Below are 56,835 nucleotides of genomic sequence, written 5' to 3'. Positions count from 1 at the left end.
ATAAAAGTTTTCAGGCTGTGTTGCCGTTGCGCGGTAAGGTGTTGAATAGCTTTGAAGTTCATCGCGACCAGTTGTTTGGCAATGCGGAAATCCACGATATTTCGGTGGCGATTGGCATTGACCCACACGGTAAAGATGATGATGTAGATTTGAGCGGTTTGCGTTATGGCAAAATTGCGATTTTGTCGGACGCGGACGTGGACGGTTCGCATATTCAGGTGTTGCTTTTGACGCTGTTTTATCGCCATTTCCCGAAATTGGTGGAATTGGGGCATATTTATGTGGCGCAACCGCCGCTGTTCCGCGTGGACGTGAACGCGCAAGGCAAAAACAAGCCAACGCGGAAATTGTACGCGCTAGACCAAGCGGAATTGGACGGCATTTTGGAACGCTTGAACGCGGAAAAAGTGCGCGAAACGGCGTATTCTATCAGCCGATTCAAAGGTTTGGGCGAGATGAATCCCGACCAACTGAAAGACACGACTTTGCACCCTGATACGCGCCGTTTGTTGCAAGTTCGCATTCCCGATGAAATGGAAGCGGCGACAGAAAGTGTGTTTTTGAAATTGATGGGCAAAGGCGAAGCGAGCAGCCGCCGCGCTTGGATGGAAGTGGAAGGGGATAAGGTGGAAGGGGATATTTGAGAAAATGGAGCGGTGGCAGCTTGCCGCCTGTTTCAGGCTGCCTGAAAAAGTTAATTTAGTAATGAATTTTGGGCTGCGCCACAACCTACGCTTACTGTAAAGACTGATTATGAATAAATTAGATTTGATAGTTCAATTTGAAGCGGAAAATAACGTTGTTTTCCCAAATTCTTATAAAGAAATATTACGAATTTTTAATAATTATATTATTTATGATTACCACATAACTGAATTAGGCATTAAAAAAAACAAAAGATTTAGAGTTTTATAGCATTTCACGCCTGTTTGAGAATATGGATAAAATACATAAATATCATCAGGTTATGATAGATGAAGTTTCTACCCAACTTATTGATTGCCAAAAAAACCTTTACATTTAGTTCATTGAGTGATGGGATTGAATTATTTTTTGATTTAAGAGATATGTCTGTTTGGAGATATTATTTTGATGATATAGTGAAATGAAATCGCAATAGTACAGCGTTGCCAACGCCCTTATGTGCTATTTGCACACGGCGAGCGTTGTCGCCTTGTCCTATTTTTATTTCATTTCACTATAATACCATTGCACAGATAGAGCCTAATTTTGAAACTTTGTTGAGCAAATCCAATTTGGTAACAAAAGATGGCGATTTAGTGAAAACCAGCGTAAATTAAGTCAAAACAATTGTGCAGGCTGCTTGGAAAATCGCCGTAGGTTAGACTGCAACCCAACAAAAGCAACCTGCAATATTTGGGCTATAGTGGATTAAATTTAGATTAGGACAAGGCGACAACGACCGCCGTGTACGCGTAATACATAAGGGAGTTGGCAACGCCGTACTAATCTAAATTTAAACCACTATACCAATTAAACAGCGCGTTTTGGCAAGCGGTTTGGATTGCTATTGGGCAGGTTTTTGGGCGTGTGGTTGGAACGGCGAATATCCGCAAGGCAAATTAGTCGCTTGTATCATAAAGTGAAATTGCTATAAATGATGAATTATTTTGCCGATTTGGTTTAAACTGCACCACAAAGCAGCCTGCACTTTCAATATTAACCTACTTTAAAAGGACTTTTATCATGCAAAACAAAGCAACTTATTTCAACGAAAAATACGGCATGACTGTAACCCATTCTGCCGTTGTCGCTGCGGTTGAACAACACGGCGTACAACCAACCACCGCGCTGGATTTGGGCTGCGGTCAAGGGAGAAACGCGCTGTATTTGGCGTTGAATGGTTTTGATGTAACGGCTTGCGATTACAATCCGAGTGGTGTGGCGCAACTGGCTGATTTAGCCGCGCACGAAAATTTATCTGTCAAAACATCAACCTACGATATGAACACGGCACAAATTCAAGGCGAATTTGGTTTGATGGTGGCGACGGTTGTGTTTATGTTTTTGCAACGCGAGCGTGTGCCAGTGATTTTGGCGGATATGCAAGCCAAAACGGTGGCAGGTGGCTACAACCTGATTGTGTCGGCAATGGATACGGCGGATTATCCGTGCCACATGCCGTTTTCGTTCACGTTCAAGGAAAACGAGTTGCGCGAATATTATGCGGATTGGGAATTGGTGAAATACCGCGAAGAAATCGGCTCAATGCACGCGCGTGATGCGGCTGGCAATCCAGTTCAGTTGAAATTTGTAACCATGTTGGCGCGTAAGCCGTTGGCATAAAAAAGCAGCCTGCACCATGAAAAATCGTTCTGAATACTATATCGGCATTATGTCTGGCACGAGCATGGACGGCGCAGACGCGGTGTTGATTCAAATGCAAGGCGCACAATGGCAAGCAGCCTGCGCTCATGCGTTTTTGCCCTATACCGATGATTTAAAACAGCGTTTGTTGGATTTACAAAACGTGGGGCAAAACGAATTGCACCGCAGTCAAATGTTGGCGCAAGAATTGGCGGATTTGTATGTCCAAGTCGTGCAAAATTTGTTGCAGCAAGCCAATGTGCAGGCTGCTTCGGTTCGCGCCATTGGCTGCCACGGTCAAACCATTCGCCACGCGCCCGAATGTGGATACAGTATTCAGTTGGTCAATTTGGCGCGATTGGCGGAACGCACGGGCATTTTCACGATTGGCGATTTTCGTAGTCGCGATTTGGCGGCAGGCGGACAAGGCGCACCGCTTGTGCCAGCGTTTCATCACGCCCTGTTTGCCGCACCCAACGAAACGCGCGTGTTGCTCAACATTGGCGGCATTGCCAACATTAGCGTGTTGCCGCCCGATGACGCGCCGTTTGGTTTTGACACAGGTGCAGGTAATATGTTGTTGGACGCATGGACGTGGGCAAACTGGTCGCAAGCCTATGACAAAAATGGCGAACGCGCCGCGCAAGGCAAAATTTTGCCCGATTTATTGCAACGGTTGTGCGCTCACCCCTATTTTGCCCAGCCCTATCCCAAATCCACAGGGCGAGAATTGTTTTCGCTCGCGTGGCTGCAATCGCATTTATCGGGCAATGAAGAGCCGCACGATGTATTGCGAACGCTGGTGCAATTTAGCGCACAAACCATTGCCGATGCGATTGAACAAGCAGCCTGCACCGCGCGTCATGTTTACGTTTGCGGCGGCGGCGTTGCCAATCCCACGCTGATGAGCAGCCTGCACACTTTGTTGGCGCAACAAAATCGCCAATGCCACAGCACCGATGTGTTGCAGCTCAATCCGCAATGGATAGAAGCGGCGGCATTTGCATGGTTGGCGGCGTGTTGGTGCAATCAAGTTCCCAGCAATCCACATCGCGCCACAGGGGCGAATCGTCCTGTGGTGTTGGGGGCGGGGTATTGGGCGTGATGTGAATATGCAGGCTGCTTTGTGATTTTGAAAATCGCAAAAGCAGCCTGCACATTTGGTTGATTTAAAGTGCAGGCTGCTTTGATTGTCGCAAAAACTGCAAAAAGCAGCCTGCATTGATGTGTAATTTCGCGTATCATGTCGGCTTTATTTTTTGGGCAGACATAGATAATAGCAAATCGCTTCACGCCCCATAAACAAGGAAAAAGACCATGAAATTATGGCATTTTGCCGTATGGTGCAGCGCGATTGGCTTGGGACTGACCGCGTGTAGCGAATCTATAGTGAATTAAATTTAGATTAGTACAGCGTTGCCAACTCCCTTATGTACTAGATGTACACGGCGGTCGTTGTCGCCTTGTCCTAATCTAAATTTAATCCACTATAAATCCACCGAAAATAAAATTGCGTCCGCCCCAGCCGCACCCACCGTTTATCGCGTTGCCACCGACCCGACTTATTCGCCATTTGAATTTGGGGGCGAACAAGGCAAGATGCAGGGCTTGGATATAGATATTTTGACCACCATCGCCAAAAAACAACAATTTGAAATCCAATTTTACGCACAAAAATGGGACGTTTTGCTCAACGAATTGCCCAGCAACCGTGCCGATATGGTTACAGGCGCATTGATTGCCAGCGACATCAACCCCCGAGTAAGCCGCGCTAAGCGAACCGTATATGCAATCCAAAAACTGCGTGGCAAGCATCGCCACCATACCGCCCGATAATTGGCAGGGCAACAGCAGCATCGCGATTGCCAACAACGAATCTTTGCACCAGCGTTTAATCGCACAATATGGTGTGCAAGAATCGCATTGCAACGCCACGCCGTTTGCTGCACTCAAAGCCGTTGTAGGCAAGGAAGCGAATGTGATTGTGTCTGACTGCGCGGTGCTGTTGTATCACATGACCAGCAATATGTTCAAAAGCTATCCACTCAAACGGCTGGCGTTAGCAGACCAAAGCGATGCCGACATCAACCTAGTGTTCGCCGTAAACACCCAACAGCCTGAATTATTAGCCACAATCAATGCAGGCATACAACAAATCAAGCAAAATGGCGAGCTAAAACGCATTTTGCACAAATGGCATATTCAACCATAGTCCAACACAATGAACCGTATTCAATCTATCAACGCCCTTTTGCCCCAAACTCAATGCCGAGAGTGCGGCTATGCAGGCTGCTTGCCCTATGCCACTGCCTTGGTAAACGACAACGCGTCCATCAATTTGTGTGCCCCTGGGGGACAAGAAGTGCTCAACGATTTGGCAACCGCGCTGCACCGCGAAACCACATCGCCCCAAAAATCGCACCAAAATGTGATTGCGTGGATTGACGAAGCCGTGTGCATTGGCTGCACCGCCTGTATTCGCGCTTGCCCTGTTGATGCGATTATGGGCGCGTCCAAACTGATGCACACCGTGCTTGCCGATGAATGCACAGGCTGCGGTTTGTGCGTTGCGCCTTGTCCTGTGGATTGCATTTATCTGCAACCCACCAAAGAAACCTATTTGCCGCAAGCGCGTTTTTTGGGCGATTCAGCAACGGGGGCGCGATTCACATCGGCACGTCATGCCCAAACGCGCTACGAAAACCGCATCGCTCGCCAGCAACGCCAAGAAGCCGAACGCAAACAGCAACACGCACAACGTGCCGCGCAAATCGCCCAAACCATGCAAGCAGCGTCCACCCAAAACAAAGTGCAGGCTGCTTCGGCAACCGCGCTCAATCCTGCCCAACTTATCGCGCAGGCAATGGCAAAAGCACAAGCCCAACAAAATCAGCGTGTTGTACCCAGTAATCACGATTCGTTCCGCGAACAGCAAGTGAAAGACGCGCAGAAAAAAGCCACCTATCGCCGTTATATGCGCGATGCTCAATACGGCAACGATGCCGAAAAAGCTACCGCGATTGCGTGGTTGCAACAATACAAAGCGGAGCAAGAAGCCATGCAGGCTGCTCAAAATTAAAAAATTAAAGGAAAACTTATGTCAAAAGCAAACAAAGGCGGTTTAGGGCGCGGCTTGGATTCGCTCATTGCCAGCAGCAACGCCAATTCACACAGTGATGACCAGTTGCGCCATATTCCTGTGTCGGCAATCAAACAAGGGCGTTACCAAGCGCGTGTGCAAATAGACGATGCCGCGTTGGCAGAACTTGCCGAATCGGTTAAAGCGCAAGGCATTATTCAGCCTGTGATTGTGCGTGAATACGGCTTGGACGGCTACGAACTGATTGCAGGCGAACGCCGTTGGCGCGCGGCGCAGTTAGCTGGATTAAGCGAGATTCCAGCGGTGGTCAAACACGCCAGCGACAAAGCTGTGATGGCGATGGGCTTGATTGAAAATATCCAGCGCGAAAACCTGAACCCGATTGAAGAAGCACAAGGTTTGCGCCGTTTGATTGATGAATTTGAATTAACGCACGAATACGTTGCCGAAGCGGTTGGACGCAGCCGCAGCGCGATTTCCAACAGTTTGCGCCTGCTAAAATTGCCCGAACCCGTGCAAGAAATGTTGTTCAACAAACATTTGGAAATGGGACACGCCCGTTCGCTTATCAATTTGCCTGTGAACGCGCAACTGGAATTGGCGAACAAAGCCGTAAAAAACGGTTGGTCAGTGCGAGAAATGGAACGTCGCAGCCAACAAGTCCAACAAGGCAAAACGCCTACGGCAAGCCAGCAAATTGACCCAGATGTGGTGCGCCTAACTGATGCGATTACCGAATCGCTGGGCGTGGCAACCGAAATCAAAACGCGCGACCGCAAAAAAGGCAAAATTGTGTTGCATTTTGATTCGGCGGACACGTTTGATGCGTTGATGAAGCGTTTGGGGATTGAATTGCCTGATGCGTAAATCAACATATAGTGGATTAAATTTAGATTAGGACAAGGCGACAACGACCGCCGTGTACACCTAGTACATAAGGGAGTTGGCAACGCTGTACCAATCTAAATTTAATTCACTATAAAAAAGCAGCCTGCACTTTTTGATTGATTCAAAGTGCAGGCTGCTTTGTCTATTTTTGCGTTATTCCGCCTTAATACGTCTCAAAAAGCTCTTCGTGCGTTCGTGTTGTGGATTGGCAAACAGCGTTTCAGGCGAGCCTTGTTCTACAATCACGCCACCGTCCATCACCACCACGACATCGGCAACGTCTAGTGCGAATTTGATTTCGTGTGTTACCACTACCATCGTCCAGCCTTCGTGCGCCAGTTCTTTCATCGTGTTCAACACGTCTTGCACCAATTCGGGGTCAAGCGCGGAAGTCGGCTCGTCAAACAACATCAATTCGGGCTGCAATGCCAAGGCGCGTGCAATGCCGACACGCTGTTGTTGTCCGCCCGATAATTGGAACGGATACAAGTCCACTTTATCGCCCAAACCCACTTTGTTGAGCAGGGCAAGGGCTTGTTCTTTGGCTTGTGCGGCGGATTTGCCTTGCACTTGCACAGGGGCTTCCATCACATTGCCCAACGCGGTTTTGTGCGGAAATAAATTGTATTGCTGAAACACCATGCCTGATTTGCGGCGTAATGCCAAAATTTCTTTTTTATTGGGCTTTTGGGCGAAATCAATGTGTAGTTTGGGTTCGTCTTCAAACGAAATCGTGCCTTGCTCGGGCATTTCCAAAGCGTTTAGGCAACGCAAAAACGTGGTTTTGCCCGAACCCGATGGCCCTAAAATCACGACTACTTGCCCTTTTTGAATGGTCAAATCAATGCCGCATAAAATGGTATTTTGTCCAAAAGTTTTGTGTATATTGCTGACTTTAATCATGATTTTTATCCTTTTTACTTGGCGATGTGGCGGTTAAAGCATTTTTCAATGCGCGATTGAATTGCAAATAAAATCATGCAGAAACACCAATAAACGCAGGCTGCTTCAATATAAATCGGCAAAAAGTCATACGATGAATTGGCGTATTGCTGTGCCACGCGGAATAATTCGGTTACGGTTACAACCGATGCCAGCGATGTATTTTTGAATAAGCCGATAAAATCGTTGCTCAATGGCGGAACGGCAACGCGAAAGGCTTGGGGCGCGACAATGCGGCGAAAGGTTTGCATATAAGTCATGCCAATGGAAAAACCTGCTTCCCATTGCCCTTTTGGCACAGACAAAATAGACGCGCGAATGGTCTCTGATGCGTATGCGCCCACGTTGAGCGAAAAGCCAATAATGGCGGCTGGAATCGGGTCAATAAAAATATTCAGCGCAGGCAAGCCATAGAACACAATGGAAATCTGCACCAACAAGGGCGTGCCGCGAATAATGGAAACATAGGTGCGGACGATGCCCAACAGAATTTTGTGTAACCAATTATCGGCTGGCGACACGCGCACCAACGCCACGCCGACAGCAATGATAATGCCGAAAATAAACGATGCCACCGCCAACGGAAAGGAAATAATGATGCCTGCTTTGACCATAGGCCAGAATGCGTCCATCATCAACTGGGCGCGGGTGTCGGTCATAAAGGGCAGGGACGCGAGTATTTTTTCTATCACAATAGGCTCTCAATCAACATAAAGAAGAGTGGATTATAAATGGTTTTTTATTTGGGTGCAGGCTGCTTTTTAAAGCCAAACGGACTTCATCAACCATGCGTATGAAGTCCGTTTGATGAATGCGCGATTATTTCACGCTAATGTCTTGACCGAAGAACTCTTCGCCCAATTTACGCAACGTGCCGTCTTTTTGCAGTTCAACCATTGCTGCGCTGATTTTTGCCAACGCTTCATCGTTGCCCTTGTTCAGAATCAAGCCTGCGCCTTTTTTCTCGGCAGACGGTGCAGTCCACACGATTTTTAAACCAGAATTCGGATTTTTCTTCAAGTAGTCCAAGAATGACAAGGTGTCGTTCAAGGTAACGTCTGCGCGTTTTTGTTGTACCAACGTAATTGCTTGTGCCATGCCGTCCACAGGCACGATTTCGGCTTCGGCTTTGACTGCGGTTTCGCCATAGTTGCTGCTCAATGTTTGTGCTGCGCGTAAACCTTTGATGCTAGACAAATCTTTAACTCGCGTTTCGTCTTCACGCGCCAAAATAGATGGACCGCTCCAACTGTATGGCTCGGCTTTGTCAAAAGTCGCTTGGCGTTCGGGCGAAGTCAAAGCCACTTGGTTGGCAACCAAATCAAAGCGACCGCCTTTTAAACCTGCCATCATTGCGTCCCATTGCGTTTCTTTAAATTCCACTTGCACGCCCAATTTGGCTGCAACTGCGCGGGTTACTTCCACATCGTAGCCAGTCAATTTGCCGCTGGCATCGTGGTAAGTATAGGGTGCGTATGTACCTTCTGTGCCGACTGTAATCACGCCTTTGTTGTTGATGCGTTCAATTAAGCTGCCGTTAGCTGTTGCCACAGTCGCTTCTGATGCGGCTGCAACTGGTGCAGAACCTTGTGCAGGCTGCTTGGTTTCTTGATTGGCTTGACCGCAAGCCGCCAACAACAAAGCCGTTGCCAAACTCAAAGATAATGGTTTCAACATGATGTGTGCGTCCTTATTAGAATGAGAAAGACGCGCATTGTACGCAAAAATATGCGCCTTATATAGATTATTTATTTATTTGGTTTATAAGCAGCCTGCACATCAAGCAGCCTGCGTCGCCGCCACCCATTGCTGCTGTTTTGCCAACGCCTTACCGCTGATTAAGGCTTCACGCGCCATGCTCACGCCATCGTGCAGGCTGCTTGCCACGTTTGCCGCATACAAACACGCCGCCGCGTTGAGCAACACAATGTCACGCGCCACATCGGGTGCAGCATTGTTCAACACCGCGTTCATCAACGCCAACGATTCGCTGGCATTGTTTACTTTCAGCGCGTCCAAATTCGCATAAACAGGCAAGCCAAATTCTTCGGGTGAGATGTCGTATTCACGGATTGTGCCGTTGTGCAATTCGGCAATGCGCGTTGAACCTGTTACCGTGATTTCGTCCAAGCCATCGCTGCCATGCACCACCAAAACGTGTTCCGAACCCAGTTGTTGCAACACACGCGACAAAATGCCACACAAGTCCACATGGAACACACCCAATAGTTGATTTTTCGCGCCAGCAGGATTGGTTAGCGAGCCCAGAATATTGAAAATCGTGCGAAAACCCAATGCCTTACGCACAGGCGCAACATAACGCATTGCCGTGTGATGATGTTGCGCGAACATAAATCCCACGCCACATTCGGCGATTTGCTGCGCGATGCGTTCGGGCGATTGCGCCAAGTTCACGCCCATTTGCTCCAACACATCAGCCGCACCGCTTGATGACGACACCGAACGTCCGCCGTGTTTTGCCACTTTTGCGCCAGCCGCCGCCGCTACAAACATAGACGTGGTAGAAATATTAAACGTTTTTGCACCATCGCCGCCTGTGCCAACAATGTCTACCAAATTTTGCGTAGATTGCGCAGGCACTTGCGTGGCAAATTCGCGCATCACGCTGGCGGCAGCGGCAATTTCCGACACCGTTTCTACTTTGACGCGCAAGCCAACCAAAATGCCTGCAATTTGTTCGGGCAACACTTCGCCACGCATGATTTGGCGCATTAAGTCTTGCATTTCGTCATAGAACAATTCGTTGTTGTCAATCAATCGGGCTAGGGCTTGTTGAGGGGTAATCATGTTGATTTCTTTCGTTGTGATGAATAAAGTAAACAAAATAAAAAAGCAGCCTGCATTTTTTTGATGCGTATAAATAATCAGTGCAGGCTGCTTTTTAGGCCACCACCGACCACGCAATCTCTTCGCCAGCGCACATTGGCACAACCTCAAACTCCCCAAACGCCACACTTTCAGGCACACGCTGCGGCTGTTTCGCCAATGTGATTGTGCGCGAATTTTCAGGCAGACCATAAAAATGCGCCCCGTTTTGGCTGGCAAACGCTTCCAGTTTATCCAACGCGCCAGCCTGTTCAAAAATCTGCGCGTACAACTCAATCGCCGTTATCGCGCTAAACATTCCTGCACAACCACAAGCATTTTCTTTCGCGTGTTTCGGGTGCGGCGCACTATCCGTTCCCAAGAAAAATTTGTGCGATTTGTCGCCAGTTACCGTGTCAATCAAGGCTTGGCGATGCGTTTCGCGTTTAATAATCGGCAAGCAATAAAAATGCGGACGAATGCCGCCCACTAAAATATGATTGCGGTTATACATCAAATGTTGCGGCGTAACCGTTGCTGCCACATTGTCGCCCGATTCGCAAACCAATTTTGCCGCTTCTGCAGTCGTAATGTGTTCAAAAACGACTTTTAAATTCGGTACTTGCGCCAAAACTGGTTTCATGATTTTTTCAATGAACACGGCTTCACGGTCAAAAATATCAATGTCCGCATCGGTAACTTCGCCATGCGCCAAAAACAAAATGCCCTGCGCCGCCATTTCCTGCAAAACGGGAATCAACTTAAATAAATCGGTTACGCCGCTATCGGAATTAGTCGTCGCGCCTGCTGGGTACAATTTGAACGCGACAATACCAGCCGCTTTTGCTTCCCGCACCAATTCGGGCGTGGTTTTGTCGGTCAAATACAAACACATCAACGGCTCAAATTCGCAATCGGCTGGCACGGCTGCCTGAATTTGCTGTTTGTATGCCAAGGCTTGTGCGACTGTGGTAACAGGCAGTTTCAAATTCGGCATAATCAAAGCGCGACCCATTTGACGCGCGGTGTACGGCACAACCGATTTCAACGCTTCGCCGTCACGGACGTGCAAATGGAAATCATCGGGCTGGATAATGGTTAGGGTTTGCATGGTTGCTCCTTATTTTTTAGCACAAACGGTTAAAGGCATATCAAATGAATCGAATTCTTGCTGGTTTACATTGACCACAAATTGCGCTCTTGACCAGCCAAGTGCTTTCATGTATTCCAATCCTTCGGTATCTTTGACGCAGCTACTGGTCATAACCATTAAACGTACAGCGGTACGAACCAACTGATTGGCTTCGGCATCTTGCAATTCATCAAAACGCTTTTCGGGAACGGTCATCGTCAAAGTGTATACCAACGCTTCTTTGCCCGAATCGCTTACCATCAATGAATCGATACCAGGTTTATTTTGCACTTGTTTTGTCATGTACACATTGGCAATCTTGACCATTAAATCGCGCAAATTCAGTTTGTCTTCTGCACTCATATTGGCTATTTGACTGACCCGTATGCTGGTGTTAGCAGATGATTCGCTGGTCGCTTTTTTTTGCCCACGCAAGTTGTGCTAGCATCAAAGCAATACATAAACCAGATAAAATATTCTTTAATTTCATGATGATTCCTTGTTAATCAAAAATAAAAAAGTGCAGGCTGCTTTTGCGATTATTTGCGTTTAACCACCAAAGTGAACACGCCATTTTCTTCGCTGCTTTGCAGCAGTTCGTGTCCTGTGTGTTTACAAAATGCGGCAAAGTCATCGGGCGCACCGGCATCGGTTGCCAGCACGGTCAAAATCGTGCCGCTGGGCAAGGTTGCCAATGCTTTTTTGGTACGCAAAATCGGGAGTGGGCATTTTAAGCCGCTTAAATCCAGTAAGGTTTCGTTGTTCATGTGCAGGTTGCTTTCGTTGAATTTTAAAGTTGCTACTTTGTCTAAATTTTGTTAAAATTTATTAAGATTATTGGTGAATAGTTTATAAAAAATAATAACTTGGAGATTTAAATCATGCCATTTCAAAAAAGTATTCAAATTTTGCAAAATATTGAAGGACTGGACGGCGCAATTATTGTCAATTTTCACAGCAAAGAACTGTTGGCAAAAACACCAAATTGTCGCTATCCGATTGAAAGCATCGTAGAAATTTGCGCTCGAACCATTACTAACCAACAACTGTGTATGCTGGATTTGGAATTGCACGATGTGGTAGAAAACATGGTAACGACCACGGCTACGTATCATTATATTCATTATTTGCCGTCTTATTTTGACAATGTGGTGATTTATGCCATTGTGCGCCGAACCGCGATGCTGCCGATTATTTTCCGTGCGCTGGAAGATGCAGGCGATGCAATGCGGAGTTAAATCCAGTATTTGTGCAGGCTGCTTTTGAATGTTCAAAGCAGCCTGCACTTTTTTATGCTTGATTTTTAAACCACATACCCAAGCCATAGCACAGAACGCCCAGTGCGCCAGATAGCAAAAACACCAGCCCTTTTTTGCGCGAATTGGGGCAAAAGTAATATATCGCCAAGCTGAAACTGAAAAAAATTGCTGCGGCAATCCAGCCGAGTTTGGGGCTGTCTTTGTAGCGGTCTAGCGTGTAGATTTCGCTCAACACGACATACATTTGCCACAAAACGGTAAAACTAATCAATGCGATACCGCTTAATAAAAATAAGGCGGCGTAGTCTAAATTGCTCATTTTGTTTACTCATTAAAAGCAGCTTACCCTTTTGTCCAAATTTTTGATTTGGGTATAAAAGGGGTATGCCGTAGGCAGGCATTTCCTTTTAAAACAAAAATTGCAGGCTGCTTTTTATTATTTCTGATGATATTGACGCGACAATTCGTGAACCGTATCCACCAAAATTTTCGCGTGTTCAGGGGCTGCGTGTTGGTTGATGCCGTGTCCCAAATTGAAAACGTGTCCCGAACCGTTGCCAAAATCCGCCAAAATTCGTGCTGCTTCTGCTTTAATCGCATCGGGCGTACCAAACAGCGCAAACGGGTCAAAATTGCCTTGCAACGCCACTTTGTCGCCCACACGCGCACGAGCTTGGGCGATATTCGTTGTCCAATCCAAGCCCAAAGCGTCCGCACCGCTTTGAGCCATGCTTTCCAGCCATTGACCGCCGCCTTTTGTGAACACAATCACAGGCACACAGCGATTTTCGTTTTCGCGTTTCAAACCGCTAATGATTTGTTTCATATAGCGCAAACTGAACGCTTGGAACGCGACATCGCTCAACACGCCACCCCAAGTATCAAAAATTTGCACCGCTTGTGCGCCGTGTGCGATTTGTTCGTTTAAATACGCGGTTACGGCTTGCGCGTTCACGTCCAAGATTTTGTGCAACAAATCGGGGCGGCTGTACATCATGGTTTTAATCGTGCGAAATTCTTTGCTGCTGCCGCCTTCCACCATGTAACACGCCAAGGTAAACGGGCTGCCCGAAAAACCAATCAACGGCACGCGACCATTCAATGCGCTGCGAATGGATTTTACTGCGTCAAACACATAGCGCAAATTCGCCATATCAGGCACGCGCAGCGCGTTTACATCGGCTTCGGTTTGGATTGGTTTGGTGAACTTTGGGCCTTCGCCTGTTTCAAAATACAAGCCCAAACCCATTGCATCAGGCACAGTCAAAATGTCAGAAAACAAAATCGCCGCGTCCAAATCAAAGCGTTCTAGCGGCTGAATGGTGACTTCGGTGGCGAAATCGGTGTTTTTGCACAAATCCATAAATCCGCCAGCTTGGGCGCGAGTGGCGCGGTATTCTGGCAAATAGCGTCCTGCTTGGCGCATCATCCAAATGGGTGTGTAATCAACAGGTTGGCGCAACAAGGCGCGGAGAAAAGTGTCGTTGTGTAAGGGTGTCATGGTGTTACATTCCGTTGCGTTAAGAGCGCGAATTATAGCAGTTTTTGGTGCAGGCTGCCTGCAAGTCGTGCTGCAACTGTTGGCGTTGGCTGGCTTGGCTCAACTGCGCGGCGTGCACCACAAACAAGTCTTCGGCGCGGTCGGCAAGCGTGGTAATTTTGGCGTATTGAATGTTGATGCCGTGTTGCGCCATCACTTCGCTTAAATCGGCAAGCAAATAGGGGCGATTGGCGGCAACAATGTCCAACGTGTAAAGCGCGGGATTGGTTTCGTGCGCTTCCAAAATAATGTGCGGCGCAATCGGCTGCCAACGGGCGCGGCGGCTGGGTTGCGATTGTCGCGTTTTATTAGGCAACCACGTTTGCGCGATAAATTGCGATAGCGCAAGTTGCAGGCTGCTTTGTATGCGTTCGGCATCGCTTTCTTGCGCTTGTTCGGGCAAATTAACCACAAAAGTATTGAGCGCGTATCGGTGCGAGGTGGTAAAAATCCGTGCGGCAACAATGTCTAAATTTTGCTGACTAAATAGCTGGCAAAGCTGGGTAAACAAGCGGTCGCGGTCGGGCAAATACACAAATAATTGCAGGCTGCCTTCGGCTTGGTGCGGACGAATGGCAAACGTGGGCGTGTCGGGTTGTTTAAGCAAATGCGGCAACTGCCATTGGCCGATATTGCTCGGGTGTCGCGCAAAATAGGCATCGCCCAAACGCGCAAATAATTGGCGAATATCGGACGGCGCGTAATCTTGTTGGCGCAAATAATGAAACGCGATTTCTTGTTGATTATCGGGCAACACGCAATGCAGGCTGCCTGATAATTCGGCGCGAGTGGCGTGATACAGCGTTTGCAACAACTGCGCTTTCCAAGTGTTCCAAATTTTGGGATTCGTGCCACGCATATCGGCAACGGTGAGCAAATACAGTGCGTTCAAACGTTCAAAGGTTTGCACTTTTTGGGCGAACTGGCGCACTACTTCTGGGTCTTGAATGTCTTGTTTTTGCGCGGTTAAAGACATCAACAAATGCTCTTGCACCAGCCATGCTAACATTTCACTCTCTTCGGCTGGCAAATGGTGGTCGGCAGCAAAACGCAGGGCATCGGTAACGCCCAATTTGGCATGGTCGCCATTTCTGCCTTTGGCGATGTCGTGAAACAGTGCCGCCAAATACAGCAAATGTGGTCGCGTGAAGCGTTGCATCAGGTTGCTGGCAAACGGCAATTCATCGCTAAATTGCTCCATCGTTAAACGGCGCATATTGCGAAGCACCATTAAGATATGGTCGTCCACAGGATAAATGTGGAACAAATCGTGCTGCAACAGACCCACAATTTTGTGCCAATCGGGCAAGTATCGCGCCAACATGCCGTATAAATTCAAAAAACGCATAATCCGCGTTAAGCCTGCGCCTGCTTTGAAAAACGTCAAAAATTGGGCGCGATGTTGTTCGTTGGCATAAAACGAATCGTCTATATGGCGCACCGTTGCCCACCATGCACGCAAGGTTTTGGGCGCAATGCCGTCTAAATCGCGCCGACTTTGCCAAATTTGCAATATCGTGAACAAATGTGCAGGCTGCTTTTGAAACAACTGCAAATCTTTGGCGGCGATTTTGTTGCCTACTTGAAAATAATGCGCGTCCAAATCATGCACCATGCGCGGCAAACTGGACGACACGCGCCCACGCAACATCGGAATCAAAATGCCGTTGAGCTGCATCACAGTTTTGGCGGTGCGATAACAATCACGCATCAAGCGTTCTATGCCTGCTTGTTTATCGGGGCGACACAAATCGCGGTTTTGCGCCAATGTGCTTTGTAAATCAAAAATTAAGCGGTCTTCTTCACGCCCTGCTGCCAAGTGCAATTCAATGCGAATTTGTGCCAAATGCCGATGACTGCTGCGGAGCAAACCTGCTTCAATGCGTGTGATAATTTTGTCGCGCGACAAGGCATAAAAATCAGTTGGTAAACCTTGCGCTCGAGCAAGCCACATCATCGTGTGAATATCGCGCAAGCAGCCTGCACCGTTTTTGATGTTCGGTTCAAGCGGCAAACCTTGATATTTATCGTGGCGATATTGCATTTCCAGCAGCTTGCTATCTATGAACGCCACCACATTGCGTTGGGCGTTCCAATGCGCGATAACTTGTTGTGCGAACGCCGCATCGCCGCACAAAAATCGCGCTTCCAAAAACGCCGTGTTGGCAGTCAAATCTTGCTCGGCAGCGGCAGATAATTGGTGCAGGCTGCCTGTTTTAACGGCTGGCGTTAATTGCGCGTCCCACATTTGTTGCACAAATTGTGCCACTTTTTCTTGTTCGGCATCGGGCAACGGTTCGGGCGACACGATTGCCAAATCCACATCGGAATGCGGATACAATTCGCCACGCCCATAGCCACCAATCGCCAACAAACAGCACGATGACGACACATTCTGCGCCTGCCAAATTTGCTGTACAAACGTGTCCATTGCCTGCGTGTGGGCGCGAAAAAACAAGCGCGGCTGGCGATTGAGCAAATATTGTTCAATCGCCAGCCATTTTTGTTGTTGGAATTGGTCTTGGTAGTGGGTCATGGTGGTATCTCGTCATTTCACTGTATGTAGATTAAGTGGCAACATCATAGCAAAAAGCAGCCTGCACAGGTAAAATCGCCGTTTTCTTAACTGTGCAGGCTGCTTTTTATGCTATACGATTTAATCCGCCCTTTGGTTTTCAATTTTGACCCCGAACAAGCGCATGGCTTAACGCTCAAAACTTTGGCGCGTGCCGAAAAATGTGGCGTGTTGCCGTGTGTTAATCCACACACGCAACCGACTACGCTCATGGGTTTGGCGTTGCCCAATCCGATTGGTTTAGCGGCTGGCATGGACAAAAATGGCGAGTGCATAGATGGTTTGGCGGCATTGGGATTTGGCTTTATAGAAATCGGCACGGTTACGCCACGTCCGCAAGCAGGCAACCCCAAACTGCGCCTGTTTCGCTTGCCCGAGCACCAAGCCATTATCAACCGCATGGGCTTCAACAACGATGGCATAGACCAGATGATTCGCAATATTGCGCGTTCACAATATCGTGGCGTACTGGGCATCAACATCGGCAAAAACGCGACCACGCCCATTGAAAACGCCGCCGATGATTATTTGATTTGCTTGGAAAAAGCCTATGCCCACGCATCGTATATCACGGTAAACATTTCATCGCCCAACACGCAAAACTTACGCTCTTTGCAAGGCGGCGACGAGTTGAGCAAATTATTAACCGCACTCAAAAACAAGCAGGCTGCTTTGGCAACGCAACACAGCCGCTATGTGCCGCTGGCGGTCAAAATCGCGCCCGATTTGGACGAAGCGCAAATTGCCGACATCGCCCATGTGGTGCTGCAAACTGAAATGGACGGCATCATCGCCACCAACACCACGATTGACAAATCCGCATTGGGCGCATCGCCTTTGGCACAAGAAGCAGGCGGATTGAGCGGCGCACCCGTGCGTGAACCGAGCAATCGCGTGTTGAAAGCGTTGGCGCAAGAATTGGCTAGCAAAGTGCCGATTATTGGCGCAGGTGGCGTGTTGAGCGGTAAAGATGCTGCCGAAAAAATCCAACTGGGCGCAACCGCCGTGCAGATTTACAGCGGCATGGTGTATCGCGGACCCGAGCTGGTTAAGGAATGTTTGACGGCGGTGCAGGCTGCTTCGGTTTAATCGCACAAAAGAAAAAAACATGCTACCCATCAACACTATTTACTGCATTGGTCGCAACTATGTCGCCCACATTGCCGAACTCAACAGTGAAACGCCAACCGAACCGCTCATTTTTCTCAAACCCAACAGCAGCGTTTTGGCTGGCAACGTCATCACGCTGCCTGCATTTAGTCAAAATGTGCATTACGAAACCGAATTGGTGGTACAAATCGGACAAGATTGCGAGCAAATCGCGCCCGAAAACGCCATGTCGCTGATTAGCGCGTATGCCGTGGGCTTGGATTTGACCGCGCGAGATGTGCAAGCCGAAGTCAAGCAAAAAGGCTTGCCGTGGACAAAAGCCAAAGCCTTCAAAGGTGCAGCCTGCTTGTCCGACTGGGTGGCCGCCGATAAATTGCCCAGCAACAGCGCGATTGAGTTCACCTTAACGGTAAACGGCGAGCCAAAACAACACGGCAACACCAGTTTGATGATTGATTCGCTACCATTTTTGATTAGCTATTTGGCGGATTTATATGGCTTGAAACGCGGCGATATTGTGTTTACAGGCACACCAGCAGGCGTGGGGCAGCTGCATTCGGTCGATGTGTTGGAGCTGGATTTACATCACAGCTTGGCAACGGCGCGATTTGAAGTGGCGTAATACTGCGACAATTTTCTATCAACAGGAGTAACTCATGTCTCACGTTTTGGTCATTCAACACCCCAATTTGGCGCAATTATCGCTGCCGCACACACAACAGCAATTTGACATCGCCCAACACACTAACGGCAACATTGCGCGTATTCCATTGAACGCAGCAATCGATTTACCCGATGCCGTTCGCATCGAATTGCAGGCTGCTTGTGCCGATTTTGGCGTGTTGCCCGACTGTGCGTTTGGCGACATCAAATTGATTGTGAGCGACATGGACAGCACGCTCATCACGATTGAATGTATAGACGAAATCGCGGCGCAAGCTGGGTTAAAAGAGCAAGTGGCAGAGATTACCGAACGCGCCATGCGTGGCGAATTGGATTTTGAACAATCGCTGCGCAGCCGTGTCGCGCTGCTCAAAGGCATATCCGAAAGCAGCCTGCAAACCGTGTATGACCGCGTTTTGCAATTAAGCGAAGGGGCGGAATTTTTGTTACAAGAATGCCACAAATACGGCGTAACCTTTGTGTTGGTGTCGGGCGGATTCACGTTTTTTACCAACCAACTCAAACAGCGATTGGGTTTTGAACACGCTTTTGCCAACGAATTGGAAGTGGAAAATGGATTGCTCACAGGGCGCGTGCTGGGCAGAGTGATAGACGCGCAAGCCAAAGCCGAGATTTTGGCGCGATTTCGCACACAACTGGGCTGCGAAGTCGCGCAAACGGTGGCGATTGGCGATGGCGCAAACGATATTCCCATGTTGAAAGCCGCGGGTTTAGGCGTGGCGTATCATGCCAAACCGAAAACCCAAGCTGTTGCCGATTTGGCGATTAACCATTTGGGTTTACAGGCTTTGCGTGGGTGGTTTAGATAAGCGTGAACATAAAAAAAGTGCAGGCTGCTTTTGAGTGTATTTCAAAAGCAGCCTGCACTTTGTTTAGGCAATCAATTAGAATAAATCGCCCGTTGCATCGGTAGCAGGTGCAGCACCTGTATTGCGATTACCACCCGAATTGTTGCGTCTGTTGCCAGTAGATTCTGGCGCAGGCGCAGGAGTTTCGGTGTTGCTATTTTGTGGCACTGCTGGTGTATTGGTTACACCAACTGGTGCGTCGCCTTCCAACGCGGTTTCATTGACGATTTCTTCTGTATCGGCATTGCGTGCAGCAGGAACATTAGAAATACCTGCAAAGTCGCGCTGTTTCACACCGTTTAAGGCATAACGCATATAGTTAATCCAAATCGGTAAAGCCAGTGTACCACCAAAGCCACGTCGTCCCATGCTTCTTGGCTTGTCGTAGCCCACATAAACAGCCGTCACAATTTTGGGGGTGTAGCCGACAAACCATGCGTCTTTAAAGTCATTGGTTGTACCCGTTTTACCCGCAACATCACTGCGATTTAAAGACAAGGCAGCGCGTGCTGTGCCGCGTTGTACCACATCACGCAAAATAGAATTCATGGTCGCTGCATTGCCTGCTGCAATCACACGAGTAGCATTTTGACCTGCTACCAAAGGTTGCATTTGTGCAACCAAATTGTCTTTGCTGTCATAAATTTTATCCAAAATATGAGTCGCAATTTTGTAGCCACCATTGGCAAAAACAGCATAGCCTTCTGCCATTTGCAATGGTGTGGCTTGACCTGCACCCAATGCCAAAGATAAAGTGGTTGGTATTTGGTCAGGTTTAAAACCAAAGTTTTTGGCAATGTAATCACGCGCATAGCGAACACCCATGGTTTGTAAGATGCGAACGGAAACAGTATTTTTGGAGCGCGTCAATGCAGAGCGTAGTGTAATCATGCCAGCATAATTACCGTCCGAGTTTTTAGGTTGCCAGCCTGCAATATTGAGTGGCGCATCTTCTACCATGGTTTCAGCGTTATAGCCTTTCGCTAAAAATGCAGAGTAAACAAAGGGTTTAAAGGTTGAGCCAGGTTGGCGAATGCCTTGTGCAGCACGGTTAAAACTTTTGTAGTGGAAGTCGTAACCACCCACCATGGCACGAATTGCGCCTGTTTCTGCGTCAATCGATACCAATGCACCTTGGATTTCGGGTTGTTGTGTAATAATCCAGCCATTGCCCGATTTGCTTACTCGAATCATCGAACCGACTTTAAGCGCGGTATCACCAGCTTTTTCGCTATTGATAAAGTTTCTGGCTGCACCTAATCTTCCAGCAGAAATGCTTGCTTTCTTGCCGCCAGCCATATAAAACGTGATGCCATTTTTGGTGCTGGCTTGCGTAATAATGGCAGGAATCAAGCCTTCTACTGTATAAGTGTTGGACAAAAATTGCTCGATTTCTGTTTCCATATTTTCTTCGGTAACATGGCTTAAATCTAATTGCTGTTCTGCGCCACGATATGCGCTGCCACGGTCAAATGAGCGCAAAGCACTGCGTAAAGCGCGTGTGGCTGAAGCTTGTTGTTTGGAATCAACAGTTGTGTAAACTTTGAAGCCACGTGTATAGGCATCTTCGCCGTATCGAGCATACAAATCTTGTCGCGCCATTTCTGCAACGTATAACGAATCTTGGTTAATATCTATTCGATGACGTTCATAGTGCAATTTTTCTGCCAGTGCTTCTTGATGCTGGGTGGGGGTAATCATGCCCAATTCAAGCATATTATTTAAAATATACTCTTGGCGTAGGCGCGCTCTTTCTGGATTGACAATCGGATTGAATGCAGAAGGTGCTTTGGGTAGCCCCGCCAAAATGCTTGCTTCTGCCAAAGTTAAATCGTTTACATCTTTATTGAAGTAGATTTTGGCTGCCGAAGCAAAACCATAAGCGCGTTGTCCAAGATAAATTTGGTTGAAATACAGTTCCAAAATTTGGTCTTTGGTTAGCGTGCGTTCAATTTTGTATGCTAATAACGCTTCGTTAAACTTACGGGTTAGCGTGCGTTCATTGGTTAAATAAAAATTGCGTGCGACTTGTTGTGTAATCGTACTTGCGCCAGATTGCACGCCACCAGATTGCAAGTTACCAATAACAGCACGAGCAATACCAATTAAATCCACTCCCCAGTGTTCACGGAAACGCTTATCTTCGGCTGCAATAACCGCATTTTTAAGATTTTCTGGAAAAAGATTGATGGTTGTGAAAGCACGACGTTCATCGCCATAAGTGCCGATAATCACATTATCAGAAGAATAGATGGTTAAGGGTTCTTTGGGTTGGTAGTTTCGCACTTGGCTTAACTCGGGCAGTTTAGGGTAAGTGACCAAAACTGCAACAGCAATAAGCCCAATTGCAAATAAAAATAAGCCAAATAATAGGCCAAATAAAGTGGTAAGCAAGTTTTTAATCATGATTTTCCGTTTAATTTAAATTAAAGTTGCCATTTGTTTTTTAAAATAAAGTAAAATAACTCATGTCTTTTGTTATTTAAGTAAACCTAAACAGCAGGCTGCATTATAAATGTTTTATGCCTAGAGTAAGGATTTAAAATTATGCGTTTTAAAAAAACTGAAAAAAATACAAGCAATAAAGCTGCAAACGCTACCAGTGGACGTAGTGTAATTGGCTTAGATATCGGACAGGGTGGTATCCGTATGGTACAGCTATCTGGTCGTAGTTTAAGCCAGGTGCAGTTAGAGAAATATGCGATGGTAACCCTGCCTAGCAATGTAATTTCTGGTACAGAAGTGGTCGATTTCGAGCAGCTTGTCTCTCATTTGCAACAATGCTACAGCAAGCTGAAAACGAATTGCAAACAGGTTAATATTTCTTTACCCACTAGCTCAGTTACGATTGAAGATGATGTTCGCTTCAATCCGGAGGAGAGCGAAATTTCGTTGCAAGAAATGGTGGAGTCGGAAGTGAGCCGTGTAGGTGCTTTGGATTCGATGAATTACGACTGGTACGAAATGTCGCAAAACGCCAAAACTGGCGAGCAGCGTATTTTGGTGGTAGCGGCTAAAACAGAAGATGTAGATCGCTGTTCTGATTTATTGGATGAAATTGGTTTGCAAGCAACTAATGTTGATGTGGATTTGTTTGCGATTGCTAATGCCTTTGCATACGCAGACCAAGGTGAACAATTTGCGGATAGCAAGGTTTTGTTGGTTGATGTGGGTGATGTTAATATGCGTGCATTGGTAGTAGAAAAAGGTACGATTTTATTCCGCCACGAAAGCCACTTGGGTTTGGAGCAGTTGGTTCAGTTGGTGCAACGCAATTATCAATGCGGTGATGCTGAGGCTTTAGCTATGATTTATGGTGAAATGGGTCGCCCAGCTGATTATCATAATATGATTACTCATGATTTTAATATGCAAATTGCTCAAGAAGTGCAACGTGCATTGCAATTTTTCTTAGCGACGCAAAGTATGGATCAAGGGAATGATATTAGACAGATTTTTGTTAGTGGTGTAGGTTGTACAGGTGCGGCTGGTTTGGATGATGCGATTTATGCTCAAACCAGTATCGCGACTCAGCAGATTGCGCCAGCTTCGCTTGCTGTAAATAAATTAAAAACAGATGAAGCAAGATTTGCACAAGATGCAAATTCTTTAACAATGGCATTTGGTTTGGCATTGAGAGGGTTGGTTTAATATGAATTTGATTAAGATTAACTTGCTTCCCTATCGTGAGATGGAAGAGCAAAAGAAAAAGAAACAATTTCGAACAATCATGGTAATTGGTGCAGCAGCAGGTTTGGTTGCTGCGGGTCTGATTTACTCATCATTGGCTGGTATGATACTGAATCAGCAGGGGCGTAACGAAAGTTTGCAGGCTGGTATTGCCACGCTAGATAAAGAATTGGAAGAAATTAAAACGCTCAATGAGCAAAAACGTAATTTTTTGGAACGTCGTCAACGTATCGCAGAATTGGATAATAAGCGATTTGAGGGTGCGCGAATTATTGATACATTAAATCAACTTGTTCCCGACGGTGCTTATTTGTTGTCTTTGAAAGGCGATGCTTCTAAGAATTTGGTAAGTAATAAGTATGCTATTACTGGTAAAGCGATTAGCGATAACAAAGTTGCTGTTTTAATGACTGCTTTACCAAGTACGGGTATTTTTGAACAGCCAGAATTGGTGAAAATTGAAAAAACCGATGATGGTCAACAATTTATCTTGAATGCATTATTATTGGAACAAAAAGTGATTGTTCCTGATGTGGTGGGTGGTGGTGCATCTGTTTCATCAGGTGCAGCAGCTGCGTCGGTAACATCAACACCTGCTACAAGTGCATCGGGAGGTAAATAAAGATGAGTAATAAATTTGATATCAATAAGTTGCACTTACAACCTAAACCTGTTCAGTTTTTAGCTGCGATTGTTGTGGCGGTGGTGTTGGTGGTAATCGGTTATTTTGTGTTTTTCCAGACTCAATGGACTGAATTAACTGATGCGCAAGCAAAAGAAGAAGAGTTAAAAACAGAATATTCTGAAAAAAGTATTCGTGCTGCGAGCTTGGATAATTTGAAATTGGAATTGCAACAAATTGAGGCATCAACCCAAGTTCTGTTAAAGCAATTACCAACAAGTGCAGAAATTCCAACGTTAATTCAGGAGCTGCATCAGGCTGCTGCAAAAAATGGTTTGACCATGAGTGCTATTGCACCTGAACAAAAAGTGACGGAAGGTCCTGTGGAGCGCTTGCCATTCAGTATTTCTGTTGCGGGCAATTATGATCAAATTGCACAATTTGTTCGAGATGTGGGGCAAATGTCGCGCATTGTGACTTTGGCAAATATTTCTTTATCACAAGCAACAGATGATAAGAACAAAGGTCAAGGCAAATTAGTATTTACAGCGATGGCGAATACGTATAAAGCTTTGGATGTTTCGGAAATGGCTTCAGCAGCAAGTGCTGCATCTGCGGCCAAGTAGTATCTCCAATATCGAATCAAACAGGAAACAATAATGAAAGTTAAATTATTTTTGATGTCAGCACTAGTGCTGGCAGGCTGTTCTGAACAGTATGGGGATTTGCAAGAGTGGATGAGTCAAGCAAGAGCAGAGGCAAAAACAAAAGTTCGCCCTGTTGAGCCTTTGGCACCGATTGAACCCGTTACTTATTTTGCACCTCAAATTACAGGGCCGAATGCGTTTAATATGCAACGTATGAAAGCAGCTTTCCAAAATGGTAATGCGCCAGATTTGAACCGAAGTAAAGAATTGCTAGAAAATTATAGCCTAGAGAATTTACGGTATGTTGGTTCAATTGGTACACCTGGTTCATTATCGGCTTTGATTGAAATCCAAGTAAATGGAGAGCCACACGTTTACACAGTGAAGCAAGGCAATTATTTGGGACAAAATTTTGGTCGTATCTCTAAAATTACAGCGGATAAAATTGATTTGGTTGAAACTGTAGAAGATACGTATGGAAATTGGGTCAATCGACCAGCAGAGTTGCTGCCTATGACAGATGCAGCTGCTACTGCTAAATAAAAAATTATAGTTAAATTTAAGAGGCTTAATGTTATGAAAAAGAATTCATTGGAAGCATTGTCAGTACTAAGTTTGAGCATGGTAATGCAGGCTGCTTTTGCAGGAAATATTACGGATATCAATGTATCGGTACTACCTGACCAGCAACGAGTAATTAAATTAAAATTTGATAGTGCACCTGTTGAACCTACTGGTTTTACTACAGCCACGCCTGCTCGTATTGCTTTGGATTTCCCAGGTACGAGTGTTAAAGTTCCCCAAGCAGCTTTGAGTTTTAATGATGCATTGTTGAATCAAATTATTGCTGCGCAAAATGATAATAATGCACGTATTTTGTTAGGCTTGGCAAAAGAAGGTCAATATAATGCTCAAGTTCGCGGTAATGAAGTATGGATTTATGTAAGCGAATCAAAATCAACCAATACAGCGACAGTTCATCAAGCATCTGCTGCGGATAATTCTGCTGCAAACTACACGCCAGCAGCAGCTACATCTGGTTTTAATGTGGACTTCCGCAAAGGTGGACAAAATTCGGGTTTGGTTGAATTTTCATCAGCCTATACTGGTCAGCCGCAGGTTAAAGTGCAATCGGATCGTTTGGTTATTACTTTGAAAAACTATCCGTTGGCTACGCAAGATCAGCGCAATTTCGATGTAACTGATTTTTCAACACCAGTTCGCACAGTTACCGTTAAACGTATTGGCAATGATACGCAGATTACGATTCGTAACCAAGGTAGCTGGGAACATAAGGTCACTCAAAGCAATGGTCGCCATGTAATTCAAGTACTACCTACGCGCAATGTGGCAGAATCAGCTGCCAATGGTAAACGTGCACAGCAAAATTTCACAGGCAAACGTATTTCGTTAGACTTTCAAAATATTGAAGTTCGTACTGTTTTGCAAATTTTGGCACAAGAATCAGGTATGAATATCGTAGCCAGTGATAGTGTGCAAGGCAAAATGACATTGTCATTAAAAGATGTGCCTTGGGATCAAGCCTTGGATTTGGTAATGGATGCGCGTAATTTGGATATGCGTAAACATGGCAATATTATTAACATTGCGCCACGCCAAGAATTGCTGGATAAAGACCGCAATGAAGCAAAAGCACGCCGAGAAATGGAAGATTTGGGTGCGTTGTATTCCAAAACATTTCAGTTGAAATACAAAAATGTGGAAGAATTCAAAAATATTTTACGTTTGAGTGATTCACCAAATACTAACGACAGAAGTAACATTTTAAGTACTCGTGGTAGTGCCTTGATTGACCCTGCAACTAACACTTTGATTGTAACTGATAACCAATCTGTTATTCAGAAATTTGAGCGATTGATTGATGAGTTGGACGTTCCTGCTAAACAAGTAATGGTAGAAGCGCGTATTGTGGAAGCTGCTGATGGTGTATCACGAAGTTTGGGTGTCAAGTTTGGTGCTCGTCGTAATGGTGCAACATCATGGGGTGGAGACTGGAATAACAGTATCGCATTGAATAATCGCTCTACTAATTCTGGTACATCAACTGGTGGTGTTGCTTTCAATCCAAATGTAAACTTGCCTGTTGCTTCTGCGACTAGCTCTATTTCGGTGATCCATTCTTGGGCTGCTGGTGCATTGGGCTTAGAATTATCTGCGATGGAAACAGAGAATTTAACTAAAACAATTTCAACTCCTCGAGTTTTGACACAAGACCGTAAAGAGGCAGAAATTCGTCAAGGTACACAAATTCCTTATACTACTCGCAGCAGTGATGGCGATAGTAGTACGGCATTTAAAGATGCAGTGTTGAGCTTAAAAGTAACGCCACGTATTACGCCTGACAGCAAAATTATCTTGGATATTGCGATTAACAAAGATGAACCTGATTACAATAATGTAAATGCCGAAGGTGAACCAGGTATTGTCACTCGTGCAGTTAAAACGCAAGCAATGATTGAAGATGGTGCAACCTTGGTTGTGGGTGGTATTTATCAAGAACAAATGGCTAATAACGTTAGCAAAGTACCTTTATTGGGCGATATCCCAGTATTGGGTAATTTGTTTAAATCTCGCTCGCGTAGCCGTAGTCGCAATGAATTGCTGTTCTTCATCACGCCACGCATTATGGGGGCGGAAAGCAGTGTATTGCGCTACTAAAAAAGCCTCTGCATAAATTGCAAATTTAGGTTAAAATGCCTGCCATGGAAAAGAACATGGCAGGCAATTTATTTTTGGTGGGACTGATGGGTGCAGGCAAAACCACACTGGGCAAGCAGCTTGCAGAGCATTTAAATCGTCCTTTTTATGATAGTGACCATGTTATTTGTGAGCGCACTGGCGTAAGCATTCCAACCATTTTTGAAATGGAAGGCGAGCAGGGCTTTCGCGATAGAGAAAGTACGGTGCTGGCTGACTTGGCAGCTCTGGATAACATTGTATTGGCAACGGGTGGTGGCACAGTGTTGCGTGAAAATAATCGTGCATGTTTACGCGATAAGGGGACGGTCATTTATTTGCACGTTTTGCCCGAAATTCTGTTTGAACGGACTCGTTACGACAAAAATCGCCCATTATTGCAAGTGGCAGACCCATTGGCAAAATTTAAAGAATTGTATGAAATTCGCCACCCTATTTATCGCGAAACGGCGCACATTGTGCTGGAAGTGGGTAAATTGGGCTGTCAAACCACGTTGAATAAAATTTTAGAAATGATAGAAGAATTGTGATGCAATCGCTTATCGTCAAAACGCCGTCGCATTCGTATCCCATTTATATTAAAGCTGGGATATTGGGCGATTTTTCATATTTTCAGCCACATATCACGTCCAAGGTTGCCATTGTAACCAATACGTTGGTGGCAGATTTGTATTTGCAAAAATTGGAGCATTTGCTTTCTGCTAATGGAGTGGATTGTTTTTCCATTATTTTGCCCGATGGCGAGCAATACAAAACGCACGATTCGCTCAATCAAATTTATGATGCGTTGTTGCGGCATTATGCGGATAGAAAAACCACGATTTTGGCATTGGGCGGTGGTGTGATTGGCGATATGGCTGGTTTTGCTGCGGCAACTTATCAACGTGGTATTCCGTTTGTGCAGATTCCCACCACTTTGTTGAGCCAAGTGGATTCGTCAGTCGGTGGCAAAACCGCCATCAATCATCCTTTGGGCAAGAATATGATTGGCGCGTTTTATCAACCGCAAGCCGTTTTGGTGGATTTAAATGTGCTGAACACTTTGCCCAATCGTGAATTGTCGGCTGGTATGGCGGAAGTAATTAAATACGCTTTGTTGGGCGATGAGCAGTTTTTGCAATGGTTGGAACGCAACATTGTGGCGATTATGCAGCGTGATGAAACGTTGTTAAGCGAATTGATTTTGCGCTGCTGCCAAATGAAAGCGGACATTGTGGCGCAAGACGAAACCGAACAGGGTGTACGTGCTTTGCTGAATTTGGGGCATACGTTTGGACACGCGATTGAAGCGGAAATGGGTTATGGCGTGTGGTTGCATGGCGAAGCAGTAGCAGCTGGTATGGTGTTGGCGGCGAAATTGTCCGAGCAACTGGGTTATCTATCCGCGGCAGATACGGTGCGAATACAGCAATTATTGCAGCAGGCTGGTTTGCCAGATGCGCCGCCTGTCTTTGCATTGGAAAAATGGATACAGCACATGCAGCACGATAAAAAAGTCCAAAATGGCAAAATACGTTTTGTTACGCTGCAAAAATTAGGAAAAGCATGTATTGACGTGATACAAGATGTAGCGATATTACGCAATACGCTGCATGAATATCTACCTCATTAACTTTACTAGGGAACAAACATGACACACGAAACAGCTTTGGGCGCGGCGTTGAAAAATGCGGTGCAAGCGATGAGCAAAAAGAAGCAAACTGATATGGTTGCAGAATATCTTTATAATAAATATGAAGTTTTTCAAAAATGCAAACCATTGGCGGTGGGCGTGGAAAATGAATTGATTGCTGCTTTGCCGCAATTTAACGCAGAATTGGTTAAGCGAGCATTGGCAAACCATTGTCGCCGTCCGCGATACATCAAAGCGGTGGCGCGTGGTGGCAAGCGTTTTAATCTGAACAATCGTTTTCAAGGCGAAGTGAGCGCGGAAGAGCAACAACACGCGCTGGAACAACCTGGCATTCGTGAAGCGATTGAAAAACAAGATGCGCGTCGTGCCGAAGCCAAAGCGGCAAAACAAGCTGCTGCATCTAATCAAGAATAAAAGTAAACAAAAAGTGCAGGCTGCTTTTTAAACGGTTTTTCCGTGAAAAAGCAGCCTGCACTTTATTTATATACACAACTTACTGTCCGCGCAAAAACAGCGCATCTAAATCGTCCAAACCAATCTTCACCCAAGTGGGGCGGCCGTGATTGCATTGATTGCTACGCGGAAATTGCTCCATGTCGCGCAACAAGGCATTCATTTCGGGCAGGGTTAATTGTCGCCCAGCGCGCACCGAACCATGACACGCCATCGTGGACAAAATCTCGTTTTCTCTATCGCGCACGGTGGGCGATTGTCCTGTTGCCATTAAATCGCGCAACACTTCTCGCGCCAACGTTGCCACATCGCTTTTGCTCAACATATTCGGCACGGTGCGGACGGCGATTTTGCCTGTTTCGGCATTGACCAAATCCAAGCCGTATTCGCGCAAGCTGTGAGAAAATTCATCAACCGCCGCTTGTTCGGCATGCGTGGCGGCAAACACGACTGGAATCAACAACATTTGCGCTTGAATGCCATTGGCGTGGTGCGCGGTTTTCAGTTTTTCGTAGTTGATGCGCTCGGCAGCGGCATGCATATCTACCAAAATTAAGCCGTCTTCGGTTTGTGCCAAAATGTAGATGCCCAGCAGTTGCGCCAAAGCAAAGCCCAAAGTGTGTTGTTCGCGCGATTCGGTTGGTAAAGCAGCCTGCACCGTGTGGCTTGGCATGGGCTCGATGTCATCATCATGGCGATATAACTCGGCATAAGTATCCAGCGCGGCTTGTCGTTCGCGCAATGGCAGGCTGCTTTGGCGCGGCGCGTGGTAAGCCGCATAAGGCGCAGGCGCAACCGATGCAGACGGAGTAGGGCGCGTGTGCAGGCTGCTTTCGTATGCGTTTGGGGCGATTTCGTGAGCGGTGTCGTTTGCCATTCGTTCGTGCAAAATCGCGCCTGCATTGCTGACGCTGCTGGTTAAATCGGCGCGTGTGTTGGCTAATGCTTTGTTTACGCAATGGAAAACCAGTTGATGCACCGCTTGGCTGTCTCTAAAACGGATTTCGGTTTTGGTTGGGTGGATATTTACATCAACCAAACTGGGGTCAATCGTCAAAAACAGCGCGAACGCAGGCGTGATTTGATTGTGCAACACATCGCGATAGGCTTGCTTAACCGCGTGCAGCATCACTTTATCGCGCACAAAACGTTGATTGACAAAGAAATATTGCGTATCCGATTTCCCTTTGGCAAAAGTTGGCTTGGAGACAAAACCGTTCAGTTGCAACGCGCCATTTTCGCTTGACACAGGCAAACTGGCGGCGTGAAATTCCGCGCCCAAAATCTGCGCGACACGTTGTTCTGGCGATTGCGCTGGATAGGCAAAAATCAATTTATCGTTGTTTTTTAAGGTAAACGCCACGTTGGGATTTGCCAACGCCAAGCGTTCTACCATCGTCAAACAATGCGCGTATTCGGTGGACTCCGATTTCAAAAACTTGCGCCGTGCAGGCGTGTTGAAAAACAATTCCGCCACTTCTACCGTTGTGCCGACTGGGTGCGATGCCGCGCTCACGGGCTGGAACACACCGTCTTCTGCCTTGATTTGCGCGGCGTGGGCTTGCGTGGCTGGGCGGCTGGTCAAAGTTAGGCGCGACACCGATGCCACGCTCGCCAAGCCTTCGCCGCGAAAGCCCATGCTGCGAACGCGCTCCAAATCGGACAGCGTTTTGATTTTGCTGGTGGCGTGGCGCGACAAAGCCAAAGGCAGCGATTCGGCATCGATGCCGCTGCCGTTGTCGCACACGCGAATCAGCTTGATGCCGCCGCCTGCAATGTCGATTTGGATTTGCGTTGCGCCTGCGTCCAAGCTGTTTTCTAGGATTTCTTTGAGCGCGTTGGCTGGGCGTTCTACCACTTCGCCTGCGGCAATTTGGTTGATTAAATGGTCGGGGAGTTGAATGATGGACGACATAATTGGGTCAGCAAAATAAAAGAAGCGTGATTATAAAAGATTGCAGGCTGCTTTTGTTTGATTAAAAAGCAGCCTGCACTTTTTTCTTGCCCGATTTAAGTCCGCTTCAACAACACCTTTTCCGCTTCGTGCAACATTTTCTCTTCATCTTCATGTTCGCCCACATTAACCGCTTTGGCAAACGCATTCACATCAAACTGCAAACGATTTTCGGGCAAAGTCAAAACCATAGGCAAACGCGACACGCCATTATCGCCATCGGGAAACGCCAAATTGCGCTCTTCTGGGCGCACGTTCAACTGCGTTTCAAATTCCATACGAACGGTTAATTGCAGCACCGATTCAGGTGGATAGCACAACTGCTTATGCGCTTCGTATTGCACTTTTCGCAAATCCTTTTTCAGCTCTTCCAATTCCCGCTCTTGCGCTGCCTTGCGCTTGAACAATTTGTCTAACAGACTTTCGGTTTGTTCCAACAAACGCTGCTGCTTGTCCACTGCATATTTGCGCTTGCGGTATTCATCCAAATAGTCTTTTGCCACGCCGCGAACGTGCTTCATTGGCAACAACGTTTGCTTGTGGTTTTCCGCCCACTGGTTTTGCTCCAACTCGGCAAACACATCGCTGCGGCGTTTTTCCAAAAAGGTCGCATACGCGGTTAAACGTCCCAACAAACTTTTGACTTGGTCGTCCAACAAAAGTGCAGGCTGCATTTGAAAATCCTGTAACGCAGCAATCATTTTGCCCAACAGTTGTCGCATACTCACATAAATAAAATCAAACTCATCTTGGTGATTGGGCAAACGGCGCAAACTGTTGGCAAGCGGCTCTAAAATCCCGACTGTGAGCAGTTTTTCATAATCTGCCAAACGCTTGTGGACTTCCTGTTGCAGGCTGCCCGATGACGTGCCAAACGGCGCAAACAGCAGCGTGAGCAAGCGTTCTTCGTGATACACGTCCAACTGCTCCATAAAATCCATGACCACTTTGCGGATATTGCCTTGAATCGTAATAATGAACTCAATTTGCTTTTGGAAAAACAGCTCGGTTGGCGGACGGCTGCCCGACAAATACGCTGCATTATACGATGCGCCGTGCAGCAACAATGAACCGCCAAACAAACGCTCTTCTTCCAAAAAGCGGCGAATGCCAAACGGATTGCTGCTGTATTCCAACATTGGCGCAATCGCAAACAAATAGCCCGAAGCGCGGACAACTTCCAACTGGCGCGTTTTTTGTTCGTGCGCCAAAAATTGCGACATCAACGGGTGTGGGTGCGCCAAAAGCTGACGATTTCGCACCGTTTTAAACGCATAGCCCAATAATTGTTGTTTTAAATACACTTCGTTGATGAACACTTTAACCGCATTAACATGCAATTTTCGCGCATTGGGCGGCAATTCCAAATTTTGCTTATTGCGAATCACGTCGGCAGCTGCATAAATAAAGGCGCGGTAAACATTTTGTTTACAAATATGCTGTTCCAAATCGTTGTCGCAATCAAAAAGCTGGATTTTTTCCAACATATTTTCCAAATAATCGGCGATTTGCGTGGCTTCGTGGTAGTCGTTTTGCAACAAAGACAAGCTCTGCGCCACTTGGTTTGCCAACACTTTAAGCTTTTTGAATGACGTGGGAACAGCGTTTGCCGCCTGCGCTAAAGTTTGCACGCTTTCTTTGTATTCAAACACTTTTTTGTCGGCATTCCAAAAAATGTGCTTGGGCGCGAGAATTTGTTGCGCCACGTTTTTGCGGTCTTGCGGCGAAAGAGTGGTAAAAATATCGTTTAGATTTTGTTGCCAGAACACGTCCAAATTGGGGTCAATTTGCGTGATTTGAGCGCGAATTTCATAGGGAATGTAATCGCTGGGGTAGTTTAGTTTACGTTGGTTGGTTGGTTGGTTGGTTGGTTGGTTGGTTGGTTGGTTGGTTGGTTGGTTGGTTGGTTGGTTGGTTGGTTGGTTGGTTGGTTGGTTGGTTGGTTGGTTGGTTGGTTGGTTGGTTGGTTGGACGACATTATTTTCTCCGTTTTTAAAAAATCAAGCTATTTTACCAAGATTCAAAGAGTTTAACATCTATAAATTGTGAAATATTATCAAAAAGTGCACGCTGCTTTTCATCGCCCAAATGATATAATCCGCACCGTTTTTCCTACTCCGAAAGCCTGTTATGCCCAACTCACTCTATCAACAAAACATCATCTCGGTTGCCGATTTAAGCGTGGCGCAATTACAACTATTGCTGGATACAGCATTGAAATTAAAACATAATCCACAAGATAAATTGCTAGACGGCAAAATCATCGCATCGTGCTTTTTTGAGCCATCAACACGCACACGCTTGTCGTTTGAAACGGCGGTACAACGCTTGGGCGGCAAAGTGATTGGTTTTGCCGATGGCGCAAACACCAGCGCGAAAAAAGGCGAAACGCTTGCCGACACGGCGCGAATCATCAGCAATTATGCCGATGCGATTATCCAACGCCACCCCAAAGACGGTGCAGCGCGTGTGTTGGCAGAATTTTCGCGCGTGCCAGTCATCAACGCAGGCGATGGCACAAATCAGCACCCCAGCCAAACTTTGCTGGATTTGGTTACGATTTACGAAACGCAAGGCAGCCTGCACGGTTTAAAAATTGCGATGTGTGGCGATTTAAAATACGGTCGCACCGTGCATTCGTTGGCGCAGGCGTTGAAGCTATTTCAATGCGAATTTGCGTTTGTGTCGCCCAACAGCTTGGCAATGCCCGATTACATTACGCAGGAATTGGACGAAGCAGCCTGCACTTGGCAAACTTTTGACAGCTTGGAACAGGCGATTGAGTGGGCAGATATTTTGTATATGACCCGTGTGCAGCGCGAGCGTTTTGATGAAGAAGAATTCGCCAAAATTCAAGGCAAATTCAATTTGAATGCGGCGATGTTGCAGAATGCAAAACCGAATTTGCGGGTGTTGCACCCCTTGCCGCGTGTTGATGAAATCGCGCCCGATGTAGATGACACGCCGTATGCGTATTATTTTGAGCAGGCGGCAAACGGCATGTATGCGCGAATGGCGATGCTGGCTTTGGTACTCAATCAACAAGTATAAAGGAATGGAATAACATGAAAAATCAACAATTAAGCGTGGAAGCGATTGAAAATGGCACAGTGATTGACCACATTCCAGCAGGCTTGGGTTTGACGATTTTGCGCCAATTTAAGCTGCTGCATTATGGACACGCAGTAACGGTCGGGTTCAATTTGCCCAGCCAAAGTCAAGGCAGCAAAGACATCATCAAGATTAAAAACGTGCAGTTTTCGGAGCAAGATGCCAACCGTTTGGCATTGTTTTCGCCCAATGCGGTGGTCAATCAAATTGAAAACTTTGCGGTGGTGCGAAAGATGAAATTGCAGTTGCCCGAATCCATCGCCGAAGTGTTCCGTTGCCCCAATGCCAACTGTGCCAGCCATGTTGAGCCTGTTCGCAGTTTGTTTTATGTGCGCGAATATAAGGGACAAACCAAACTAAAATGCCATTATTGCGAAAAGACTTTTGCGCGAGAAATGGTGGACGAGGCGTAAAACAAATTGAATCTTGCAAAAAAGCAGCCTGCACCCATTTAGCCACGCATGGTTGATTAAAATCGCAATGATACGGCGTTGCCAACACCCTTATGTATAGTGAAATGAAATAAAAATAGGACAAGGCGACAACGCACGCCGTGTGCAAATAGCACATAAGGGCGTTGGCAACACCGTCCTATTGCAATTTCATTTCACTATACTTATCGTACACGGCGGTTGTTGTCGCCTTGTATCATTTTTATTTTAATCAACCAAATCACAAAACGAAAGAACACAATATGAACGAAAGAATCCGCTTTATTTTTGACGATATGCCCATTCGTGGCTTACACACGCAACTAGGCGGTGTTTGGCAACACATTTTGCAGCGCAAACATTATTCAGTCGCCATTCAACGCGCTCTGGGCGAATTGCTGGCAGCAGGCAGCTTGTTATCCAGCAACCTAAAATTAGACGGTACGCTCATCGTGCAAGTGCAAGGGCAGGGCGTATTAAAAATGTTGGTGGTAGAAGCGACTTCGGAACATACCGTTCGCGCTACCGCTCGCTGGGACGAACACGTTGCCATTGCCGATGATGCCGATTTAAACACCTTGCTGGGCGACAACAGCGTGTTTGTTTTGACCGTGCAGCCCAAAGACGGCGAGCCGTGGCAAGGCGTTGTGCCATTGGAAGGTGGCAGCATCGCCAGTATGTTGATGCACTATATGGCGCGTTCGGAGCAGCTAGAAACCTACATCGCTTTGGCGGCAGACGCGCAACATGTGGGCGGTTTGTTGTTGCAACGCTTGCCCGAAGAGCAGCCTAATCCCGAAGCATGGCAACACGTTACCGCGCTAGCCGAAACGCTCACCGCAACCGAATTGCTGAATTTGGACGCGCAAAACTTGCTGTATCGCCTGTATCACGAAACCCCGCCGCGCGTGTTTGAACCCGAAGCATTGGAATTTGCTTGCACTTGTTCGCGTGGCAAAGTGAGCGATATGTTGCTGATGTTGGGCGGACAGGAAGTCGGCGCAGTCGTGGCAGAAGAGGGCAGCATCACGGTGGATTGCGATTTCTGCAACGAGCATTACACGTTTGATGAAACCGATGTCAATGCCTTGTTTGGCGCGGACATTGTGGCAGCAGTTCAAGCAGAACACGCGAAGCCACGAGTGATGTAAATAATATGAAAAAGCAGCCTGCACTTTAATTAACCAAAAAAGTGCAGGCTGCTTTTTATGCTAAAATTTCTACTTTTTAAGCAATCGGACAAACACCATGAACAAACACCGCGTATTAACAGGCGTCACCACCACAGGCATTCCCCATTTGGGCAACTATGTGGGCGCGATTCGCCCTGCCATTCGTGCCGCTGCGCAAGACAACGTAGAAAGCTATCTGTTTTTGGCGAACTACCACGGCATCATCAAATGCCACGACCCAGCCATGATTGATGAATCCACACGTGCAGTGGCAGCCACTTGGCTTGCGTGCGGCTTGGATACCGAGCGCACCACGTTTTATCGCCAATCCGACATTCCCGAAATTTTGGAGCTGAACTGGATTTTGACTTGCATCACCGCCAAAGGGCTGATGAACCGCGCTCATGCCTACAAAGCCGCGATGGACAAAAATATCGCCGAACAACAAGACCCCGATTTTGAAGTGGAAATGGGTTTATATAGCTATCCTATTTTGATGACGGCAGATATTTTGATGTTCCGTGCCAACGATGTACCTGTGGGTCGCGACCAAATTCAACACGTTGAAATGGCACGCGATATTGCGCAACGCTTCAACCATCGTTTTGGCAAAGAATTGTTTGTGTTGCCCGAAGCCAAAACCGATGAAAACGTGCATTTATTGGTTGGCTTGGACGGACGCAAAATGTCTAAATCGTATGGCAACACCATTCCACTGTTCCAAACGCCAAAACAGCGTCAAAAAGCGGTAAACAAAATCGTGACCAATTTAAAAGAACCAGGTGAACCGAAGCAAAAAAACGAAAGCCCGTTGTTTGAAATTTATCAAGCGTTTGCCACGCCCAGCGAAACGGTGGCGTTTGAGCAGGCCTTGAATGATGGCTTGGCTTGGGGCGAAGCGAAGAAAATCTTGTCGGCAAAAATCGGCGAAGAATTGGACAGTAAAACCGATGTGTACAACGATTTAATCGCTAACCCAAGTCGTATTGAAGACATTTTACAAGCAGGCGCAAGCAAGGCGCGAGTGGAAGCGCGTGAATTGTTGGCGCAGGTTAAAGATGCGGTAGGGATTCGCACATTGAAGTAAATTGAGTTGGATAAAAAGTGCAGGCTGCCTTTGTGTAATTTCAAAAGCAGCCTGCACTTTATTTAAGCAAACAGAACAGATTAGTGTTTATGTGGAGCAGGAGTCGCACCGTGGTCATGACCATGACCAGCCATGCCGTGAGCCATTTCACGCACGGTTACGGTCAGGGTTTGCGGTTTGCCGTTTTGGAATTTGAGCGTTACAGGGAATTTATCGCCCACTTGCAATGGTTTAACCACGTCAAAAATCATCACATGATAGCCGCCGCGCTTCAATTCTTGCGTTTGACCTGCTGGCAACGGAATACCGCCTTTTACTTCGCGCATACGCATCACGCCGTTGTCGTTAATATGCGTGTGCAATTCGGTTTTGCTAGCAATGTTTTTCTCTACGCTTGCACCAATCAATTTATTGTCGGTGGCATCGGTGTTTTTTAGGTTAATAAAAATGCCGCCTTGTTTCATGCCCTGCAAAGTTGGGTAGGCATAGGCTTCGCTCGCTTCAATGCCTTGCGCAAAGGCAGTTTGGCACAAAACGGTTGCGGCTAAAATAGCGAGTGTTTTCTTCATAATAAAACTCCGTTGTAAACAAATTAAAAAAGTTGCAGGCTGCCTGCGCGTTGAATTATAAGCGTATCGAAGCAGCCTGCAAATTGCTTTATGTCAAAGATTCATTCAGAAGGTGTGAATAACTGGAACAGCCACGCTACAAAGCGAATCAGTAGCGAAACCAGTTCGTACAAACCTTCCATTATTGTCCCCATTTGGGCATGAGCTGATGTGGTAAGCGCAGTTGGTCAAGAATACGCGCCACAACAAAATCCACCATATCTTCAACGGTTTTGGGTTGATGATAGAAACCTGCGGCTGGCGGCAAAATAGTGCAGCCCAGTTGCGAGAGTTTGAGCATGTTTTCCAAATGCAAAGTAGAAAACGGTGCTTCGCGCGGCACTAAAATCAATGGGCGTTTTTCTTTAATCGCCACATCGGCAGCGCGTTCCAGCAGCGTGTCGGCTGTGCCATGTGCGATGGCGGCAACTGTTCCCATGCTGGCCGGGCAAATAATCATGGCATCGGCAACGGCATTACCCGATGCGATGGGCGCGAACCACTCTTTTGTGCCAAACACATAAAGCTGTTCGGGCGCACAGTTGAAATGTTTGCACAACAAAGTTTGCGCTTCGGCTGGCGAAGTCGGCAAAGCAAAGCTCATTTCTTGTTGTGCAACAATTTGAGCGGCTTGCGAGTAAACCAAATACACGGTTTTACCCATTTGCAACAACACTTCGAGCAAGCGCATGCCATAAGGCATACCCGATGCGCCTGTAAACGCCAATGTGATGGTGTTGATGCCGTGCAGGCTGCTTTCGGATTGCGCTGGTGTGGCAGAAAAAGCGGCGCGTGTAGTGCTAGGTTGCGAGTCATCGTGGCGTTGGCTCAACCAGCCTGCGGGTTTGTTCATGCCGCTTTCCAGTTTTTTTGCCATGAGCGAGCCAATGCCCATGGTTTTGCCGTTAGCTTTGACTTTTTGGGCGTTTACTTGGTATAAGTAAACAGGTTTATCATAACCGCAACGGCGCGCTAATTTGGCGATTGTGCCTGCTTCTTGTACCAATTTATGAAAATTTTCTAAACGAATGGCTTGTAATTCGGCTTTCATATTAAGTTTCCTTGTGCGATTGTTAAGTTTTACTGGGTTGATTGTACTGCATTTTGCTGATTGAGTATATATATCCAGTATTTCATGATAAAAATAGCTATAAAGTATTATAAAAAGCAGCCTGCACTTGCAAAAACCGCCAGCAGCACCATATTGGCAACCTATATCAAAACAACGGATAAGCAAAATGAATTTAGCCGAACATTTTTTAATTGCCACTCCATCGTTGCGCGATCCGATGTTTGAACACAGCGTGGTACTGATTGGCGAACATCAAGAATCGGGCGCAATGGGGATTGTGATTAACAAACCATCGCCCGTACACATGGAAGTGGTGTTTGCGGCGATTGGACAAAACACGCCAGCGCGTTTTGCTGGGCAATATGTGATGATGGGCGGGCCTGTGCAAACCGAACGCGGCTTTGTGTTGCACACGCCTGTTGGCAACTGGGAAAGCAGCCTGCACATTAGCGACGAACTCTCGCTGACCACATCGCGCGATATCATAGACGGTTTAGCCAAAGACGATGAAATTGACCACGCGCTGCTAACCATTGGCTATTCCAGCTGGAAAAAAGGGCAGCTAGAACAAGAAATCGCCCAAAACGATTGGCTAGTCGTACCAGCCGACCAAGACATTTTGTTCCACACCCCAGCCGAAGAACGCTATCGTGCCGCACTCAACAAATTGGGCGTGCGTTTGGAAAACTTAATGGGAGCAGGTCATGCATAAGCCTCCCACACAAGGCAGTGCGCTCGCCTTTGATTTTGGCGAACAGCGCATCGGCGTGGCACAAGGCGAAGCCAGCATCGGCATCGCCCACCCACTTATCACGATTACAGGGCAAAGCAACGACGACAAATTCGCTCAAATTGCCAAACAAATCCAAGCATGGCAACCAAGCTGTTTGGTAGTCGGCTTGCCCAGCCATTTGGACGGCACAGAACACGAAATCACGCAGCTAGCACGCAAATTCGGGCGCAGGCTGCATGGACGCTTCGCCTTGCCCGTGTATTGGGTAGATGAACGCCTATCGTCCGTGTATGCCGAAGAACTCTTGCGTCAAGCCCAAGTGTTCGGGCGCAAACAAAAAGCCAAGCTAGACCAAGTTGCCGCCCAAGCCATATTGCAAAGTTTTTTTGATAGCGGCGCACAGGAATATTTTAATGGACGGGAATAGCGACCATTTGCAGCATAAGCACGAACATGGCGTTGCGCCGCCATACCCACGCTTCAATTCGCAGCAGCCGAACGATACGCTCTCCGAATACAAAAAAAGCAGCCTGCACCTTTAAAAATGCAGGCTGCTTTTAATACATTGTTATGATGATTTATTTTGTGCGTTCGATTTCCACGCCCACGTTTTGTACATTGGGCAAAATCCCCAATTTGGTAATGCGAACGCGCACCCATTTTGCGCCAAAGTCGGTCAAAATGAAATCGGCAACGTATTGCGCCAAACTTTCTAGCAGCAAAAAATCGCGCGTGGCAAGCTGTTGGCGCAGTTGCTGGCACACTTCGCCATAGTGAATGGTTTGGGCGATGTCGTCTTGCTGGGTGGCTTGTTCGGGCAGGGCGATGTCTAAATCCAGCAGCACAGTTTGGCGTTGCTGGCGTTCCCATTCATATACGCCGATTAGGGTGTCGGCTTTCATGCCGTGCAAAAAGATTTTGTCCATTTGGGTTTCCTTTGATGAAACGATAACTTCGTCATTCCCGCGCAGGCGGGAATCTATCTGGCGGATTTAATTATCAGAATAGTGTTCTGTTGTCTAAATAGTTTGCTGGATTCCTGCCTATCTAGGAATGACGGCAGAAATAAAGTGCAGGCTGCTTTTGGGGCGATTTTTGCGCGAAAAGCAGCCTGCACTTTATTTTGCGCGATTAAGATTCGCTCTGACGTGCCAAAATCGTGCGTTTGCCCAAATGGTCGGCGGCGGACACAATGCCTTCTGCTTCCAGTTGGTCGATTAAAGTCGCTGCTTTGTTGTAGCCAATTCGCAGGTGGCGTTGCAACGATGAAATGCTGGCTTTTTTGGTACGCACAATCACTTCTACCGCTTGGTCAAACAAGGGGTCGCGCTCGCTGCTTTGCCTTGTGAAATTGAACTCGTCTTGCTCGGGCATCAAAATGTCGTCAATGTAATCGGGTTCGCCAAATTGTTTTAGGTAATCCACAATCGCGTGGACTTCGTTGTCTGCCACAAATGCGCCATGCACGCGCTGCGGATAGGCAACACCTGGGGGCAAGAACAGCATATCGCCTTGTCCTAACAGGTTTTCTGCGCCCATTTGGTCTAACACAGTGCGGCTGTCAATTTTGCTCGACACTTGGAATGCGATGCGCGTGGGAATGTTGGCTTTAATCAAGCCTGTAATCACATCTACGCTGGGTCGCTGGGTTGCCAAAATCAAATGAATGCCTGCCGCGCGAGCTTTTTGTGCCAATCGTGCGATGAGCTGTTCAATTTGTTTGCCTGCTACCATCATTAAATCGGCAAATTCATCTACCACAACAACGATAGACGGTAATTTTTCTAGCGGTTCGGGGTCTTGCGGCGTTAGGCTAAACGGATTGGCGATTTTTTGCCCACGCGAAGCAGCCTGTGCGATTTTTTGGTTGTAGCCATCTAGGTTACGCACACCAACGTGGCTCATCAAACGGTAGCGTTTTTCCATTTCGTTTACGCACCACGTTAGTGCGTTGGCGGCGAGTTTCATGTCGGTAACCACTGGCGCGAGCAGATGTGGTATGCCTTCATACACCGACAATTCCAGCATTTTCGGGTCAATCATAATCATGCGGACTTCTTCGGGTGTGGCTTTGTAGAGCATAGACAAAATCATGCTGTTTACGCCCACCGATTTGCCCGAGCCTGTTGTGCCTGCCACCAACAAATGCGGTGCTTTGGCAAGGTCAGTAACCACTGGATTGCCCGAAATATCTTGTCCCAACGCAAGGGTTAGCTTGGACGTGCTACGCGCAAATTGCTCCGAATCCAACACTTCGCGCAAGCCTATCATTTGGCGTTTGGGATTGGGCAACTCCAAGCCCATGCAGGTTTTACCTGGGATTGTCTCTACCACGCGAATGGAAGCCACGCCCAGCGAACGCGCCAAGTCTTTTTCCAAGTTGATAACGGAATTGCCGCGCACGCCGACATCTGGCTCAATTTCGTAGCGCGTAATTACGGGCCCTGCATAAGCGTCCAACACTTTAACTTTGACTTTGTATTCAGCCAATTTTTCTTCAATCACGATGCTGTTGTCGAGCAAGGCTTCGGGGCTTTGTACGGCAGCAGGATTGTGTTTGGCAGGTTGCAATAGGGTGAGCGGTGGCAAAGTGCTGTTGGTTTGCGCTTGTTCCTGCTGGGCGTAGTATGCCGCGAAATCGGCTTCATTTAATGTATCGCTGCTGTCGTCTAGCCAAGTGGTGTCTTCGCTGGAAGAAGCAGCCTGCACAATAGGCGCAGGCGCGACTGGGGCGATAGGGGACTTTGGCTGTGCAGGCTGCTTTGGCGCGAAAAAATGTGCGGCAAATTCTTCTGCGTGTGGTGTGTTGTGAGCAAAGCTAACAGGCTCAACAATTTCGGGCGCAGGAATGGGCGATGCTGGGAACGCTGCGACTTCTGCTACCGCCACGCCTGCAATCGGCGTAATCGTGTGCAGGCTGCTTGGAGTTGGTGCAGGGCGCGATTCTTGACGGTTTTTGCGCGACAAACGAGACGGCGCAAGGCGTGTATTAGACAAATTTGCCCACACTTCACGCGCAGGAATCACGTCTAAATCGGGCGATGATGGCATAGATAGCGTATCGCTTGATGATGCAGGCGCAGTTTGCTGACGCGCCAAACGCTGGCGATGCAAGCTGGCTTTGATGCCGTCAATGTGAATGGTTTCCAGCTCCACCGATTGAGTTGGCAAAATGATTTCTTCTGGCTTGGTTTGAGTAAGCAAAGCAGCCTGCACAATTTCAATTTCTTCATCTGGGGTGGTGTCTAACGCGATTTCTTCTGTTTTTTTTAGTGGTTCGTCATCAATTTCAATTTGTACTACGTCATCGCTGGGCGCGATTTCGGCTAATTCGGTTAAAGTGCGCTGGCGAACGCGATGCAAAGCGGGGTCGCGCGAAGTAATCACAGAAGCAGGCGTAAACAGCGATTCTTCTTTGATGATGACATCGGGTTCAATTGGTGTGTGCAGGCTGCTTGTGAGCGAAGTATGCAAAAAGCGCGTGGCTTCTTCGCTGCTGATAATTTCGCGTTCGGGGATGATGATTTCTTCTTCCACTTCTACGCTACGGTCAATGCACACGGCTGGCTGTTCGGCTTGTTGCAGCTTGTGTACCAGTTGCAAATTACGCGCAGTTTCTTCGGGCGTGATGATTTCTGGTGTGGTTTCTGCCAATAATTCAAAGGCGAAATCGTTGGTTTCGTCTGCGGCTGGCTCGGGCTTGATATCTTCAAAAATTAGCGATGTAGGCTGGATATGGGTGACATCAATCAGGTCGGTTGTCACAGTTGGCGCAGGCGATTCGTCTGACTGTTCGGTTGATTTCACTTCCAATTCGGTTGGGGCGATTTCAATTTCGGCAGGCACATCGGGTTGCGCCTGAACTTCGCTTTTTGGCACGGTGTAGTGTAACGGTTTGTACGGCTGTGGGTTGCCCAGCAATTCGATGGTTTCAGATAAGGGCGATTCGGATTCAGGCTCGCTCGGTTCGGCGATGTCGTCGGTTGGATTGTTGAGCTGGGCAAGCCATGCTTTTTCTTGCTGGTGTTGCCAATAGGCGAGCGCACCGAGTAACGCAATCATGGCAATAATGACCAAATACAACATAATTCAAAACTCCGTCAAAGCAGCCTGCACTGACTGATGCAGGCTGTATAGTATTTTTTATCAAGAATAATAGATCGCAGATTTTACCGTTTTTCAAGCAGCCTGCAAACTCTACCCAATCCGCGTAAACGGCGGCAAACACGCCAATAATTGTTGTCCGTAACGTTGCGTTTTGATACGGTTGTCCAAAATGGTAACGCGCCCGTAATCGCTTTCGGTGCGAATCAATCGCCCAACGGCTTGCACCAGTTTGATGCTGGCTTCTGGCACGGTAATTTCCATAAACGGATTGCCGCCACGCTGTTTAATCCAGTTGCTTTGCGTTTTTTCTATGGGATTGTCGGGCATGGAAAACGGCAGTTTCACAATAATAACGTGAACACACGCATTGCCTGGTAAATCCAGCCCTTCGGCAAAGCTGTCCAAGCCAAAAATAATGCTCGGTTTGCCTGCTGCAATGGCGGCGTGGTGTTGTTCCAGCAATTTGGCTTTGGACTGCTCGCCCTGTATCAACACAAAAGGCAAGTGGCTGGGCGGCAGGCGCAGGGCAACGTCTTGCATTTGTTTGCGCGATGTAAACAGCACCAACGTGCCAATGGGCGCGTCTTCGCTGATGAGTTTGGGCAGCCATTGCGCGACTTCTTCGGTGTGGGCGATGTTGTCTTTGGGGCTGGCGATAATCGGCGGCAAATACAGCTCGCCCTGTTCGGCAAATTTAAATGGGCTATTCAATGCCAATGTGCTGGTTTGCGGCAGCCATTGCAGCCCTGTTTGGCGCAGTAACAAATTGAAATTACCCAAACTTTGCAGCGTGGCAGAAGTCAGTACCACGCCAGCGGCTTTGCGCCAAAAGTGATTCGCCAAATGCGCCGCGCTGCTAATCGGGCTGGCGTGAAATGACCAATCGGTGCGATTGTTGTCGTGGCGTTGGCTTATCCATTTGGCAAGCGGTTCGTCTTGTTCGCTGGCGCGTGTGGTGGACATCAGTTCCCACAAATCGGCGATTTCTTCGCATTGGGCGACAAAAATACCAAAATCGGTAGCGGCGCGGTCAATTTGCGCGCTGTCTTGGTCTTTGTCGCGCCGTGCAGCAGAGAGTGCATCGCGTAAACCATAAACGTGTTTGAGCAGGCTGCTGGCGGCAACATGGCAGTTGCCAACCAGTGTGGTCAATTCTTCGGGGATTTCTCCGTTTTCCCACAGCCAAATGCTTTCGTGTCCGTCATCGGCAGGTTGCAGGCTGCTTTCGTCTTGCAGATGAAATTGCCATTCGTTTAGGCTATCGAGCAAGCTGTTTGCCGCTTCGTCTGCCAAGTTTGCCAAATCCGCTTTGTCGCAGAGTAGGGCGATTTTGGCGGTTTGTGCAGGCAGCTTTTCTAGCGTCCACACCGCTTGCAGCCAAGAATGTTCCGCCGCAAATTGGTTGAGTGCTTTTTTGGGCAAATGGTGCGCTTCGTCTATGCAATAAAAACTTTGTTCGGGCGCAGGCAAAATCACGCCACCGCCCATGCTGATGTCCACCATCAACAAATCGTGGTTGCATACCACCACGTCCACCGTGTCCAGCGTGTCTCGCGCCAAGAAAAATGGACATTCGGCGCGATTGGGGCAGGCGGATTTTAAGCAACCGTGGTTGTCGTTGGTCACTTTTGCCCACAGTGCATCGTCTATTTTTTCTGCCCAAGTGTCGCGATCGCCATTGAATTGACGCGATGCAAAGCGGTTGCCCAAATCGTGTAATACGTCTAAATCTTCTTTTTTGGGTTTGGTGTCCCACAAGATTGCAGGCTGCTCAAAGCCCTCAAAACTTTGTTGCGCGTTGGTTTGAGTGAGCTGATACAGTTTGTAAGGACACAAATATCGCCCACGCCCTTTGGCAATGGCAAAACTCAATTCCAAGCCACTTTTTTCTACCACAAACGGTAAATCGCGCCCCACCAGTTGTTCTTGCAGCGCAACGGTCGCGCTGGATACCACCAAGCGTTTACCGCGTGTTTGAGCCATAATGCCGCCTGCCAGTAAATACGCCAAACTCTTGCCCACGCCTGTTGGGCCTTCCACCACCACAATGCTTTCGCCCTCGCGCTTTGGGGCTTCTTCGCTGCCTTCTTTGCGTGATAGCGTGCGCGAAAACGCATTGGCGATTGCTGCAATCATTTCGCGCTGCGCTGGACGTGGGCGAAATTGCGGCAAGTTTTCAGAAATGGCGCGATAGTGGTCGCGAATGGCGTTTTTTTCTAGGTCGGTTAGCATGATGATTTTTTGTGTGATAAACATTGCAGGCTGCTTTTGTTTTGTTGCAAAAAAAGCAGCCTGCAATATTTGAAAACAGAAGTTAAGGCGTTACTTGGAACGTTTGTTCAGGGAAAACGAAGTTGTTTACTTTCAATGTAAAGCGGTACTCACCGATAGGGTCGCTTGGCGTAAACGTCCAGCAATTATACGGCTGCAAGTTGGGCGTGTTGAGTACATATTGAATGCTGTGCTGTGTTTTATCGGCCGAAGTAGTGGTTTTGAGTTGCTGAAATCGTTGGGAAACGCTAATCTCAAATTCCGTTGCTTGTGGGCTAACAAAGGTTTCGTTGATGTTGGGTGCGGTGCTGGTGTCGGTATTTTGCACCAGCCAGCAAAACGATTCGCGCTTGCTGCGTGAAAATTCGGTTTTATTGTTGATAGTAGGCTGTCTGTTTTCTACCATAATCGTGCCTGTGTACAACGTCGGTTGTGCAGGCGCGTTTTCTGCTAATGCAGGCACAGCGTTTACCAAAAGTAATGCCAATAATGCTTTTTTCATGATGATTCCTTGTTTGGTTGATGAAAGTATAGTGGATTAAATTTAGATTAGGACAAGGCGACAACGACCGCCGTGTACATCTAGTACATAAGGGAGTTGGCAACGCTGTACTAATCTAAATTTAATTCACTATAAGTTACTCAATCGCAATGTATTCTACGATTAAGATTTCAATTTGCTCGCGTCCGTCTGGCGTGTTGAGCCAAACCGTATCGCCCTCTCGCGCCTTAATCAATACACGCGCCAATGGCGATTTCCACGAAATTTTGCCTTGTGCCGAATCAATTTCGTCTTCGCCCACAATTTTAACCACTTGTTCTGCACCATTGCCGCGTTCTAGCGTAACCGTTGCCGCAAAGAAAATTTGGTCAGTCGGCTCGCGTGTTTCGGGATTGACAACCAGCGCGTGTTCTAGCCGTTTGGTCAAAAAACGAATGCGGCGGTCAATTTCGCACATACGGCGTTTGCCGTACAAATAATCGCCGTTTTCGCTGCGGTCGCCATTGCTGGCTGCCCAGTTCACAATTTGCGCGATTTCGGGGCGTTCTTTGTGTACCAGTTGATACAGCTCGTCTTGCAAACGGCGATGACCTGTGGGCGTGATGTAGTTTTTGGGGGTGTCGGTCATAAAGGTTTGTCCCAATCATTCAAATGGCATGATTGTACTACGCAATGGATAGGAAAGTGCAGGCTGAGACCTTTGCAAAACCCCATCTTTGGCGCATTTCTTCGTGATGCGCTTCTCGAACGCTTGAAAATATTTCAATATTATCTGCGCGTTCTGCGATGCTATCACTTTGAACTGCACTCAAATCTGGGGTTTTGCAAAGGTCTCAGGCTGCTTTTTCATGCGTTTCAAAGCAGCCTGCACTTGTTTTTTATATTATGGATTTACGGCGTAGACGCAGCAGAAGCAGCCTGCACTTCATCGTCCGCCTCAATGCCTGCAAACAAATCTTCGTCCGATTGCGTTTGGAATGGCTTGCCGTTGAGCGTGATTTTGTTATCCGCAATATTCAACTGGGTTTGCACAGCACCATTTTCGCGCTTGATGTAGCCATCGTTTGTCATGGTGTCCAGCGTTTGCACGGTCAGTAGTTTGATGGTGTCGCTGATTTCTTGCTGTTCTTGCTCGCTGGTCGCGTCTTCCACCGTGAACAAGCCGCGTGTTTGCTGTACGGCAAAGTCTTCAATCAAGTTTTGCGAAATGTTCAAATCCAACTGCGCTTTCATTTTGGCAACAAAGGGCGACAAATCGTTTAAATCGCTCGCCTGCATATTGTTCAAGTGCAGGCTGCCTGCGGCTTTGATATGCCCAGTTGGCGTGGTCAAATCAAACGCTTTTAATTTAAACACAGGATTGTTGGTAAAAATGCCTACGCCTTCGTTGCGAACGGCTGCCAACAGTTGTTGCTGATATTCTTGCTCGGCAGGTTTGCTGGCGGCAATTTGTTGCCAGCGCGTTTTGAGCGCGTTTAAGCTATCGGCGTGCAAATGTTCGGCGGCTACGTCAATGTTGAGTGGGCCGTATTTTTTGTCGCCATAATTCAGTTGCGCGAATGTAAATTGCCCTTCGGATTGAATGAAGCCTGTTTCGGGTTCGCTGGTTTTGGTGGCGTAACTAAATTTATCTACCGAAATATGGCTAGGTGCAATCGTGCCGTTGGGGTTGATGAACGCGCCAATTTGCAAATCACTCACCATATTGATGAGTTCGTTTAGGCGCACGTTGTAGTTTACTTGGTCTTTCCAAACAAATTCGGCTTTATCCAGCGTGGTGGTGGACGAACCGAGCGTGGTTTTGCCATTGCTTGCCAACGAAGTTTCGGATTGAAATTGCAAGTTGGTCAGTTGCAGGCTGCCTTTGTCCGCCAAAATCGCGTTGAGCGCAGGCATGGCAAATTGGGTGCGATATTGATTGAAATGCTCGTCATAACGTACATCGCCCGTCATACCTTGCCAGTTGAGCTTAATGCCCGACAATTCTTCGTATTCAATTGGCGCAAATTGCACGTTGAGCGTGCCAGAGCCGTCCAGTTCAATCACGTTATGCAAACGCAGCGGTACTTGTTCGCCAAAAAATCGCGCCAAGGTTTTTTGTACGCTGGCTTCGTATTGGACATCGGTATCCACTACAGCGCGAACGGGCTTGATGCCGTTGGCAAAGGGTTGATGTTTAACGTGATTAACCAGTGTGATGGGTTGCGATAGAATGGTTTTAATGTTGTCGGGAAGTTGTGCGCTGATGTTTGCCAGCACGGTGGGGTGAAAGCGAATTACGGTGGTTTCGGTGGAGCTGAACCAACCGCGGTCGTAGTTGTGCGATACAACGTCAAAGAAAAACGTGTTCGCCAAGGCTTGATGTTGGATTTCTAGGCTTTTTTGAGCTTGTCCGCCCAAATAATAAGGCGTTGCCAAAGCCAGCGCGGTGCAGGCTGCAATGGTGCTGCCAATTAAAACTTTTTTCATGGTAATCAAAGACCAAAATACAATCAAAAACAGGTGCATGATAGCACAAAGCAGCCTGCATGAATATGTGCAGGCTGCTTTGGCTGTGTAAGGGTTTAGTTAATTAGTGTGCTTTTGATGCGGCTGCGCCTTGTGCGGCTTTGGCTGCATCTACTTGGGCTTTTTGTGCCGCTTCCATTTGCTGCATCATTTTCGCGCCTTCGCCTTTTTTCACGCTATTGACTTTGATGTCAAACACCAAAACCGAACCCGCTGGGATTTTTGGGCTTGGCGATTGATTGCCATAAGCCAAGTCAGCAGGAATATACAAGGTGTATTCGCCGCCTTCTTTCATCAGTTGCAAGCCTTCAATCCAGCCTTTAATTACAGTGTTGTCCACCACTGGCACAGCAAAATCTTCGCCACCTTTGTTGGTGTCAAACACTTCGCCATTGGTCAAGCGACCTTCGTATTGCACGGCAGCCAAGTCGCCTTTGGCAATTTGCGCGCCTGTACCTTCTTTTTTCACGCTATATTGCAAGCCAGAAGCGGTGGTTTGCACGCCTTGTTTACCTTTGTTGTCTGCCAGCCATTTTTCGCCTTCTGCTTTCAATTCGGTGGCTTTTTTGTCGGCAGCAGCCTGCATTTGTTGCGCGATGGCTTGCATCACAGCTTGCGCTTGCTCTTGGCTTACTTTTGATGGGCGGCTTGCCACTTGGTCTTCAATCGCAGACAACATCACGCTGTTGTCAATTTGAATGCCGTTTTTCTTCAATTCAGACAAACCCATTTGAGTTGCCATTTCGTAGCCCAACATATAGCTTAATTGTTTCTCGTTGGTTTCCAAACCAGCAGGGGCAGATGCGCTGGTGCTGGCTGCGCCACTTGCTGCTGCGTTGCTTGAACCTTGTGGATTAGGATTGCAGGCTGCCAACGCCAACACGCCAGCCAAAGTGCTTACCAAAATGGTTTTTTTCATGATGTCTCTCGATTCTCTTGTTCGAAAAAATAAAGCGCGGATTATAACGGTTTTTGTCTATAAGATAAAAGCAGCTATAATGCGATTTTTCATTTACTTACACAAAAATCATGTCAAACCAACCTAATCCCAACACCGAATTAACCGATTTATTTGAACAAGCACAAAGCAGCCTGCACACTGTGCGCGACTTTTTGCGCTTTGCCATTAGCCGTTTTAACCAAGCGCAACTGTCGTTTGGACACGGCAGTGATAATGCGCATGACGAAGCCGCTTATTTGATTTTGCACACGCTGAATCTGCCATTGGACACGCTAGACCCTTATTTAGACGCGAAATTGTTGGACGATGAAAAAGAAATCTTGTTGGACAAAATTTATGCGCGAGTGGTCAATCGTGTGCCTGTTGCCTATTTAACCAACCAAGCGTGGCAAGGCGATTTTGATTTTTATGTGGACGAGCGCGTGATTGTGCCGCGTTCGTTTATTTACGAATTGCTTGGCGTGCCGCTATCGCCATGGATTGAGTACCCAGAATTGGTGCATCGCGCCTTGGATTTATGCACAGGCAGCGGCTGTTTGGCGATTCAAATGGCAGAGCATTATCCAGCCGCCGAAATTGACGCAGTCGATATTAGCTTGGACGCGCTAGAAGTCGCCGCCATTAACGTGGAAGACTACGGCTTGCAAGACCGAATCAACCTAATCCACACCGATTTATTTGAAGGCTTGGACGGCACATACGATTTAATCATCTCCAATCCGCCGTATGTTGATGCTGAATCGGTTGCCGAGTTGCCCGAAGAATATTTGCATGAACCCGAATTGGCGTTGGGCAGCGGCGAAGACGGCTTGGACGCGACCCGACAAATTTTGTTGCAAGCGGCAAGATTCCTGAATCCGCAAGGCGTGTTGCTGGTAGAAATCGGACACAACCGCGATGTGTTGGAACGTGCCTATCCAGAATTGCCGTTTATGTGGCTAGAAACCAGCGGTGGCGATGGCTTTGTGTTTTTGCTGACACGCGAGCAGTTGTTGGGGCAGGCGTAATAGTAATATAAGTAAAACAAAGTGCAGGCTGCTTTTGCTCTTTTTGTTTACAAAGCAGCCTGCACTTAGACTAGGGATTGAATCATGCATTGGTTAATCGTGATTTTATTGCTAACACTATCCAACTTGCTGATGACGTTTGCGTGGTATTGGCACATCAAGCTTGACGCGACACCAATGCCGATTTGGCAGATTGTGTTGATTAGTTGGGCGATTGCGTTAGTGGAATATTGCTTTGCCGTGCCAGCCAATCATTTTGGCAGCAAATGGGGGATTGCACCGTTCCAGCTCAAAATTTTGCACGAAGTGATTTCGCTGACCGTGTTTTCTCTGTTTGCCGTTTGGTATTTGAATGAAGGGTTTAAGCTGAATTATTTGCTCAGTTTCGTGTGTATTTTGGGTGCGGTTTATTTTGCGTTTAGGAAGTGAGTGCAGGCTGCTCTGAACAGGAAATTTTAGGAAAAAACAATGACACCACAAAGATTCAAAGGAAAAATCAAATCATGGAATGCAGAATGCGCATTTGGTTTTATTGAAACGACCGACAAGAAACAAGTTTTCTTTCACATTGACGCGCTTCAATCGCCACAAATTAAACCGATTGTTGGCGAAACTGTACAACTACTTGCTGTGCAAAATGAAAAAGGTTGGAAAGCAACTGCTGTTAGTTCGCCCGAGCGCAAAGCCAAAGCGCAACCAAAACACATCGACCAATTCACACAAGGCAAAATCATCAAATGGGACGATGACCGCGGTTTCGGTTTTATTCAAATTCCCAATATGAAAGAGCAAATTTTCTTTCATGCAAACGATTTATCACTCAATCAAGGCAAATTTCGTCCACAAGAGGGCGAAGCGGTGTTGGTTAAAGCCAAGCACGATGGCAAGCGTTGGACGGCAACGGTGGTTACATCGGGTAAACGCCAATTAGCCGAACGCAAAATTAACCAACGTGAAGAATCGCTTCATTCGCGTGCCAGCATTGCCATGGTGTGCAGCCTGCTTTGGTTAGGCATTGTGGCGTTTAGATTGCCCAAATTGGCTGCGATTTATGCAGGGCTATCGTTGGCGCTGTATTTGATGTATCAAAAAGACAAAAATGCTGCCAACGCAGGCGAATGGCGCGTACCCGAAGATAATTTGCATATGTTTGCCTTGGTTGGCGGCTGGTGTGGCGGTTTAATCGCACGATACCAATTTAATCACAAAACAACCAAGCAAGAATTTGTTACAACATTTTGGATAACCGTAATTGCCAATATAGGTGCAACGATTTATTTTATGCCCGAATTGACGGCATGGCTGAAATGATAGTGCAGGCTGCTTTGAAATAAAAAGTACGGAAATAAGCCGTACTTTTGCTATAATCGTGCTACACAACATAGGAGAACCCAAATGCAAGCCGAATTAAAAATGGATAGTCGCATTGATATGAAAATTGATAGCGAAACTAAAATGTTAGCCGAACGTGCCGCCGCAGCGTGTGGGCAAAGTTTAAGCGCGTATTTGTATAGCCTAATCCGTCAAAACGCGCCCAAAGTGCTGGAAGAACAGCAAAAAATCCAATTAAGTAACCAGCAATACAACGCTTTCATAGCAGCCTGCGAACAAGCCGAAAATTGGCGATTACCTGAAAAACTCATCAGCGAAATTCAATCCATGGATAACGAGTTTCCAAAATGGCGTTAAGCATTGAATTATTGGACAAATCGCAACACAATTCGCGCACGTTTGATTGTGGCAAAGACGGCATGAATGTGTTTATCCGTCAGTTTGCCGTCAAAAATCAAAAATTAGGCATTAGCCGAACTTGGGTGTTTGCCGATTCAGGCAGCTTGAAAAAGGAAATTGCGGCGTATTTCACACTTGCCATGCAAACGGTTGAGCCAAGTGATTTGCACAGCGATGAAAAATTGCCAAATTATCCCACGCCTGTGGTTTTATTAGCGCGAATCGCCGTAGATAAACGCTTTCAAGGGCAAGGTTTAGGAAAACGCGCTTTGTTGGCAGCATTGGCAAAAGCCTTGCAAGCGAGCGAACAGGGGTTGCCAGCGTTTGCCGTTGTGCTAGATGTGTTGGACGATGATGCGCTTCAATTTTATCAATCCTTTGATTTTTTTCAGCCTTTTGGCGATGAAACGCATAAATTATTTGTACCAATGAAAGCAGTCAAACAATTATTTCAGGTAGCCTGAAAACTTTTTTTTAACGAAAGTTAGTAACCGAATGAACATCAACCAAATCATCGCCACCGAACTTGGCGCACAAGAAAACCAAATTTCCGCAGCCATTGAATTATTAGACGAAGGCGCAACCGTCCCCTTTATCGCGCGATACCGCAAAGAAGCGACAGGCGGATTGGACGACACGCAACTGCGCACGCTTGCCGAGCGTTTGCAATACCTGCGCGAATTGCTAGACCGCAAAGCCACCGTACTCAAAAGCATTGAAGAACAAGGCAAACTTACGCCCGAATTGCAGGCTGCCATTGACCAATGCGACAACAAAACCGCGCTGGAAGACCTGTATTTGCCGTACAAACCGAAACGCCGCACCAAAGCACAAATTGCGCGTGAAAACGGTTTGCAAGATTTGGCGGACGCGATTTTCAGGCAGCCTGAAAACGACCCCGAAACCCTTGCTGCACCTTTTATCAATGAGCAAGTACCTGATATTAAAGCTGCTTTGGACGGCGCACGAGCGATTTTGATTGAGCAATTCGCCGAAGATGCGGAATTGATTGGCGCGTTGCGTGAAAAATTGTGGAACGAAGCACAAGTTCACGCGCAAGTGATTGCAGGCAAAGAAGAAAGCGGCGAAAAATTCAAAGATTATTTTGATTACCGCGAGCCAATTCGCGCCATGCCAAGTCATCGCGCTTTGGCAGTTTTGCGTGGGCGCAACGAAGAAATTTTGACTGTTTCGCTGAAATATCAGCCCGATGAAACGCCAATTACCGAGCAATCGGATTACGAGAAAATCATCGTTAATCATTTCCAAATTGCCAATGAAAATAAATGGTTGCGCGATACAGTTCGCCTGACGTGGAAAGCGAAAATTTTTCTGTCGCTGGAATTGGAAGCGTTTTCCAAATTGAAAGAATTGGCGGACACGGACGCGATTACCGTTTTTGCGAAAAATCTCAAAGATTTGCTGCTGGCTGCCCCTGCTGGGCGTTTGCCGACTTTGGGTTTAGACCCAGGCTATCGCAACGGCGTGAAATGTGCGGTGGTGGACGATACGGGTAAATTGGTGGATACCGTCATCGTGTATTTGCACCAAGAAAACAAAATGTTATCCGATTTAACGCGTCTGATTAAACAGCACAATGTCAAACTGATTGCGATTGGCAACGGCACGGCAAGCCGCGAAACGGACAAAATTGCGGGCGAAATTGTCAAAATGCTGCCTGAAAATGGGTTGCATAAAATTGTCGTCTCCGAAGCGGGTGCGTCTATTTATTCCGCGTCTGAATTGGCGGCGGCGGAGTTCCCCGATTTGGACGTGTCGTTGCGTGGCGCGGTTTCCATTGCGCGCCGTTTGCAAGACCCGTTGGCGGAACTTGTGAAAATTGACCCGAAATCCATTGGCGTGGGTCAGTATCAGCACGATGTGAACCAGTCGCAGTTGGCGAAATCGTTGGACGCGGTGGTGGAAGATTGCGTGAACGCGGTGGGTGTGGACGTGAATACGGCTTCTGCGCCGTTGTTGGCACGAATTTCGGGTTTAAATCAAACGCTTGCGAAAAATATCGTGGCGTATCGTGATGAAAATGGCGCGTTTAAATCGCGCAAAGCGTTGATGAAAGTGCCGCGTTTGGGCGCGAAAACCTTTGAGCAAGCGGCTGGTTTTTTGCGGATTAATGGCGGTACTGAACCGTTGGACGCGAGCGCGGTTCACCCCGAAGCGTATTCGGTGGTTGAAAAAATGTTGGCACAACAAGGCATTAGCGCGGCGGAATTGATTGGCAACCGCGAAAAAGTATCGCAAATCAAAGCGACTGATTTTATTGATGAACGCTTTGGTTTGCCGACCATTATGGATATTTTGGCGGAATTGGAAAAACCTGCGCGAGACCCACGCGGTGAATTTAAAATGGCGAGTTTTACCGAAGGTGTGAACGAAATCAGCGATTTAGAAGTTGGCATGATTTTGGAAGGTGTGGTGTCCAACGTAGCGAATTTTGGTGCGTTTGTGGATATTGGCGTACATCAGGACGGTTTGGTGCATATTTCTATGCTGTCCAATAAATTTGTGGCTGACCCACGTGATGTGGTGAAAGCGGGTGATGTGGTGAAAGTGAAAGTGCTGGAAGTCGATGCGGCGCGTAAACGGATTGCGCTGACGATGCGTTTGGAAGATGAAAAGCAGCCTGCAAAAACCGTAACCCAAACCGAAAAACGCCACGACAAACCCAGAAACAGCAAACCGCAGCGCGAAAAACAACCGACTAATTCGGCAATGGCAGATGCGTTTGCGAAATTGAAACGCTAACAAAGTGCAGGCTGCTTTGAAATAACAAAAAAAGCAGCCTGCAATCATCTAAATCATAAAAGGTTCATTCAAAAATGCTTTTGTTCATAGACAACTACGACAGTTTTACCTACAACATCGTGCAATATTTGGCGCAACTGGGGCAAGATGTGCGCGTGTATTGCAACGATGAAATCACGCTCGCCGAAATCGAACAGCTCAATCCGCAATATTTGCTCATCGGGCCGGGTCCTTGTACGCCAAAAGAAGCAGGCATTTCGGTTGCCGCCATGCAGCATTTTGCAGGCAAAATCCCGATTTTGGGCGTGTGTTTGGGGCATCAAACCATTGGCGAAGCGTTTGGCGGACAAGTGGTTCGCGCCAAAACGCTGATGCACGGCAAAACTTCGCCCGTTTATCATCATGGCACAGGCGTGTTCAAAGACCTGCCCAACCCCGTGGTTTGTACGCGCTATCACAGCTTGGTAGTGGACAAAGCCACCTTGCCCGAACATTTGCTGGTTACGGCGTGGACAGAAGACGGCGAAATCATGGGCTTACGTCATCGCGATTACCCGATTGAAGGCGTGCAATTCCACCCCGAAGGCTTGCTCACCGAATACGGACACGAAATGCTGCGTAACTTTTTAGACGAATTCGCATCATGAAAATCCTGATAACAGGCGGAGCAGGTTTTATTGGCTCTGCCGTGGTGCGCCATATCATCACGCACACCCAAGACAGCGTAGTCAATGTGGACAAGCTGACCTATGCAGGCAATTTGGCAAACATCGCCAGCGTGGTGCACAGTTCGCGTTATGCGTTTGAGCAAGTGGACATCATCAACCGCGCCGAGCTAGACCGCGTGTTTGCCCAACATCAGCCCGATGCCGTGATGCACCTTGCCGCCGAAAGCCATGTGGACAACAGTATTCACAGCGCAGGCGAATTTATTCAAACCAATATCGTTGGCACGTTTACGTTGCTTGAAGCTGCGCGGCATTATTGGCAACAAAAGCAGCCTGCACAACGCGCCGCCTTTCGTTTTCATCACATTTCCACCGATGAAGTGTATGGCGATTTGCCCGACACCGCCGCGCTGTTTACCGAAACCACGCCCTACGCGCCCAGCAGCCCCTATTCCGCTAGCAAAGCCAGCAGCGACCACTTGGTTCGCGCATGGCATCGCACCTATGGTTTGCCGACCATTATCACGAATTGTTCCAACAATTACGGCAGCCATCAATTTCCCGAAAAACTCATACCGCTCACGATTTTGAATGCGCTATCGGGCAAGCCCATTCCCATTTATGGCAACGGCTTGCAAGTGCGCGATTGGCTGTTTGTGGACGACCATGCTCGCGCCCTGCATCAAGTCATCACACAAGGCAAAGTGGGCGAAAGCTACAATATTGGCGGCAACAGCGAGCAAACCAATCTGGCGGTGGTGCAAACCATTTGCGCTTTATTGGAACAATTCGCGCCCAATAAACCGCACGGCGTAGCACGTTATGCCGATTTAATCACACACGTTGCCGACCGCGCAGGGCACGATGTCCGCTATGCGATTGATACGCAAAAAATCCAGCGCGAACTCGGTTGGCAAGCGCAAGAGACGTTTACAACAGGTATTCGCAAAACGGTGGAATGGTATTTGACGCAGTTTTCACCATAAGCAAATCTACTCCCTCTCCCAAAGGAGAGGGAACAAAATGGGTACAACCTGATAACATAGTTTACATCACAACCCGAAGACATCGTTTACATTCCATTCAGTAAACCCTCATCAACATACCAACATGAATGATGAAAGTAGCACAATGCCTTGGAATAAAACGAATAT

57 protein-coding genes and 1 pseudogene (1 of these 58 only partly in view) are annotated in these 56,835 nt (G+C 47.3%); 35 read left to right on the top strand and 23 right to left on the bottom strand.

The window, feature by feature from the left end; translation table 11 throughout:
- The 8 genes and pseudogenes from BQ5809_RS00950 to BQ5809_RS00915 form a co-directional block, all read left to right on the top strand.
- A protein-coding gene (locus BQ5809_RS00950; protein ID WP_003785775.1) for a DNA topoisomerase IV subunit B crosses the window boundary here: on the top strand, positions 1-644 show its end. Its footprint begins 1,333 nt before the window's first position; 644 of the gene's 1,977 nt are visible here — the last part of the coding sequence; the start codon falls outside the window, past its left edge; the stop codon is at positions 642-644.
- 109 nt (positions 645-753) lie between these two features.
- On the top strand, positions 754-915 hold the full coding sequence (locus tag BQ5809_RS11205; RefSeq protein WP_231954057.1) for an SMI1/KNR4 family protein: 162 nt from the start codon (positions 754-756) through the stop codon (positions 913-915).
- 804 nt (positions 916-1,719) lie between these two features.
- Positions 1,720-2,307, top strand: a pseudogene (gene tehB, locus BQ5809_RS00940) (tellurite resistance methyltransferase TehB); the annotation flags it as partial.
- 16 nt (positions 2,308-2,323) lie between these two features.
- Positions 2,324-3,433 (top strand): anhydro-N-acetylmuramic acid kinase, encoded by a 1,110-nt coding sequence (locus tag BQ5809_RS00935; protein ID WP_003785785.1) that lies wholly within the window; start codon positions 2,324-2,326, stop codon positions 3,431-3,433.
- A gap of 350 nt (positions 3,434-3,783) precedes the next feature.
- Complete coding sequence (locus BQ5809_RS11375; protein WP_003785786.1) at positions 3,784-4,164, top strand: transporter substrate-binding domain-containing protein; 381 nt, start codon at positions 3,784-3,786, stop codon at positions 4,162-4,164.
- Positions 4,115-4,540: a transporter substrate-binding domain-containing protein gene (locus BQ5809_RS00925; protein WP_019389264.1), complete on the top strand. Its 426-nt coding sequence runs from the start codon at positions 4,115-4,117 to the stop codon at positions 4,538-4,540. Before BQ5809_RS11375 ends, BQ5809_RS00925 begins: the two co-directional genes overlap by 50 nt.
- A gap of 9 nt (positions 4,541-4,549) precedes the next feature.
- Complete coding sequence (locus BQ5809_RS00920; protein ID WP_003785790.1) at positions 4,550-5,407, top strand: RnfABCDGE type electron transport complex subunit B; 858 nt, start codon at positions 4,550-4,552, stop codon at positions 5,405-5,407.
- 18 nt (positions 5,408-5,425) lie between these two features.
- Complete coding sequence (locus BQ5809_RS00915) at positions 5,426-6,295, top strand: ParB/RepB/Spo0J family partition protein (protein ID WP_003785792.1); 870 nt, start codon at positions 5,426-5,428, stop codon at positions 6,293-6,295.
- A 174-nt stretch (positions 6,296-6,469) separates the two neighbouring features.
- On the opposite strand, the gene BQ5809_RS00910 is transcribed toward BQ5809_RS00915, so the two are convergent.
- The 7 genes from BQ5809_RS00910 to BQ5809_RS00880 all read right to left on the bottom strand — a co-directional run bounded on the left by BQ5809_RS00910 (position 6,470) and on the right by BQ5809_RS00880 (position 11,983).
- Positions 6,470-7,219, bottom strand: coding sequence for an amino acid ABC transporter ATP-binding protein (locus tag BQ5809_RS00910; RefSeq protein WP_003785795.1), 750 nt, complete (start codon positions 7,217-7,219; stop codon positions 6,470-6,472).
- Between the two features lie 14 nt (positions 7,220-7,233).
- The gene (locus tag BQ5809_RS00905) at positions 7,234-7,917 is read right to left on the bottom strand and encodes an amino acid ABC transporter permease (RefSeq protein WP_111694433.1); all 684 of its coding nucleotides are present in this window, start codon (positions 7,915-7,917) and stop codon (positions 7,234-7,236) included.
- Between the two features lie 160 nt (positions 7,918-8,077).
- On the bottom strand, positions 8,078-8,935 hold the full coding sequence (locus tag BQ5809_RS00900; RefSeq protein ID WP_003785799.1) for an amino acid ABC transporter substrate-binding protein: 858 nt from the start codon (positions 8,933-8,935) through the stop codon (positions 8,078-8,080).
- A 102-nt stretch (positions 8,936-9,037) separates the two neighbouring features.
- Entirely contained in the window at positions 9,038-10,066 is a 1,029-nt protein-coding gene (trpD, locus tag BQ5809_RS00895; RefSeq protein WP_032827670.1) for an anthranilate phosphoribosyltransferase, read from the bottom strand.
- A 94-nt stretch (positions 10,067-10,160) separates the two neighbouring features.
- Positions 10,161-11,195 carry a dihydroorotase gene (gene pyrC, locus BQ5809_RS00890; RefSeq protein WP_003785803.1) on the bottom strand — a complete coding sequence of 345 codons (1,035 nt, stop codon included), beginning with the start codon at positions 11,193-11,195 and terminating at the stop codon, positions 10,161-10,163.
- A 9-nt stretch (positions 11,196-11,204) separates the two neighbouring features.
- Complete coding sequence (locus tag BQ5809_RS00885) at positions 11,205-11,579, bottom strand: hypothetical protein (protein ID WP_003785805.1); 375 nt, start codon at positions 11,577-11,579, stop codon at positions 11,205-11,207.
- A 176-nt stretch (positions 11,580-11,755) separates the two neighbouring features.
- A complete protein-coding gene (locus BQ5809_RS00880; RefSeq protein WP_003785807.1) occupies positions 11,756-11,983 on the bottom strand; it encodes a sulfurtransferase TusA family protein in 228 nt (75 codons plus the stop codon).
- 114 nt (positions 11,984-12,097) lie between these two features.
- Between BQ5809_RS00880 and BQ5809_RS00875 the strand changes: the two genes are divergently transcribed.
- On the top strand, positions 12,098-12,454 hold the full coding sequence (locus BQ5809_RS00875; RefSeq protein WP_003785809.1) for a hypothetical protein: 357 nt from the start codon (positions 12,098-12,100) through the stop codon (positions 12,452-12,454).
- A gap of 52 nt (positions 12,455-12,506) precedes the next feature.
- Here the strand turns inward: BQ5809_RS00875 and BQ5809_RS00870 are convergent, their stop codons facing one another.
- From BQ5809_RS00870 to glnD, 3 genes are all read right to left on the bottom strand, one after another.
- Positions 12,507-12,794 (bottom strand): hypothetical protein, encoded by a 288-nt coding sequence (locus tag BQ5809_RS00870; RefSeq protein ID WP_003785811.1) that lies wholly within the window; start codon positions 12,792-12,794, stop codon positions 12,507-12,509.
- Positions 12,795-12,911: 117 nt separating this feature from the next.
- Complete coding sequence (gene hemE / locus BQ5809_RS00865; RefSeq protein WP_003785813.1) at positions 12,912-13,976, bottom strand: uroporphyrinogen decarboxylase; 1,065 nt, start codon at positions 13,974-13,976, stop codon at positions 12,912-12,914.
- Positions 13,977-13,995: 19 nt separating this feature from the next.
- Entirely contained in the window at positions 13,996-16,551 is a 2,556-nt protein-coding gene (gene glnD, locus BQ5809_RS00860) for a [protein-PII] uridylyltransferase (RefSeq protein ID WP_003785815.1), read from the bottom strand.
- A gap of 108 nt (positions 16,552-16,659) precedes the next feature.
- Between glnD and BQ5809_RS00855 the strand changes: the two genes are divergently transcribed.
- Genes BQ5809_RS00855 through serB form a run of 3 tightly spaced genes read left to right on the top strand, consistent with a single transcriptional unit; the run spans position 16,660 to position 19,193 of the window.
- Positions 16,660-17,679 (top strand): quinone-dependent dihydroorotate dehydrogenase, encoded by a 1,020-nt coding sequence (locus tag BQ5809_RS00855; protein ID WP_003785818.1) that lies wholly within the window; start codon positions 16,660-16,662, stop codon positions 17,677-17,679.
- Positions 17,680-17,698: 19 nt separating this feature from the next.
- On the top strand, positions 17,699-18,322 hold the full coding sequence (locus BQ5809_RS00850) for a fumarylacetoacetate hydrolase family protein (RefSeq protein WP_003785819.1): 624 nt from the start codon (positions 17,699-17,701) through the stop codon (positions 18,320-18,322).
- A gap of 34 nt (positions 18,323-18,356) precedes the next feature.
- The gene (gene serB, locus BQ5809_RS00845) at positions 18,357-19,193 is read left to right on the top strand and encodes a phosphoserine phosphatase SerB (protein WP_003785820.1); all 837 of its coding nucleotides are present in this window, start codon (positions 18,357-18,359) and stop codon (positions 19,191-19,193) included.
- A gap of 75 nt (positions 19,194-19,268) precedes the next feature.
- Here serB and BQ5809_RS00840 read toward each other — a convergent pair whose 3' ends face one another.
- Positions 19,269-21,638, bottom strand: coding sequence for a penicillin-binding protein 1A (locus BQ5809_RS00840; RefSeq protein ID WP_003785821.1), 2,370 nt, complete (start codon positions 21,636-21,638; stop codon positions 19,269-19,271).
- Between the two features lie 141 nt (positions 21,639-21,779).
- On the opposite strand from BQ5809_RS00840, the gene pilM reads away from it, so the two are divergent.
- Genes pilM through BQ5809_RS00800 form a run of 8 tightly spaced genes read left to right on the top strand, consistent with a single transcriptional unit; the run spans position 21,780 to position 28,956 of the window.
- Complete coding sequence (gene pilM, locus BQ5809_RS00835; RefSeq protein WP_003785822.1) at positions 21,780-22,883, top strand: type IV pilus biogenesis protein PilM; 1,104 nt, start codon at positions 21,780-21,782, stop codon at positions 22,881-22,883.
- Between the two features lies 1 nt (position 22,884).
- Positions 22,885-23,544 (top strand): PilN domain-containing protein, encoded by a 660-nt coding sequence (locus BQ5809_RS00830; RefSeq protein WP_003785824.1) that lies wholly within the window; start codon positions 22,885-22,887, stop codon positions 23,542-23,544.
- 2 nt (positions 23,545-23,546) lie between these two features.
- Positions 23,547-24,170 carry a type IV pilus inner membrane component PilO gene (locus tag BQ5809_RS00825; protein ID WP_003785825.1) on the top strand — a complete coding sequence of 208 codons (624 nt, stop codon included), beginning with the start codon at positions 23,547-23,549 and terminating at the stop codon, positions 24,168-24,170.
- A gap of 33 nt (positions 24,171-24,203) precedes the next feature.
- Positions 24,204-24,734 (top strand): pilus assembly protein PilP, encoded by a 531-nt coding sequence (locus BQ5809_RS00820; RefSeq protein WP_003785826.1) that lies wholly within the window; start codon positions 24,204-24,206, stop codon positions 24,732-24,734.
- Between the two features lie 33 nt (positions 24,735-24,767).
- Positions 24,768-26,870, top strand: a complete 2,103-nt coding sequence (locus BQ5809_RS00815; protein ID WP_003785828.1) for a type IV pilus secretin PilQ — start codon at positions 24,768-24,770, stop codon at positions 26,868-26,870.
- A gap of 56 nt (positions 26,871-26,926) precedes the next feature.
- Entirely contained in the window at positions 26,927-27,439 is a 513-nt protein-coding gene (locus BQ5809_RS00810; protein WP_111694434.1) for a shikimate kinase, read from the top strand.
- Positions 27,439-28,521, top strand: coding sequence for a 3-dehydroquinate synthase (gene aroB / locus BQ5809_RS00805; RefSeq protein WP_003785833.1), 1,083 nt, complete (start codon positions 27,439-27,441; stop codon positions 28,519-28,521). The genes BQ5809_RS00810 and aroB overlap by 1 nt, the downstream gene beginning before the upstream one ends.
- An 18-nt stretch (positions 28,522-28,539) precedes the next feature.
- Positions 28,540-28,956: a ProQ/FINO family protein gene (locus BQ5809_RS00800; RefSeq protein ID WP_003785834.1), complete on the top strand. Its 417-nt coding sequence runs from the start codon at positions 28,540-28,542 to the stop codon at positions 28,954-28,956.
- A gap of 79 nt (positions 28,957-29,035) precedes the next feature.
- Here the strand turns inward: BQ5809_RS00800 and mutL are convergent, their stop codons facing one another.
- The 3 genes from mutL to BQ5809_RS10110 all read right to left on the bottom strand — a co-directional run bounded on the left by mutL (position 29,036) and on the right by BQ5809_RS10110 (position 32,927).
- Positions 29,036-30,910, bottom strand: a complete 1,875-nt coding sequence (gene mutL / locus BQ5809_RS00795; protein ID WP_003785835.1) for a DNA mismatch repair endonuclease MutL — start codon at positions 30,908-30,910, stop codon at positions 29,036-29,038.
- 95 nt (positions 30,911-31,005) lie between these two features.
- Complete coding sequence (locus BQ5809_RS00790) at positions 31,006-32,718, bottom strand: hypothetical protein (protein ID WP_155114347.1); 1,713 nt, start codon at positions 32,716-32,718, stop codon at positions 31,006-31,008.
- Positions 32,719-32,786: 68 nt separating this feature from the next.
- Positions 32,787-32,927, bottom strand: a complete 141-nt coding sequence (locus BQ5809_RS10110) for a PT domain-containing protein (protein WP_200778896.1) — start codon at positions 32,925-32,927, stop codon at positions 32,787-32,789.
- 152 nt (positions 32,928-33,079) lie between these two features.
- On the opposite strand from BQ5809_RS10110, the gene pyrB reads away from it, so the two are divergent.
- The 4 genes from pyrB (at position 33,080) to trpS (ending at position 36,750) form a co-directional block, all read left to right on the top strand.
- A complete protein-coding gene (gene pyrB, locus BQ5809_RS00780; protein WP_003785836.1) occupies positions 33,080-34,000 on the top strand; it encodes an aspartate carbamoyltransferase in 921 nt (306 codons plus the stop codon).
- Positions 34,001-34,014: 14 nt separating this feature from the next.
- On the top strand, positions 34,015-34,473 hold the full coding sequence (gene pyrI / locus BQ5809_RS00775) for an aspartate carbamoyltransferase regulatory subunit (RefSeq protein ID WP_003785837.1): 459 nt from the start codon (positions 34,015-34,017) through the stop codon (positions 34,471-34,473).
- Positions 34,474-34,754: 281 nt separating this feature from the next.
- Positions 34,755-35,642, top strand: coding sequence for an Hsp33 family molecular chaperone HslO (gene hslO, locus BQ5809_RS00770; RefSeq protein ID WP_032827619.1), 888 nt, complete (start codon positions 34,755-34,757; stop codon positions 35,640-35,642).
- A gap of 97 nt (positions 35,643-35,739) precedes the next feature.
- The gene (gene trpS, locus BQ5809_RS00765) at positions 35,740-36,750 is read left to right on the top strand and encodes a tryptophan--tRNA ligase (protein ID WP_003785839.1); all 1,011 of its coding nucleotides are present in this window, start codon (positions 35,740-35,742) and stop codon (positions 36,748-36,750) included.
- An 80-nt stretch (positions 36,751-36,830) separates the two neighbouring features.
- Here the strand turns inward: trpS and BQ5809_RS00760 are convergent, their stop codons facing one another.
- Positions 36,831-37,319 (bottom strand): copper chaperone PCu(A)C, encoded by a 489-nt coding sequence (locus BQ5809_RS00760; protein WP_003785840.1) that lies wholly within the window; start codon positions 37,317-37,319, stop codon positions 36,831-36,833.
- Between the two features lie 181 nt (positions 37,320-37,500).
- The gene (locus BQ5809_RS11200) at positions 37,501-38,409 is read right to left on the bottom strand and encodes a flavin prenyltransferase UbiX (protein WP_003785841.1); all 909 of its coding nucleotides are present in this window, start codon (positions 38,407-38,409) and stop codon (positions 37,501-37,503) included.
- Between the two features lie 187 nt (positions 38,410-38,596).
- On the opposite strand from BQ5809_RS11200, the gene BQ5809_RS00750 reads away from it, so the two are divergent.
- The 3 genes from BQ5809_RS00750 to BQ5809_RS11370 are packed head-to-tail and all read left to right on the top strand — an operon-like array spanning position 38,597 to position 39,705.
- Positions 38,597-39,142, top strand: a complete 546-nt coding sequence (locus tag BQ5809_RS00750; RefSeq protein ID WP_032827621.1) for a YqgE/AlgH family protein — start codon at positions 38,597-38,599, stop codon at positions 39,140-39,142.
- Entirely contained in the window at positions 39,135-39,590 is a 456-nt protein-coding gene (ruvX, locus tag BQ5809_RS00745) for a Holliday junction resolvase RuvX (RefSeq protein WP_003785844.1), read from the top strand. Before BQ5809_RS00750 ends, ruvX begins: the two co-directional genes overlap by 8 nt.
- Positions 39,577-39,705 (top strand): hypothetical protein, encoded by a 129-nt coding sequence (locus BQ5809_RS11370; protein ID WP_003785845.1) that lies wholly within the window; start codon positions 39,577-39,579, stop codon positions 39,703-39,705. The genes ruvX and BQ5809_RS11370 overlap by 14 nt, the downstream gene beginning before the upstream one ends.
- Positions 39,706-39,741: 36 nt before the next feature.
- Here BQ5809_RS11370 and folB read toward each other — a convergent pair whose 3' ends face one another.
- The 7 genes from folB to BQ5809_RS00710 all read right to left on the bottom strand — a co-directional run bounded on the left by folB (position 39,742) and on the right by BQ5809_RS00710 (position 49,470).
- Entirely contained in the window at positions 39,742-40,089 is a 348-nt protein-coding gene (folB, locus tag BQ5809_RS00740) for a dihydroneopterin aldolase (RefSeq protein WP_003785846.1), read from the bottom strand.
- A gap of 205 nt (positions 40,090-40,294) precedes the next feature.
- On the bottom strand, positions 40,295-43,249 hold the full coding sequence (locus BQ5809_RS00735; RefSeq protein ID WP_003785848.1) for a DNA translocase FtsK: 2,955 nt from the start codon (positions 43,247-43,249) through the stop codon (positions 40,295-40,297).
- A gap of 111 nt (positions 43,250-43,360) precedes the next feature.
- Positions 43,361-45,502, bottom strand: coding sequence for an ATP-dependent DNA helicase DinG (dinG, locus tag BQ5809_RS00730; protein ID WP_032827673.1), 2,142 nt, complete (start codon positions 45,500-45,502; stop codon positions 43,361-43,363).
- An 82-nt stretch (positions 45,503-45,584) separates the two neighbouring features.
- Positions 45,585-46,043 (bottom strand): hypothetical protein, encoded by a 459-nt coding sequence (locus BQ5809_RS00725; RefSeq protein WP_003785850.1) that lies wholly within the window; start codon positions 46,041-46,043, stop codon positions 45,585-45,587.
- Between the two features lie 136 nt (positions 46,044-46,179).
- Positions 46,180-46,671: a transcription elongation factor GreB gene (gene greB / locus BQ5809_RS00720; protein ID WP_032827622.1), complete on the bottom strand. Its 492-nt coding sequence runs from the start codon at positions 46,669-46,671 to the stop codon at positions 46,180-46,182.
- A 263-nt stretch (positions 46,672-46,934) separates the two neighbouring features.
- Entirely contained in the window at positions 46,935-48,551 is a 1,617-nt protein-coding gene (locus BQ5809_RS00715; RefSeq protein WP_003785852.1) for a YdgA family protein, read from the bottom strand.
- Positions 48,552-48,615: 64 nt separating this feature from the next.
- Entirely contained in the window at positions 48,616-49,470 is an 855-nt protein-coding gene (locus BQ5809_RS00710; RefSeq protein WP_003785855.1) for an FKBP-type peptidyl-prolyl cis-trans isomerase, read from the bottom strand.
- Positions 49,471-49,580: 110 nt separating this feature from the next.
- Between BQ5809_RS00710 and prmB the strand changes: the two genes are divergently transcribed.
- From prmB to rfbB, 8 genes are all read left to right on the top strand, one after another.
- Positions 49,581-50,519 (top strand): 50S ribosomal protein L3 N(5)-glutamine methyltransferase, encoded by a 939-nt coding sequence (gene prmB, locus BQ5809_RS00705; protein WP_003785858.1) that lies wholly within the window; start codon positions 49,581-49,583, stop codon positions 50,517-50,519.
- 84 nt (positions 50,520-50,603) lie between these two features.
- The gene (locus tag BQ5809_RS00700; RefSeq protein WP_003785859.1) at positions 50,604-50,948 is read left to right on the top strand and encodes a DMT family protein; all 345 of its coding nucleotides are present in this window, start codon (positions 50,604-50,606) and stop codon (positions 50,946-50,948) included.
- A gap of 39 nt (positions 50,949-50,987) precedes the next feature.
- Positions 50,988-51,830 carry a DUF1294 domain-containing protein gene (locus tag BQ5809_RS00695; protein ID WP_003785860.1) on the top strand — a complete coding sequence of 281 codons (843 nt, stop codon included), beginning with the start codon at positions 50,988-50,990 and terminating at the stop codon, positions 51,828-51,830.
- A gap of 84 nt (positions 51,831-51,914) precedes the next feature.
- Positions 51,915-52,208 (top strand): type II toxin-antitoxin system TacA family antitoxin, encoded by a 294-nt coding sequence (locus BQ5809_RS00690; RefSeq protein ID WP_003785861.1) that lies wholly within the window; start codon positions 51,915-51,917, stop codon positions 52,206-52,208.
- A complete protein-coding gene (locus BQ5809_RS00685; protein WP_003785862.1) occupies positions 52,199-52,714 on the top strand; it encodes a GNAT family N-acetyltransferase in 516 nt (171 codons plus the stop codon). Before BQ5809_RS00690 ends, BQ5809_RS00685 begins: the two co-directional genes overlap by 10 nt.
- A gap of 31 nt (positions 52,715-52,745) precedes the next feature.
- Positions 52,746-55,013 carry a Tex family protein gene (locus BQ5809_RS00680; protein WP_003785863.1) on the top strand — a complete coding sequence of 756 codons (2,268 nt, stop codon included), beginning with the start codon at positions 52,746-52,748 and terminating at the stop codon, positions 55,011-55,013.
- Positions 55,014-55,087: 74 nt separating this feature from the next.
- Positions 55,088-55,660: an aminodeoxychorismate/anthranilate synthase component II gene (locus BQ5809_RS00675; RefSeq protein ID WP_003785864.1), complete on the top strand. Its 573-nt coding sequence runs from the start codon at positions 55,088-55,090 to the stop codon at positions 55,658-55,660.
- On the top strand, positions 55,654-56,667 hold the full coding sequence (rfbB, locus tag BQ5809_RS00670) for a dTDP-glucose 4,6-dehydratase (RefSeq protein ID WP_050792390.1): 1,014 nt from the start codon (positions 55,654-55,656) through the stop codon (positions 56,665-56,667). Before BQ5809_RS00675 ends, rfbB begins: the two co-directional genes overlap by 7 nt.
- Positions 56,668-56,835 lie beyond the last annotated feature (168 nt).

It is taken from the genome of Kingella kingae ATCC 23330, assembly GCF_900111845.1.
GTDB lineage: Bacteria > Pseudomonadota > Gammaproteobacteria > Burkholderiales > Neisseriaceae > Kingella > Kingella kingae.
This window is presented reverse-complemented; position numbering and strand designations above follow the sequence as displayed.

Excerpts from the sequence above, each read along its gene's own strand:
- BQ5809_RS11205 (WP_231954057.1), top strand. The coding sequence starts at position 754 with ATGAATAAATTAGATTTGATAGTTCAATTTGAAGCGGAAAATAACGTT.
- BQ5809_RS00935 (WP_003785785.1), top strand. The coding sequence starts at position 2,324 with ATGAAAAATCGTTCTGAATACTATATCGGCATTATGTCTGGCACGAGC.
- BQ5809_RS00925 (WP_019389264.1), top strand. The coding sequence starts at position 4,115 with ATGCAATCCAAAAACTGCGTGGCAAGCATCGCCACCATACCGCCCGAT.
- BQ5809_RS00920 (WP_003785790.1), top strand. The coding sequence starts at position 4,550 with ATGAACCGTATTCAATCTATCAACGCCCTTTTGCCCCAAACTCAATGC.
- BQ5809_RS00915 (WP_003785792.1), top strand. The coding sequence starts at position 5,426 with ATGTCAAAAGCAAACAAAGGCGGTTTAGGGCGCGGCTTGGATTCGCTC.
- BQ5809_RS00910 (WP_003785795.1), bottom strand. The coding sequence starts at position 7,219 with ATGATTAAAGTCAGCAATATACACAAAACTTTTGGACAAAATACCATT.
- BQ5809_RS00905 (WP_111694433.1), bottom strand. The coding sequence starts at position 7,917 with ATGACCGACACCCGCGCCCAGTTGATGATGGACGCATTCTGGCCTATG.
- BQ5809_RS00900 (WP_003785799.1), bottom strand. The coding sequence starts at position 8,935 with ATGTTGAAACCATTATCTTTGAGTTTGGCAACGGCTTTGTTGTTGGCG.
- trpD (WP_032827670.1), bottom strand. The coding sequence starts at position 10,066 with ATGATTACCCCTCAACAAGCCCTAGCCCGATTGATTGACAACAACGAA.
- pyrC (WP_003785803.1), bottom strand. The coding sequence starts at position 11,195 with ATGCAAACCCTAACCATTATCCAGCCCGATGATTTCCATTTGCACGTC.
- BQ5809_RS00885 (WP_003785805.1), bottom strand. The coding sequence starts at position 11,579 with ATGAGTGCAGAAGACAAACTGAATTTGCGCGATTTAATGGTCAAGATT.
- BQ5809_RS00880 (WP_003785807.1), bottom strand. The coding sequence starts at position 11,983 with ATGAACAACGAAACCTTACTGGATTTAAGCGGCTTAAAATGCCCACTC.
- BQ5809_RS00875 (WP_003785809.1), top strand. The coding sequence starts at position 12,098 with ATGCCATTTCAAAAAAGTATTCAAATTTTGCAAAATATTGAAGGACTG.
- BQ5809_RS00870 (WP_003785811.1), bottom strand. The coding sequence starts at position 12,794 with ATGAGCAATTTAGACTACGCCGCCTTATTTTTATTAAGCGGTATCGCA.
- hemE (WP_003785813.1), bottom strand. The coding sequence starts at position 13,976 with ATGACACCCTTACACAACGACACTTTTCTCCGCGCCTTGTTGCGCCAA.
- glnD (WP_003785815.1), bottom strand. The coding sequence starts at position 16,551 with ATGACCCACTACCAAGACCAATTCCAACAACAAAAATGGCTGGCGATT.
- BQ5809_RS00855 (WP_003785818.1), top strand. The coding sequence starts at position 16,660 with ATGCTATACGATTTAATCCGCCCTTTGGTTTTCAATTTTGACCCCGAA.
- BQ5809_RS00850 (WP_003785819.1), top strand. The coding sequence starts at position 17,699 with ATGCTACCCATCAACACTATTTACTGCATTGGTCGCAACTATGTCGCC.
- serB (WP_003785820.1), top strand. The coding sequence starts at position 18,357 with ATGTCTCACGTTTTGGTCATTCAACACCCCAATTTGGCGCAATTATCG.
- BQ5809_RS00840 (WP_003785821.1), bottom strand. The coding sequence starts at position 21,638 with ATGATTAAAAACTTGCTTACCACTTTATTTGGCCTATTATTTGGCTTA.
- pilM (WP_003785822.1), top strand. The coding sequence starts at position 21,780 with ATGCGTTTTAAAAAAACTGAAAAAAATACAAGCAATAAAGCTGCAAAC.
- BQ5809_RS00830 (WP_003785824.1), top strand. The coding sequence starts at position 22,885 with ATGAATTTGATTAAGATTAACTTGCTTCCCTATCGTGAGATGGAAGAG.
- BQ5809_RS00825 (WP_003785825.1), top strand. The coding sequence starts at position 23,547 with ATGAGTAATAAATTTGATATCAATAAGTTGCACTTACAACCTAAACCT.
- BQ5809_RS00820 (WP_003785826.1), top strand. The coding sequence starts at position 24,204 with ATGAAAGTTAAATTATTTTTGATGTCAGCACTAGTGCTGGCAGGCTGT.
- BQ5809_RS00815 (WP_003785828.1), top strand. The coding sequence starts at position 24,768 with ATGAAAAAGAATTCATTGGAAGCATTGTCAGTACTAAGTTTGAGCATG.
- BQ5809_RS00810 (WP_111694434.1), top strand. The coding sequence starts at position 26,927 with ATGGCAGGCAATTTATTTTTGGTGGGACTGATGGGTGCAGGCAAAACC.
- aroB (WP_003785833.1), top strand. The coding sequence starts at position 27,439 with ATGCAATCGCTTATCGTCAAAACGCCGTCGCATTCGTATCCCATTTAT.
- BQ5809_RS00800 (WP_003785834.1), top strand. The coding sequence starts at position 28,540 with ATGACACACGAAACAGCTTTGGGCGCGGCGTTGAAAAATGCGGTGCAA.
- mutL (WP_003785835.1), bottom strand. The coding sequence starts at position 30,910 with ATGTCGTCCATCATTCAACTCCCCGACCATTTAATCAACCAAATTGCC.
- BQ5809_RS10110 (WP_200778896.1), bottom strand. The coding sequence starts at position 32,927 with ATGTCGTCCAACCAACCAACCAACCAACCAACCAACCAACCAACCAAC.
- pyrB (WP_003785836.1), top strand. The coding sequence starts at position 33,080 with ATGCCCAACTCACTCTATCAACAAAACATCATCTCGGTTGCCGATTTA.
- pyrI (WP_003785837.1), top strand. The coding sequence starts at position 34,015 with ATGAAAAATCAACAATTAAGCGTGGAAGCGATTGAAAATGGCACAGTG.
- hslO (WP_032827619.1), top strand. The coding sequence starts at position 34,755 with ATGAACGAAAGAATCCGCTTTATTTTTGACGATATGCCCATTCGTGGC.
- trpS (WP_003785839.1), top strand. The coding sequence starts at position 35,740 with ATGAACAAACACCGCGTATTAACAGGCGTCACCACCACAGGCATTCCC.
- BQ5809_RS00760 (WP_003785840.1), bottom strand. The coding sequence starts at position 37,319 with ATGAAGAAAACACTCGCTATTTTAGCCGCAACCGTTTTGTGCCAAACT.
- BQ5809_RS11200 (WP_003785841.1), bottom strand. The coding sequence starts at position 38,409 with ATGAAAGCCGAATTACAAGCCATTCGTTTAGAAAATTTTCATAAATTG.
- BQ5809_RS00750 (WP_032827621.1), top strand. The coding sequence starts at position 38,597 with ATGAATTTAGCCGAACATTTTTTAATTGCCACTCCATCGTTGCGCGAT.
- ruvX (WP_003785844.1), top strand. The coding sequence starts at position 39,135 with ATGCATAAGCCTCCCACACAAGGCAGTGCGCTCGCCTTTGATTTTGGC.
- BQ5809_RS11370 (WP_003785845.1), top strand. The coding sequence starts at position 39,577 with ATGGACGGGAATAGCGACCATTTGCAGCATAAGCACGAACATGGCGTT.
- folB (WP_003785846.1), bottom strand. The coding sequence starts at position 40,089 with ATGGACAAAATCTTTTTGCACGGCATGAAAGCCGACACCCTAATCGGC.
- BQ5809_RS00735 (WP_003785848.1), bottom strand. The coding sequence starts at position 43,249 with ATGTTGTATTTGGTCATTATTGCCATGATTGCGTTACTCGGTGCGCTC.
- dinG (WP_032827673.1), bottom strand. The coding sequence starts at position 45,502 with ATGCTAACCGACCTAGAAAAAAACGCCATTCGCGACCACTATCGCGCC.
- BQ5809_RS00725 (WP_003785850.1), bottom strand. The coding sequence starts at position 46,043 with ATGAAAAAAGCATTATTGGCATTACTTTTGGTAAACGCTGTGCCTGCA.
- greB (WP_032827622.1), bottom strand. The coding sequence starts at position 46,671 with ATGACCGACACCCCCAAAAACTACATCACGCCCACAGGTCATCGCCGT.
- BQ5809_RS00715 (WP_003785852.1), bottom strand. The coding sequence starts at position 48,551 with ATGCACCTGTTTTTGATTGTATTTTGGTCTTTGATTACCATGAAAAAA.
- BQ5809_RS00710 (WP_003785855.1), bottom strand. The coding sequence starts at position 49,470 with ATGAAAAAAACCATTTTGGTAAGCACTTTGGCTGGCGTGTTGGCGTTG.
- prmB (WP_003785858.1), top strand. The coding sequence starts at position 49,581 with ATGTCAAACCAACCTAATCCCAACACCGAATTAACCGATTTATTTGAA.
- BQ5809_RS00700 (WP_003785859.1), top strand. The coding sequence starts at position 50,604 with ATGCATTGGTTAATCGTGATTTTATTGCTAACACTATCCAACTTGCTG.
- BQ5809_RS00695 (WP_003785860.1), top strand. The coding sequence starts at position 50,988 with ATGACACCACAAAGATTCAAAGGAAAAATCAAATCATGGAATGCAGAA.
- BQ5809_RS00690 (WP_003785861.1), top strand. The coding sequence starts at position 51,915 with ATGCAAGCCGAATTAAAAATGGATAGTCGCATTGATATGAAAATTGAT.
- BQ5809_RS00685 (WP_003785862.1), top strand. The coding sequence starts at position 52,199 with ATGGCGTTAAGCATTGAATTATTGGACAAATCGCAACACAATTCGCGC.
- BQ5809_RS00680 (WP_003785863.1), top strand. The coding sequence starts at position 52,746 with ATGAACATCAACCAAATCATCGCCACCGAACTTGGCGCACAAGAAAAC.
- BQ5809_RS00675 (WP_003785864.1), top strand. The coding sequence starts at position 55,088 with ATGCTTTTGTTCATAGACAACTACGACAGTTTTACCTACAACATCGTG.